Origin of the sequence: Lysobacter sp. 5GHs7-4, assembly GCF_021284765.1 — a bacterium.
Lineage (GTDB): Bacteria > Pseudomonadota > Gammaproteobacteria > Xanthomonadales > Xanthomonadaceae > Lysobacter.
Genome location: NZ_CP089924.1, coordinates 3,073,474 through 3,130,612, shown reverse-complemented (window position 1 = coordinate 3,130,612; position 57,139 = coordinate 3,073,474). Strand labels below are relative to the sequence as shown.

48 protein-coding genes, 3 tRNA genes and 1 pseudogene (1 of these 52 cut by a window edge) are annotated in these 57,139 nt (G+C 68.8%); 25 read left to right on the top strand and 27 right to left on the bottom strand.

Annotated features, from left to right (window positions below; translation table 11 throughout):
• From LVB77_RS14130 to LVB77_RS14100, 7 genes are all read right to left on the bottom strand, one after another.
• Window positions 1-1,053: the 5' portion of a glycosyltransferase family 2 protein gene (locus tag LVB77_RS14130; protein ID WP_232906728.1), read on the bottom strand. The gene continues 84 nt to the left of window position 1, outside the view; only the first 1,053 of its 1,137 coding nucleotides appear in the window; its start codon is at window positions 1,051-1,053; its stop codon lies beyond the left edge, outside the window.
• Between the two features lie 17 nt (window positions 1,054-1,070).
• Window positions 1,071-2,345 (bottom strand): outer membrane beta-barrel protein, encoded by a 1,275-nt coding sequence (locus LVB77_RS14125; protein WP_232906727.1) that lies wholly within the window; start codon window positions 2,343-2,345, stop codon window positions 1,071-1,073.
• A gap of 58 nt (window positions 2,346-2,403) precedes the next feature.
• Entirely contained in the window at window positions 2,404-3,159 is a 756-nt protein-coding gene (locus tag LVB77_RS14120; protein WP_232906726.1) for a CpsD/CapB family tyrosine-protein kinase, read from the bottom strand.
• On the bottom strand, window positions 3,156-4,679 hold the full coding sequence (locus LVB77_RS14115; RefSeq protein WP_232906725.1) for a hypothetical protein: 1,524 nt from the start codon (window positions 4,677-4,679) through the stop codon (window positions 3,156-3,158). The genes LVB77_RS14120 and LVB77_RS14115 overlap by 4 nt, the downstream gene beginning before the upstream one ends.
• Window positions 4,680-4,741: 62 nt before the next feature.
• Window positions 4,742-5,359, bottom strand: a complete 618-nt coding sequence (locus LVB77_RS14110) for an XrtA/PEP-CTERM system exopolysaccharide export protein (protein ID WP_232906724.1) — start codon at window positions 5,357-5,359, stop codon at window positions 4,742-4,744.
• Between the two features lie 84 nt (window positions 5,360-5,443).
• Window positions 5,444-6,451 (bottom strand): NAD-dependent epimerase, encoded by a 1,008-nt coding sequence (locus LVB77_RS14105; RefSeq protein WP_232906723.1) that lies wholly within the window; start codon window positions 6,449-6,451, stop codon window positions 5,444-5,446.
• A gap of 5 nt (window positions 6,452-6,456) precedes the next feature.
• The gene (locus LVB77_RS14100) at window positions 6,457-7,752 is read right to left on the bottom strand and encodes a nucleotide sugar dehydrogenase (RefSeq protein ID WP_232906722.1); all 1,296 of its coding nucleotides are present in this window, start codon (window positions 7,750-7,752) and stop codon (window positions 6,457-6,459) included.
• A gap of 217 nt (window positions 7,753-7,969) precedes the next feature.
• On the opposite strand from LVB77_RS14100, the gene galE reads away from it, so the two are divergent.
• Together galE and LVB77_RS14090 are read left to right on the top strand one after the other, a co-directional pair.
• Window positions 7,970-9,034: a UDP-glucose 4-epimerase GalE gene (gene galE / locus LVB77_RS14095; RefSeq protein ID WP_232910300.1), complete on the top strand. Its 1,065-nt coding sequence runs from the start codon at window positions 7,970-7,972 to the stop codon at window positions 9,032-9,034.
• 836 nt (window positions 9,035-9,870) lie between these two features.
• Window positions 9,871-12,468 (top strand): TonB-dependent receptor, encoded by a 2,598-nt coding sequence (locus tag LVB77_RS14090; protein ID WP_232906721.1) that lies wholly within the window; start codon window positions 9,871-9,873, stop codon window positions 12,466-12,468.
• A gap of 125 nt (window positions 12,469-12,593) precedes the next feature.
• Here the strand turns inward: LVB77_RS14090 and LVB77_RS14085 are convergent, their stop codons facing one another.
• Complete coding sequence (locus tag LVB77_RS14085) at window positions 12,594-12,812, bottom strand: hypothetical protein (RefSeq protein ID WP_232906720.1); 219 nt, start codon at window positions 12,810-12,812, stop codon at window positions 12,594-12,596.
• A gap of 306 nt (window positions 12,813-13,118) precedes the next feature.
• Here LVB77_RS14085 and LVB77_RS14080 point away from each other — a divergent pair, with 306 nt between their 5' ends.
• Window positions 13,119-13,616, top strand: coding sequence for a CinA family protein (locus LVB77_RS14080; protein WP_232906719.1), 498 nt, complete (start codon window positions 13,119-13,121; stop codon window positions 13,614-13,616).
• A 22-nt stretch (window positions 13,617-13,638) separates the two neighbouring features.
• On the opposite strand, the gene LVB77_RS14075 is transcribed toward LVB77_RS14080, so the two are convergent.
• Window positions 13,639-14,580 (bottom strand): bifunctional helix-turn-helix transcriptional regulator/GNAT family N-acetyltransferase, encoded by a 942-nt coding sequence (locus LVB77_RS14075; RefSeq protein WP_232906718.1) that lies wholly within the window; start codon window positions 14,578-14,580, stop codon window positions 13,639-13,641.
• Window positions 14,581-14,695: 115 nt separating this feature from the next.
• On the opposite strand from LVB77_RS14075, the gene lexA reads away from it, so the two are divergent.
• From lexA to LVB77_RS14040, 7 genes are all read left to right on the top strand, one after another.
• Window positions 14,696-15,343: a transcriptional repressor LexA gene (gene lexA, locus LVB77_RS14070; protein ID WP_232906717.1), complete on the top strand. Its 648-nt coding sequence runs from the start codon at window positions 14,696-14,698 to the stop codon at window positions 15,341-15,343.
• Window positions 15,344-15,574: 231 nt separating this feature from the next.
• A complete protein-coding gene (gene recA, locus LVB77_RS14065) occupies window positions 15,575-16,612 on the top strand; it encodes a recombinase RecA (protein ID WP_232906716.1) in 1,038 nt (345 codons plus the stop codon).
• A 58-nt stretch (window positions 16,613-16,670) separates the two neighbouring features.
• Complete coding sequence (gene recX, locus LVB77_RS14060) at window positions 16,671-17,213, top strand: recombination regulator RecX (protein WP_232906715.1); 543 nt, start codon at window positions 16,671-16,673, stop codon at window positions 17,211-17,213.
• Window positions 17,214-17,384: 171 nt separating this feature from the next.
• On the top strand, window positions 17,385-20,018 hold the full coding sequence (gene alaS / locus LVB77_RS14055; protein ID WP_232906714.1) for an alanine--tRNA ligase: 2,634 nt from the start codon (window positions 17,385-17,387) through the stop codon (window positions 20,016-20,018).
• A gap of 156 nt (window positions 20,019-20,174) precedes the next feature.
• The gene (gene csrA, locus LVB77_RS14050) at window positions 20,175-20,378 is read left to right on the top strand and encodes a carbon storage regulator CsrA (RefSeq protein WP_055899964.1); all 204 of its coding nucleotides are present in this window, start codon (window positions 20,175-20,177) and stop codon (window positions 20,376-20,378) included.
• Window positions 20,379-20,447: 69 nt separating this feature from the next.
• A tRNA-Ser gene (locus tag LVB77_RS14045) sits at window positions 20,448-20,540 on the top strand.
• Between the two features lie 141 nt (window positions 20,541-20,681).
• A tRNA-Arg gene (locus LVB77_RS14040) sits at window positions 20,682-20,758 on the top strand.
• A 674-nt stretch (window positions 20,759-21,432) separates the two neighbouring features.
• Here the strand turns inward: LVB77_RS14040 and LVB77_RS14035 are convergent.
• The 10 genes from LVB77_RS14035 to LVB77_RS13990 form a co-directional block, all read right to left on the bottom strand.
• Window positions 21,433-22,152, bottom strand: coding sequence for a response regulator (locus tag LVB77_RS14035; RefSeq protein ID WP_232906713.1), 720 nt, complete (start codon window positions 22,150-22,152; stop codon window positions 21,433-21,435).
• Window positions 22,149-24,812: a sensor histidine kinase KdpD gene (locus LVB77_RS14030; RefSeq protein ID WP_232906712.1), complete on the bottom strand. Its 2,664-nt coding sequence runs from the start codon at window positions 24,810-24,812 to the stop codon at window positions 22,149-22,151. Before LVB77_RS14030 ends, LVB77_RS14035 begins: the two co-directional genes overlap by 4 nt.
• 78 nt (window positions 24,813-24,890) lie before the next feature.
• Complete coding sequence (kdpC, locus tag LVB77_RS14025; RefSeq protein WP_232906711.1) at window positions 24,891-25,493, bottom strand: potassium-transporting ATPase subunit KdpC; 603 nt, start codon at window positions 25,491-25,493, stop codon at window positions 24,891-24,893.
• Window positions 25,494-25,502: 9 nt separating this feature from the next.
• Window positions 25,503-27,554, bottom strand: a complete 2,052-nt coding sequence (gene kdpB / locus LVB77_RS14020) for a potassium-transporting ATPase subunit KdpB (RefSeq protein WP_232906710.1) — start codon at window positions 27,552-27,554, stop codon at window positions 25,503-25,505.
• A gap of 9 nt (window positions 27,555-27,563) precedes the next feature.
• The gene (kdpA, locus tag LVB77_RS14015; RefSeq protein WP_232906709.1) at window positions 27,564-29,309 is read right to left on the bottom strand and encodes a potassium-transporting ATPase subunit KdpA; all 1,746 of its coding nucleotides are present in this window, start codon (window positions 29,307-29,309) and stop codon (window positions 27,564-27,566) included.
• A gap of 134 nt (window positions 29,310-29,443) precedes the next feature.
• The gene (locus tag LVB77_RS14010) at window positions 29,444-29,536 is read right to left on the bottom strand and encodes a potassium-transporting ATPase subunit F (RefSeq protein ID WP_232906708.1); all 93 of its coding nucleotides are present in this window, start codon (window positions 29,534-29,536) and stop codon (window positions 29,444-29,446) included.
• Between the two features lie 11 nt (window positions 29,537-29,547).
• Window positions 29,548-30,273, bottom strand: coding sequence for a TorF family putative porin (locus LVB77_RS14005; protein ID WP_232906707.1), 726 nt, complete (start codon window positions 30,271-30,273; stop codon window positions 29,548-29,550).
• A gap of 125 nt (window positions 30,274-30,398) precedes the next feature.
• Window positions 30,399-31,256, bottom strand: coding sequence for an alpha/beta hydrolase (locus LVB77_RS14000; RefSeq protein WP_232906706.1), 858 nt, complete (start codon window positions 31,254-31,256; stop codon window positions 30,399-30,401).
• Window positions 31,249-32,055, bottom strand: a complete 807-nt coding sequence (gene thiD / locus LVB77_RS13995; protein ID WP_232906705.1) for a bifunctional hydroxymethylpyrimidine kinase/phosphomethylpyrimidine kinase — start codon at window positions 32,053-32,055, stop codon at window positions 31,249-31,251. The genes LVB77_RS14000 and thiD overlap by 8 nt, the downstream gene beginning before the upstream one ends.
• A 192-nt stretch (window positions 32,056-32,247) precedes the next feature.
• Window positions 32,248-32,613 (bottom strand): helix-turn-helix transcriptional regulator, encoded by a 366-nt coding sequence (locus LVB77_RS13990; RefSeq protein ID WP_232906704.1) that lies wholly within the window; start codon window positions 32,611-32,613, stop codon window positions 32,248-32,250.
• Window positions 32,614-32,921: 308 nt separating this feature from the next.
• On the opposite strand from LVB77_RS13990, the gene LVB77_RS13985 reads away from it, so the two are divergent.
• Window positions 32,922-33,971 carry a hypothetical protein gene (locus LVB77_RS13985; RefSeq protein WP_232906703.1) on the top strand — a complete coding sequence of 350 codons (1,050 nt, stop codon included), beginning with the start codon at window positions 32,922-32,924 and terminating at the stop codon, window positions 33,969-33,971.
• A 67-nt stretch (window positions 33,972-34,038) separates the two neighbouring features.
• Here the strand turns inward: LVB77_RS13985 and LVB77_RS13980 are convergent, their stop codons facing one another.
• From LVB77_RS13980 to LVB77_RS13970, 3 genes are all read right to left on the bottom strand, one after another.
• Window positions 34,039-35,436, bottom strand: coding sequence for a PhoH family protein (locus LVB77_RS13980; protein WP_232906702.1), 1,398 nt, complete (start codon window positions 35,434-35,436; stop codon window positions 34,039-34,041).
• 136 nt (window positions 35,437-35,572) lie between these two features.
• Window positions 35,573-36,055, bottom strand: a complete 483-nt coding sequence (locus tag LVB77_RS13975; protein WP_232906701.1) for a peroxiredoxin — start codon at window positions 36,053-36,055, stop codon at window positions 35,573-35,575.
• Window positions 36,056-36,071: 16 nt separating this feature from the next.
• Window positions 36,072-36,725, bottom strand: a complete 654-nt coding sequence (locus LVB77_RS13970; protein ID WP_232906700.1) for a glycine cleavage system protein R — start codon at window positions 36,723-36,725, stop codon at window positions 36,072-36,074.
• 108 nt (window positions 36,726-36,833) lie between these two features.
• On the opposite strand from LVB77_RS13970, the gene dapA reads away from it, so the two are divergent.
• Entirely contained in the window at window positions 36,834-37,739 is a 906-nt protein-coding gene (dapA, locus tag LVB77_RS13965) for a 4-hydroxy-tetrahydrodipicolinate synthase (RefSeq protein ID WP_232906699.1), read from the top strand.
• A 20-nt stretch (window positions 37,740-37,759) separates the two neighbouring features.
• Entirely contained in the window at window positions 37,760-38,278 is a 519-nt protein-coding gene (locus tag LVB77_RS13960; protein ID WP_232906698.1) for a hypothetical protein, read from the top strand.
• 207 nt (window positions 38,279-38,485) lie between these two features.
• On the opposite strand, the gene fdxA is transcribed toward LVB77_RS13960, so the two are convergent.
• Window positions 38,486-38,809, bottom strand: coding sequence for a ferredoxin FdxA (gene fdxA / locus LVB77_RS13955; RefSeq protein ID WP_232906697.1), 324 nt, complete (start codon window positions 38,807-38,809; stop codon window positions 38,486-38,488).
• Between the two features lie 226 nt (window positions 38,810-39,035).
• Window positions 39,036-39,111 (bottom strand) — tRNA-Glu (locus tag LVB77_RS13950).
• A gap of 199 nt (window positions 39,112-39,310) precedes the next feature.
• Between LVB77_RS13950 and pcnB the strand changes: the two are divergent.
• From pcnB to pgi, 6 genes and pseudogenes are all read left to right on the top strand, one after another.
• Window positions 39,311-40,636 (top strand): annotated as a pseudogene (gene pcnB, locus LVB77_RS13945) (polynucleotide adenylyltransferase PcnB); the annotation flags it as partial.
• Window positions 40,633-41,133 (top strand): 2-amino-4-hydroxy-6-hydroxymethyldihydropteridine diphosphokinase, encoded by a 501-nt coding sequence (gene folK / locus LVB77_RS13940; protein WP_232906696.1) that lies wholly within the window; start codon window positions 40,633-40,635, stop codon window positions 41,131-41,133. The pseudogene pcnB and the gene folK, both read left to right, overlap by 4 nt.
• A gap of 61 nt (window positions 41,134-41,194) precedes the next feature.
• Window positions 41,195-42,028 carry a 3-methyl-2-oxobutanoate hydroxymethyltransferase gene (panB, locus tag LVB77_RS13935; protein ID WP_232906695.1) on the top strand — a complete coding sequence of 278 codons (834 nt, stop codon included), beginning with the start codon at window positions 41,195-41,197 and terminating at the stop codon, window positions 42,026-42,028.
• A gap of 155 nt (window positions 42,029-42,183) precedes the next feature.
• A complete protein-coding gene (gene panC / locus LVB77_RS13930) occupies window positions 42,184-43,032 on the top strand; it encodes a pantoate--beta-alanine ligase (RefSeq protein ID WP_232906694.1) in 849 nt (282 codons plus the stop codon).
• Window positions 43,033-43,142: 110 nt separating this feature from the next.
• The gene (gene panD / locus LVB77_RS13925) at window positions 43,143-43,523 is read left to right on the top strand and encodes an aspartate 1-decarboxylase (RefSeq protein WP_056175616.1); all 381 of its coding nucleotides are present in this window, start codon (window positions 43,143-43,145) and stop codon (window positions 43,521-43,523) included.
• A gap of 8 nt (window positions 43,524-43,531) precedes the next feature.
• On the top strand, window positions 43,532-45,049 hold the full coding sequence (gene pgi, locus LVB77_RS13920; protein ID WP_232906693.1) for a glucose-6-phosphate isomerase: 1,518 nt from the start codon (window positions 43,532-43,534) through the stop codon (window positions 45,047-45,049).
• Window positions 45,050-45,270: 221 nt separating this feature from the next.
• On the opposite strand, the gene queG is transcribed toward pgi, so the two are convergent.
• On the bottom strand, window positions 45,271-46,305 hold the full coding sequence (gene queG, locus LVB77_RS13915; RefSeq protein WP_232910298.1) for a tRNA epoxyqueuosine(34) reductase QueG: 1,035 nt from the start codon (window positions 46,303-46,305) through the stop codon (window positions 45,271-45,273).
• Window positions 46,306-46,387: 82 nt separating this feature from the next.
• Here queG and LVB77_RS13910 point away from each other — a divergent pair, with 82 nt between their 5' ends.
• From LVB77_RS13910 to LVB77_RS13885, 6 genes are all read left to right on the top strand, one after another.
• Complete coding sequence (locus tag LVB77_RS13910; RefSeq protein ID WP_232906692.1) at window positions 46,388-47,887, top strand: NAD(P)H-hydrate dehydratase; 1,500 nt, start codon at window positions 46,388-46,390, stop codon at window positions 47,885-47,887.
• A gap of 146 nt (window positions 47,888-48,033) precedes the next feature.
• A complete protein-coding gene (gene tsaE / locus LVB77_RS13905) occupies window positions 48,034-48,513 on the top strand; it encodes a tRNA (adenosine(37)-N6)-threonylcarbamoyltransferase complex ATPase subunit type 1 TsaE (RefSeq protein WP_232906691.1) in 480 nt (159 codons plus the stop codon).
• 147 nt (window positions 48,514-48,660) lie between these two features.
• Window positions 48,661-50,253 carry an N-acetylmuramoyl-L-alanine amidase gene (locus tag LVB77_RS13900; RefSeq protein WP_232910296.1) on the top strand — a complete coding sequence of 531 codons (1,593 nt, stop codon included), beginning with the start codon at window positions 48,661-48,663 and terminating at the stop codon, window positions 50,251-50,253.
• Window positions 50,254-50,431: 178 nt separating this feature from the next.
• Window positions 50,432-52,282 carry a DNA mismatch repair endonuclease MutL gene (gene mutL / locus LVB77_RS13895; RefSeq protein ID WP_232906690.1) on the top strand — a complete coding sequence of 617 codons (1,851 nt, stop codon included), beginning with the start codon at window positions 50,432-50,434 and terminating at the stop codon, window positions 52,280-52,282.
• 2 nt (window positions 52,283-52,284) lie between these two features.
• On the top strand, window positions 52,285-53,286 hold the full coding sequence (locus LVB77_RS13890; protein ID WP_232906689.1) for a DUF1684 domain-containing protein: 1,002 nt from the start codon (window positions 52,285-52,287) through the stop codon (window positions 53,284-53,286).
• Window positions 53,287-53,309: 23 nt separating this feature from the next.
• Window positions 53,310-54,359: a TraB/GumN family protein gene (locus LVB77_RS13885; protein ID WP_232906688.1), complete on the top strand. Its 1,050-nt coding sequence runs from the start codon at window positions 53,310-53,312 to the stop codon at window positions 54,357-54,359.
• A 119-nt stretch (window positions 54,360-54,478) separates the two neighbouring features.
• On the opposite strand, the gene rnfB is transcribed toward LVB77_RS13885, so the two are convergent.
• Window positions 54,479-54,916, bottom strand: a complete 438-nt coding sequence (gene rnfB / locus LVB77_RS13880) for an Rnf electron transport complex subunit RnfB (protein ID WP_232906687.1) — start codon at window positions 54,914-54,916, stop codon at window positions 54,479-54,481.
• Between the two features lie 35 nt (window positions 54,917-54,951).
• Complete coding sequence (metG, locus tag LVB77_RS13875; RefSeq protein WP_232906686.1) at window positions 54,952-57,030, bottom strand: methionine--tRNA ligase; 2,079 nt, start codon at window positions 57,028-57,030, stop codon at window positions 54,952-54,954.
• Between the last annotated feature and the right edge of the window lie 109 nt (window positions 57,031-57,139).

Sequence of the window (57,139 nt, the reverse complement as noted above, 5' to 3'; positions counted from 1 at the left end):
AAAGTAATAAGGCTTGGCAAGCAGGCGCGATCTTTCGGCCAGGCGCAGCGACGTGAATCCGAGCAGACCCGAGAACAGCAGCAGCAGCTGCAGCGCCAGCAGCCACAGGTAGCGTCCCTGCAGCGCGAGCGCCAGGTTGGCGAGCAGGGCGATCGTCCAGAACACCGGCGACAGGTACCTGAGCAACTTGTGCGACCACAGCTGCCAGGCGAAGGCGCCGAATCTGAACGGGTTGAGAAAGCGCTTCTGACTCGCCAAGGCCGAGAGGCTGCGCATGCCGACGCGCACGCGCATGGCCAGTTCGCGGTCGGGATGGTCCAGGGTCTGTTCGTAACACATCGCATCGGGTTCGAGTACGGTGCGCAGGCCTTGCTCCCGGACCACCATCGCGACGACGAAGTCGCTGATCAGTTCCGGGGTGATCTCGCGGTAGGCGCCGCGACGGACCGCATACAGGCAGCCGGAAACGCCGATGAGCGAACCCAGATCGCTTTCCGCCATCCGCAGCGCGATTTCGTAGTTCCAATAGGACGTTCCGCCGCGCCCGGTCGCATCGTCGTGCTGTGCGACGTAGCTGAGGCGTCCGGCGACGCAGCCCACTTCGGGGTCGTGAAAGTTGCGCGTCATCGCCCGCAGGGCCTGCGTCTCGATCCGGGTCGTCGCGTCGGTGAAGAGCAGGACGTCCCCCGATGCCGCGGCCGCGGCCGCGTTCTGGCAGGCCGTCTTGCCCTGGCGCCCCTCGACGCGAAGCAGACGCACATTGGGAGCGTCGATATCGCGCACGGCGCGGTCGGTCCCGTCGCTGGAGGCGTCCGAGGCGACGATGACGTCGATCTGCTGCGGCGGATAGTCCAGGGCCAGCACGTTCCGGACCTTCTGCGCGATGTCCTTCTCTTCGTTGTAGGCCGTGATGATCACGGTGACGGACGGCGTCATGGCTTGCTTGCGCGACGCGCGCGGGCGCATGCGGGCCAGCGCGACCGCCAGAACCGGATAGCCCGCATAGACGTATCCCAGCACGCAGATCGAACCCCAGAACAGAACTTCGAGCATGGCCCCGGGTCCCTGCGTCAGCGTTGCCACCAGACCGTCAAGAACACGGAGTTCTCGGTATAAGCCTGATCCGGATCGTTGGACGTTCGTTTGTTGCGGATCGCCTCGGCGCTCCAACCCCAGTGCTGGGTCATCCGATAGCTGAAGCCCAGGCTGTACACGCGATCGCGGTCTTCTTCGTTTCGCGACGTGAACTCGCGATTGCGCAGCGAGCCGCTGAGGAACATCGTGACCTGGGGGCCCAGCCGATAGTCGAGCTGGAAGAACGCGCCGCGCTCGGTGCGATCGGCGTCGCCGCGATCGATATAGCGCAACTGCCTGTACAGCGGACGTACGCGGAAGCCGACGATTTCGCCGCGGTAGCGGTAGTCGAGTTCCAGATCGCGCTGCCGGTACACGCCGGACGACACCAGCGAGGACGAGGAGTCCACCAGGTCGGGAACCAGGCTTTCGTCCGGGTCGCGCAGCCGGACCACCAGGTCCTGGACCTGGTCGGCGAACTGATGGCGGGCACGCAGACGAATGCGATTACGCGAGTTCGGCTGCCACTGCACCGTCGCCCGGGCGATCGTGGTCGTGGGGTCCTCGCCGACGTCCCGGTTCAGACGCGAATGGCCCAGGTCGAACTCGTACTCGAGCTTGCGCAGCCTGCCTTGGTAACGGACGAAGGCGTCGTTTCGCCGGTAGTCGACGGCCGTCGCGGCGTCGTCGAACTTGGCCCTCGTCGATACCAGGTTGAGCGAGGCTTTCGAGATCGGGTTCAGATCGCGCTGCAGGGAAGCGGCCGCGCTATAGCGCTTGCCGTCGAAGTCGGGCGCCACCTCGGCGTGCGTGCTTGCCCCTCGCAGGTCCAGCTGAAAGCGGGTCGCATCGCCCATTCTGGCGAAGAAGCTGGGGCCGGCGAGGAAGATGTTCACCCGCTGCAGATTGCCCGGATAGCGTCCGCCGCGGAAGTTGATCGGCTCCTCGCTCAGATAGTCCTCGGCGACGAGGTTCAACCGCTGCGGCAGCAGCGACCAATTGAGCTGGCCGGCGAACTCGCTGCGGGTCTCGTCGTCGAACCGGCTGCCGAAGTAGTGGCGGCGCTCCAACTCGCCGCGCGCCTGCAGCTCTAGCGATGCCCCTTCTTCCTTGAAGTTGAAGGTCACGCGAGGGGACAGCACCGTTTCCTTGGCCTGGTTGTCTTCGCTCAGGTTGATGTTGTCGCTGTGCAGAACTTCGACCTCGAAACGATAGTCGAGCTTTCCCGCGTGCGCGCTGCCCGCGAACGCGGCCGCCGCAAGGATCGCCACGTGCAGCTTCGTCAGACGCGCGCGCGTCCGGGGGAGGGTGGGGCGCCCAGTGCGGCGATCAGGCGCTCTCATTGAAAATAACGCCGGCGAACTTAGCGGGATCGAAATTGGCGGCAGCTGCGGCGATTTCCGCGGAGGTGTTCCGGCCGTATCCCGCGACCAGGACCACGACGTCCGCCAGCTCCGAAAGGATGCGCGCATCGGGCGCACCCAGCGTGGGCGGGCTGTCCAGGAAGATGTAGCGATCTGAAAAACTGCTTTTCAGGGAATCCAGCAGAAGACGCATGCGGAACGAGGAGAAGTGCTCGGTCTCCATCTCGCTGTAGGCCGACCGTCCCGCCGGGATCAGTTTCAAGCGCGGGATGACGGTGCCGTAGATCATGTCGTCCACATCGGCATCCGGGTCTTCCAGGTAGTTGATCAGGCTGCCGCGAGAATCGTTCACCTTCAGCACCGAATGCTGGACCGGATGCAGCAGGTTGCAATCGATCAGCAGCGCGCTCTTCTCCTGCTCGAGGGTGATCGTGAGCGCGAGATTGCGCGCCACGAAGCTGCCCCCGCAGCCCGGTCCGACCGGCGCGACCAAGGTGATGAAGTTGTCCGTCGCGGTCGCCAGCAGGCGCGTTCGCAGCTCCCGGAAAGCGTTGACCAGCTGCCGGTTGGCGCCGTCGGCGAAAGGAATGATCGAGCGCTCGACCAGTTGCTCGGGCGTCAGAGTCGTGCCCCCGTCGCGGCGCGCAACGCTTTTGTTCCCATGTCTGATATCAGTCATCTTGGCCGATGCATCTGCTGCGTGGCGATTGAAATCGTTCATAGGACATCCGTCATCTTCAGGACGAACACGAGGCCGTAGATCACGGGCACGGCGGCGAACAGCATCGTTCCCAGCCGCAGCCGCTTGGCGTGCCGCTCGGACTGTTCGTGGGTCAGATGCAGCGGGATGACTCCGAGCACCGGCAAGCCCGCGTCGCGTTCGATCTGCAGCGGCGAGCGCACGCGTGGGTCATGCTTGACCAGCATCGACAGCATCGCCAGCGGGACGACGATCGCCAGCAGCAGACCGGCCACGGCGAAATGCATCAGGCGCAGGCCCGTGGCCTGCAGCGGGGTCGAGGCGGGCTCCAGGATCTGGAAACCGAGGCTGCGGCCGTCCGCGTCCAGGCTCATCGAAACACGCGCGTTCTCGCGCCGCTTGAGCAGGTCGTCGAACATCTCCTTGTTGACGTCGTGCACGCGAGTCAGCGCGGTGACGGTGCCCTCGTTGCTGATGATGCGGTTGCTGCGCTGGAGTTCCTCGCGCAGCAGCGCCTGCGCCGTGGCCAGACGCGATGCGGAGGCGGCGCCCTGGCGGCGAACTTCCGCCAACTGGGCGCGCAGCTGCTGGTAGACCGGATTCATCGACGCGGTATCGCCGGGCAGCACCGCCATCGCGGCCGAACTCGCCCCAGGATTGTTCTGCAGTTCGCGGATCTGGTTGCGGACCCGGACCACGTCGGGATGCTGGGCCGTGTAGCTCAGCATCAGACGATCCTGCTCCGCTTGCAGCGTGGCGAGCCGGACGTTGGTCTGGGTCGAGCGGGAGACGGTGTTGAGCTGGCTTTCGCGCGACAGCAGGCTCATCACCTGGCGCTCTTGCGCACCGACGTCGGCCAGATCCATGTTGGCGTTGTCGGCCGCGCGGCGCAGCTCGGCGATGCGGGCGGAAACGTCGGTGTCGACGCCCGGCATCGCGTCCGGGTTCGCGCTGCGGTACTCGCGCAGCTTGCGGTCGGCTTCGGAGAACGCGCGTTGGTAGTTCTCCACCTGCGCATCGATGAACTGATACGCGGAGCGGCTGGCGCGCGCCCTGGAGTCCAGAACCTGTTCTATCAGCGCTTCCGAGAACCGCTTGGTCACGGCGTAGGCGCGCTTAGGGTCGGAGTCCGAGTAGGTGATCTTGACCAGGCTGAGCTTCGGATCCGTCGAGCGCGTCTGGGCGCGATCGGTGACCGTGATGTCGGTGCTGTTGATGATGGAGTTGATCAGCTCCTGCTTTTGCAGCGGACTGGGGTGACCTTCCAGCCATCCGCCGGCCTTCAGCACATCCTGCATGACGGCACTGCCAAAGAGCACTTCGCGTGAAATGACGGCGCGCGCGACCTCGTTGGGCGCGGCGGTGCGTCCCTCCATGAGCGGTGCGATCGGGGTGTTGTCCTGGACCAGCACCATCGCCGACGACTTGTACGTGGACGGATTGAGCAGTCCCCACGCCAGGAACAGCAGCGCGATGAAGGCGAAGATCGTGGCCAGCGGCAGCAGATAGCGCCGGAATTCCCTGCGGCCGACCGACAGCATGGTCAGCGTCGGCAGGCGTTCCCCCGAAGGCCCCGGCAACAGCGGTTGTCCGTAGGGACTGTTCACAAGACGCGCTCCGGTACCGTGATCACGTCGCCGGGGGCGACCTTGTAGTTGGTGCTGAGATCGCCGGCATTGAGGATGTTGTCGAGCTGCACGCCGTAGGCCTGCGCGCCGTCGCCGTTCTTGCGGTGCAGGCTGGAGCGGTCGGCCGCTGCGAATTCGGTGACGCCGCCGGCGGCGAGGACCGCATCCAGCACGGTCATGCCCTGGCGATAGGGAATCGAGACCGGCGTGCGTACCGCGCCGGTGACCCGCACGCGCGACAGGTATTCGTGGCTACGCAGTTCGGTGACGATCACCGTCACCTGCGGCTCGATCACGTAAGTCGCGAGCTTTCCCTGCAGTTCCTTGGCGACGGCATCGGGGGAGCGGCCGCCGGCCATGACGTCGCCGATCAGGGGCACCGAGATCTTGCCGTCGGGACGGACCGGCGCGGTGATGCCCAGTTCGGGATTGCGCCAGACCGAGACCTGGACGATGTCGTCGACGCCGATCTGGTAATCGTCCGCGACCGGGACGACGGCCGGCGGGGCGCCCGAACTGAGCGGCCCCGAACTGGCGCAAGCGGCGAGCAGTAGGGGCAGACCCAAAGCCAGAAGGGAGGCTGCAAGGCGCATGGCGATTCTCCGATTGACCCCATTTGAACAACGCCGAGCACCGATGCGCCCGGCCAGATCCAGCGGTGGCATGAGCCCGTTCCTTCAGGCGCCGTAGTAGTCGCGGTACCAGTCGACGAACCGCGCGACGCCGACCTCGACCGGGGTCGACGGCGAGTACCCCACGTCCCGTCGCAGCGCTTCGACGTCGGCGCAGGTATCGGGCACATCGCCGGGCTGCATGGGCAGCAGGCGTCGTTCGGATTTTCGCCCCAGGCAACCCTCGAGCACTTCGATGTAGCGCAACAGCTCGACCGGCCGGTGGTTGCCGATGTTGTAGAGCCGGTAGGGCGCGTGGGAGCGGGCGGGGGAGGGCATCGCCAACGCTGGGTCGGGGTCGGGGGAGGGGACCCGATTCAGCGTGCGGACGATGCCCTCGACGATGTCATCGACGTAGGTGAAGTCGCGGCTGTGATGGCCGTGATTGAACAGGTCGATCGGCTCGCCGGCGAGGATCTTGCGCGTGAAGACGAACAGCGCCATATCCGGGCGCCCCCAAGGGCCGTAGACGGTGAAGAAGCGCAGCCCCGTGGTCGGCAGACCGAACAGATGGCTGTAGGTGTGCGCCATCAGTTCGTTTGCCTTCTTGGTCGCGGCGTACATGCTCACCGGATGGTCGACGTTGTCGTCGACCGAGAACGGAAGTTTGCGATTGGCGCCGTACACCGAGCTGGACGAGGCGTACACCAGGTGTTCGACGCCGCGGTGGCGGCAGGCTTCCAGGATGTTCAGAAACCCGACGACATTGCTGTCGATGTAGGCGCGCGGGTTTTCTAGCGAGTAGCGCACGCCGGCCTGCGCCGCCAGGTTCACGACCCGCTGGGGCGCGAACGCGGCGAATGCCTGGTCCACGGCGGCGCGGTCCTCGAGCGAGCCCAATACGAAGCGGAATTTCGTATGCGGCAGCAGACGCGCCAGGCGCGCCTGCTTCAGGCTCGGGTCGTAATACGCGTTCATGTCGTCGAAGCCGAACACTTCGTCGCCTCGCGCGAGCAGCGTCTCGCTCAGCTTCGCGCCGATAAAGCCCGCTGCCCCTGTGACCAGGACGCGCATGGCCGTTACAGACAACCGTCGACGCCGGCGCGCGGCAAGGCGCGCTTGACGTCGAAGAGCACGGCCCCGGGCACGCCCAGGCGACGGATCCGCTCCACGCCCATGGCGACGAACTCGCCATGGGCCACCGCAAGCACGATGGCGTCGTAGCGGCCAGGCTCGAGCTCGGCGACCAGGTTCACGCCGTACTCGTCGTGCGCATGGCCGGCATCGACCCAGGGGTCGTGCACGTCGACGTGGGCGTTGTAGCAGTGGAGTTCGCGAATAATGTCCACCACCTTGGTATTGCGCAGGTCCGGACAGTTCTCCTTGAACGCCAGACCCAGCACCAACACCCGCGCTTGGCTCGGTTCCCGATCGCGCTGACGCATCAGCTTCACCACCCGCCGCGCGACATGGCCGCCCATGCCGTCGTTGATGCGGCGTCCGGCCAGGATCATGTCCGGGTGATAGCCGATCTGCTGCGCCTTGTGCGTCAGGTAGTAGGGGTCCACGCCGATGCAGTGGCCGCCGACCAGGCCCGGACGGAACGGCAGGAAGTTCCACTTGGTGCCGGCGGCTTCGAGCACCTCGTGGGTGTCGATGTCGAGGCGGTGAAAAAGCAGAGCCAATTCGTTGATCAGGGCGATGTTGACGTCGCGCTGGATGTTTTCGATGACCTTCGCCGCCTCGGCTACGCGGATGCTGGACGCCTTGTGGGTGCCCGCCTTGACGATCCGCCCGTAGAGCGCGTCGACGAGCTCGGCCGCTTCCGGCGTCGAACCGGAAGTGACTTTCATGATGGTTTCCAGGCGGTGCTGCGGGTCGCCCGGATTGATGCGCTCAGGGCTGTAGCCGGCGTAGAAGTCCTGGTTGAATCTCAGGTTCGATTCGCGTTCGACGATAGGAACGCAGATCTCCTGCGTCGCCCCGGGATACACCGTCGACTCGTAGATGACGATGCCGCCGCGCCCGATCGCCCGGCCCACCGTGCGGCTGGCCGACTCCAGCGGGCGCAGGTCGGGGCGTTTGTACTCGTCGATGGGCGTCGGCACGGTCACGATGAACACGTTGCAGCCGGCCAGCGAGGCCGGGTCGCTGCTGAACGTCAGCAGCGCGGCCTCGCCCAGCGCTTCGGCCGACACCTCGCGGGTATGGTCACGGTGCTGCTGGAGCTCGGCCACGCGCGCGGCGTCGATGTCGAATCCGACGGTCGGGAACCGCTTTCCGAAGGCCGCGGCGAGCGGCAGGCCAACGTAGCCCAGGCCCAGGACCGCGATACGGGCCTCGTGCAACGAGACTAACGGCGCATTGCTTGCCAAGCGGACCTCCCCCCGATGGTCGACTTCCAAGCCGTGGTTCTGCGTCCGTACTTGCTGCTTAACGCCAGCCGCGCGCAATCACGGACAAGCGGGCGACGGACGGACGGAAGGAAGGGGGGCGGCAAGCGGCCGCAAGGCTGGACGCCCGGGCCCGCATTCCGCGTTGTCCCGGAAATACGGGCAGCAGCGGCGGACCCAGATGGCCGGCCAGACAACGATGTGCGTCCTGGTATGCGGTGGCGCCGGCTACATCGGCAGCCACGCCTGCGTTGCGTTGGCGGAGCGGGGGCATCGCGTCGTCATCGCCGACAACTTCTCGAACAGCTCGCCGCGCGTCCTGCTGCGCTTGCAGCGCATTATCGGCGCGCCGGTGGAGTGCGAGCGCCTGGACTTGCGCAGCAAGTCGGCCGTGGCCCGGTTGTTCGCGCGCCATCGCTTCGACGCCGTGATGCACTTCGCCGCGCTCAAGGCCGTCGGCGAGTCGTTCGCGCAGCCGTTGGCGTACTTCGAAAACAATATCTGCGGCGCGATCAACCTGCTGAGGGCCATGCACGAAGCGGGCGTGGCGCGCTTGGTGTTCAGCTCGTCGGCCACCGTGTACGGCGATCCGCAGAGCGTTCCGATCAACGAACAGGCGCGGCTGGACGTGACCAATCCCTATGGCCGCACCAAGCTGGTGATGGAGCAGCTGATCGACGATCTGTGCGGTACCGATGCGTCCTTCCGCGCCGCCAATCTGCGCTACTTCAACCCGGTGGGCGCGCATCCCTCGGGTCTGATCGGCGAGGATCCGTCGGGCATTCCCAACAACCTGATGCCTTACATCTGTCAGGTCGCCGCGGGGCGGCGCAGCAAGCTGAGCATCTTCGGCGACGACTACCCGACCCCCGACGGCACCGGTATACGCGACTACATACACGTCATGGACCTGGTCCGGGCGCATGTGGCGGCGCTGGACTACCTGATGCGCGGCGAAGGCAACCTCACCGTCAACCTGGGCACCGGACGCGGGATCAGCGTGCTGGAGCTGGTGCATGCCTTCGAACGCGCGTCCGGATGCAGCATCCCCTACGAAATCGTGGCGCGTCGCCGGGGCGATGTCGCGCAGGTCTACGCGGACCCGTCGCTCGCCCATCGCCTGCTCGGATGGCGCACGCGACTGGACGTACATGCCATGTGCCGCGACGCGTGGCGCTGGCAGTCGATCAATCCCGATGGCTATCAACGACCGCTGGGGAAGCTGAAGTCGTTGCCGCTCGACGCCATAGAAACAAAGGCTTGAGCCATTCGGACTGAACCGCCCGGGCGGCTGTCGGCCGTTCTGTGCGCGCTGCCTTTCCAAGGCTATCGGGCCGCCGGCGTCGCAACCCTGCCGTCGTCCGCGGTGATGGCCCAGCTCGCCGACCGGCCCGATCCGGATGCGGGGGGCGCTTCGGGCGGCAGGGCACCGCCGCCCGCGTAGGCCCGGACGCCAGGCGCGTGCGGGATCGACGGTGCGCGGCCTCAGTGGCCTTCGACCAAAAACTTCAGGGCCTCTTGGCGACCTTCCTGCCTGAGCCCTTCGCCGTGCGCGGCGAGCAGGTCGGCTTAGAAGCCGAACCAGGCGGGGTGTTGCGCAGGGTGACGTCGACGACCGGCCGCCCCGAGCCTGGCGGCGCGCAGGCGGTCTTGAACCGGTCCGTCTGGCGGTAGCTCATCGCATCGTTGACGTACGTACGCATCCCACATCCGCTGCCATGGCAGGCTGATGCAAGTCGCGGTCGGTGTGCTGGGCGTCGCCGCGCCCGAGGCGGTCTGCGCGCTTCGCGGACGAACGGTCGTGCGATTGCTGCTGCGCCGCATGACGCAGGCGACGGGCATGCTAGCTTCGGCTATCTTTTTGTGCGCAGCGTCAATTAACCCGACCGTCGTCCCGGTTCGGTGGTGTCGATGCAGCCGTTCGCACGAAGCGCGTCTAGGGGACGCGGGCGCGGTACGCGCCGCAGTCACGCAGGGTCGTCAATTCGCAGGGCCAGGTCTCCGCCGGCAGGTGCCGGCGGTTTAACAATGTCAGGGGAGGTCGCGATGAGTGCTCGCAAGTCGGCTAGCCAGGGAACACGGAACCATGGACGTCGGCGTTTGTCTTTCGCGGTGGCGGCGGCATTGGCGGCGATGACCGCCGCGCCGTTGCATGCGCAGGACACGCCGCCGGACGCAGCCAGCAAGAGCCAGGAGGAGGAAGCGACCACGCTGTCCGGGCTGACCGTGACCGCGCAGAAGCGCGAGGAAGCGCTGCAGGACGTGCCGATCGCGATCACCGCGCTGCCGCAGCAACTGCTGCAGGACACCGGCGTGCGCGACGTCAAGGATTTGCAGGTGCTGGTGCCCGGCCTGACCGTGACCAGCACCCAGAGCGAGGCGCAGACCACCGCGCGCATCCGCGGCATCGGCACGGTCGGCGACAACGCCGGCCTGGAATCGTCGGTGGGCATCGTGATCGACGGCGTCTACCGTCCGCGCAACGGCGTCGGCTTCGGCGACCTGGGCGAGATCGAGCGCATCGAAGTGCTCAAGGGCCCGCAGGGCACCGTGTTCGGCAAGAACACCTCGGCCGGCGTGATCAACGTGATCACCCGCCGCCCGGACTACAACACCAGCGTCGAGGGCGAGCTCACCGTCGGCAACTACGGCGCGCTCGGCGTGTCCGGCGCGTTCAATACCTCGATCGGCGACAACGCCGCGTTCCGCGTCTACGGCGCCAAGCGCGAGCGCGACGGTTTCGTCGACGTGCGCACCGGCGCCGGCCCGCGCCAGGAAAAGGAAGACTTCGACCAGAACTTCCATACCCTGCGCGCGCAGCTGCTGCTGGAACCCACCGAGAACCTGGACATCAACCTGATCGGCGACTTCACCAGCCGCGAAGAGAACTGCTGCGTGGGCGTGACCACCGTGCGCGGCGCGACCGGCGCGATCATCGACGCGCTGTCGCCGGATTCCGGCGTGGCGCCGGTCGCCGATCCCTACGCACGCATCGCCTACAGCAACCGCAGCACCGAACAGGACATGAAGGACAAGGGCGTTTCGGCCGAGATCAACTGGATCACGCCCTGGTTCAACAACGCCACCCTGACCTCGATCACCGCCAAGCGCGAATGGCGCGCGATCAACGGCCTGGACTTCGACTTCAGCAGCGCCGATCTGCTGTACCGCAACGCCGACGAAGACGAGTCGCTGACCGAGTTCAAGACCTTCAGCCAGGAGTTCCGCCTGACCGGCTCGACCGACAAGGTCGACTGGATGTTCGGCCTGTTCTTCTCCGACGAGGATTTGAACCGCAACGAGACCTACCGCATCGGCAACGCCTACGAGCCCTACCTGTCGACCGCGCTGCTGGCGCTGATCAACCCGGCGCTGGCGCAGTCGCCGACCGCGGCGACCTTCCTGTCGCAGACCACCGGGCGCCCGTTCGGCACCGCCTTCGCCGGCTTCGGCGCCGACGACAAGTACCGCCAGAACTCCAAGACCAAGGCTTTCTTCACCAACAACACCTGGCACGCGACCGACGCGCTCGACGTCACCATGGGCCTGCGCTACACCCAGGAGAACAAGGAGCTGGATTCGCGTTACAGCAACCCCAACGGCAGCATCGGTTGCGCGTCCTACTTCGGTCCCAACGGCCAGGTCAGCCCGGCCGCGCAGGGCCGCATCGCCGCGGCGCTGACCGGGCGCGGCCTGCCGTTCGCGTCGCTGCCGCCGGCGCAGCAGGCCGCGATCATCAGCAACATCGTCGGTTTCAGCTGCCTGCCCTGGGCCAATCCGCTGCACAACGGCCGCGTCACCCATCAGGAAAGCGACGAGAAGGAATGGTCGGGCACGCTGAAGCTGGCCTACCGCTGGAACGACCACGTCATGACCTACGTGTCGGGCGCGCGCGGCTACAAGGCCGGCGGTTTCAACCTCGACCGCGTGCAGTCGGCGAACGGCCTGTCCAGCGCGGGGCAGGGCATCGTGCCGGTCAACGACACCTCGTTCCCGGGCGAGTTCGTCAACAGCTTCGAGCTGGGCGCCAAGACCACCTGGGCCGACGGCAACCTGCTGCTCAACGCGACCTTGTTCCACCAGACCTATTCGGACTTCCAGCTCAACAGCTTCCTGGGCACCAGCTTCGTGGTGCGTTCGATTCCGGAAGTGATCTCGCAGGGCATCGACACCGAAGTGCTGTGGCAGCCGCAGAAGGGCCTGATGATCCAGGCCGGCCTGACCTATGCCGACACGCGCTACGGCGACGAGCGTCCGGGCGCCGACTTCGTCGCTCCCGGCGGCACCGCGCCGGTCGGCGCGCTGTACAAGCTGCCCGGCAGCCAGGTCAGCTTCGCGCCGTACTGGTCGGGTTCGGCCTCGATCACCTACGACTGGAATTTCGCCAGCGACCTGGTGGCGCGCTTCAACGTCGGCGCCAAGTACATGTCCGACTACAACACCGGCTCCGACCTGGATCCGGAGAAGGAGCAGGGCGCGTTCACCGTGGTCAACGCACGCGTCGCCATCGGCCGCCGCGACCGCCGTTGGATGGTCGAGCTGTGGGGTCAGAACCTGTTCGACGAGGAATACGCACAGGTCGGTTTCGACGCGCCGCTGCAGAACGTGTCGCCGCTGCCCAACAACGCCTTCAACTCGTTCAACGCCTTCCTCGGCGCGCCGCGCACCTACGGCGTGACGTTCCGGGTGTCGTACTGAGTCCGGCTCGACGCGGCGCCGGCCGCTAGCCGGCGTCCACCACGCAACCAACCAAGACGCGCGGATCGAAAGGTCCGCGCGTCTTGGCTTTTAGGCTCATCGTGGCGGCTGAGCGACGGCGCCGATCAGCAGCTGACGGTCTGCCCGCCGACGTAATCGGCCGTCACGGTGCCGGTCACGGTGATTTCGCCGGTGCACGGGTTGTGCACCGCGTGGCCGACGACCTGGCCGTCCTGGAAATAGGTGTAGGCCCAGCCCGGAGGCGGCAGCTTGCCGCCGGCGGCCGATGCGATGCCGGCGATGCCGGCCAGAACCAGGCCCAACCACAGAGTCTTCCTGCGCATGACGAACCGTCCTCCTTGATGCACGGCTGAATGCCGTGTCCGCAGGGTGCTTGCGCGGTAGCGGGTTTGCACGTCGCATCGCGTCAAAACCCGGCGCAGTTGGTGCGAAACATTCGTCGCGACGGAGCATGTTCATGTTCGCGACGATCGCTTGCGCGCGCCGCGCGACGGCGACATCGGCGCGGCGGCAACGAGACTGGCGGATCGACGCCGCGGCCGGACACCGGCGCATCGTTCCATCTCCGCCCCCCCCCGCGTTGCCCGATCGGGCAAAGCAGCCGCGCCCGCGGCCGCTATAGTGCGCGCATGACCGACGTCTCCGATGCCGCCCTGCACCAGCTCGCCGAGCAACTCGGCGAGGCCGCCCGCAGCCACCACCACATGCTGGTCACCGCCGAAAGCTGCACCGGCGGCTGGATCGCCAAGACCCTGACCGACATCGCCGGTTCCTCCGGCTGGTTCGAATGCGGCATGGCCGCCTACAGCTACGAGGCCAAGCAGTCGCTGCTGAGCGTGCGGCCGCAGACCCTGGAGCAGTTCGGCGCGGTCAGCCGCGAGACCGTGATCGAAATGGTTTCCGGCGCGTTGGCCAACACCGGCGCCACGCTGGCGGTCGCGGTCACCGGCATCGCCGGGCCGGGCGGCGGCACCGAGGACAAGCCGGTCGGCACGGTCTGGATCGCCTGGAAGCGCCGCGGCGGCTACCCCAAGGCCGAGGTCTTCCATTTCGCTGGCGACCGCGAGGCGGTGCGGCGCCAGACCGTGGCGGCCTCGTTGCAGGGCATGCTGGCGCTGGCGACCTGAGCCCGGTCGCCACGCCCATCGCTCAGTCCAGCGCGCGTTCCCATATCTGGCCGACCAGGTCGTGGCCGAAGCTGTGGTGCGGGTATTGCTCGATCAGGTGGAAGCCGCGTTGTTCGTAGATCCGGCGCGCGCCGATCAGGATGTCGTTGGTCCATAGGCGCATGCGCGCATAGCCGGCCGCGCGCGCGAACGTCAGGCAGGTATCGACCAGGCGGCCGCCCACGCCCAGCCCGCGCGCGCGCGGATCGACCAGCAGGCAGCGCAGCTGCGCGGTGTCGGCCTGCTCCTGGTTGCGCACCACGAACACGCAGCCGACCCGTTCGCCGTCCAGTTCGGCGATCCAGCAGCGCTCGCGCTGCGGATCGTGCTGGTTGGCGAAGTCGGCGAACAGCTTGGCGACCAGCGCTTCGAAGTCCTGATTCCAGCCGTATTCGTCCGCATACAGACGGCCGTGGCGCTCGATGGCCCAGCCCAGGTCGCCGATGCCGCGCTCGCGGATCAGCAGGCGCTGTGCGGCCGGCAGGGTCTGCGGCGTCAGCGCGTCCTCGATGTCGACGAACGCGTGCAGCAGGCGATCGCGTTGCGGCGGCGACAGCGGCGCGAGCATGTCCGCGGTGAGTCGGTGCGAGCTGCGATCGAGTTGCGCATAGGCTTCGCGCCCCAGCGCCGAGAGGGTCAGCACGTAGCTGCGCGCGTCCTGCTCGGAACGCGTCTTGGCGATCAGCCCCGCGTCGACGAAACCCTGCAGGATCCGGCTCAGGTAGCCCGGGTCCAACTCCAGCGCATCGCCGATCGCGCGCGCCGCCACCGGTTCGCGCTGCGCGAGTTCGAACAGCACGCGCGCCTGGGTCAGCGAGTAGCCGCTGTCCAGCAGGCCTTCCCGCAGCACCCCGATGCGGCGCGTGTAGTAGCGATTGAAGGCGCGGACGGCTTCGACCTGGGCGGTCTCGACTTCGGCGGCCATGGCGGTCTCGGGGCGGGGTTGGGCGTCCACTGTCCGAGATATATTTGACTTAGTCAAATAAAATCCGGACGAGCGGCCTTGATCCGACCGGTTGTTAGTAGTAATACTGCTAACCATGGACCTGACCGATACCCAGCAAGCCATGCTCGCGCTGATCGCGGAACGGATCGAAGCCGAGGGGTTCCCGCCGTCGCAGACCGAAATCGCCAAGGCGTTCGGCTTCAAGGGCGTGCGAGCCGCGCAGTACCACCTCGAGGCGCTGGAGGCGGCGGGCGCGATCGAGCGCACCCCGGGCCGCGCGCGCGGCATCCGCGTGCTGCAGCCGCCGCCCTCGCAGCAGGGCCGGCTGGCCCTGCCGGCCGCCAACGACGAGGCGCTGCGCCTGCCGGTGCTGGGCCAGGTCGCGGCCGGCAGGCCGATCGGTTCCGGCGCTCAGCTCGACGCCGACAACTACGTCCTGCTCGACCGCAACATGTTCTTTCCGTCGCCGGACTATCTGCTCAAGGTCAAAGGCGATTCGATGCGCGACGAGGGCATTTTCGACGGCGACCTGATCGGCGTGCACCGCACCGGCGATGCGCGCTCGGGCCAGATCGTGGTCGCGCGCATCGACGACGAGATTACCGTCAAGCTGCTGAAGATCGGCAAGGACCGCATCCGCCTGCTGCCGCGCAACCCCGACTACGCGCCGATCGAGGTCCAGCCCGATCAGGATTTCGCGATCGAGGGCTTGTACTGCGGTTTGGTGCGGCCCAACCGGTGAGCGCGACCGGCACGAATGCTCGCTCGCGGTTCGGGTATGGGCTGGGTCGCGTCGGAATTTCCCGGCGCGCGCCGCGGAGAAATCCGACAAGCGCGTGGGGGCTAGTCCAACTGCGGCGCCCCCGGCCGGCGACATAAATTTTCATCGAGGGCGCGACGGTCTCAATCCGTGCGATCCGCGTCCTCTACAGTGACTTCCAACACGACACCGACTCTTTAAGGACACACCACGATGGACGAGAACAAGAAGCGCGCCCTGTCGGCCGCCCTGGGCCAGATCGAGAAGCAGTTCGGCAAGGGCTCGGTGATGCGCATGGGCGACCGTGCGGTCGAAGCCGCCGAGGTCATCGGCACCGGTTCGCTGATGCTCGACATCGCGCTCGGCATCGGCGGCCTGCCTAAGGGGCGCGTGGTCGAGATCTACGGTCCGGAATCCTCGGGCAAGACCACCCTGACCCTGCAGGCCATCGCCCAGTGCCAGAAGAACGGCGGCACCGCCGCCTTCATCGACGCCGAGCACGCCCTGGACCCGATCTACGCGGCCAAGCTGGGCGTCAACATCGACGACCTGCTGGTCTCGCAGCCCGACACCGGCGAGCAGGCGCTGGAAATCGCCGACATGCTGGTGCGTTCGGCGGCGGTGGATATGGTCGTGGTCGACTCGGTCGCCGCGCTGACCCCCAAGGCCGAAATCGAAGGCGAAATGGGCGACCAGCTGCCGGGCCTGCAGGCGCGTCTGATGTCGCAGGCGCTGCGCAAGCTGACCGGCAACATCAAGCGCTCCAACACCCTGGTGATCTTCATCAACCAGCTGCGCATGAAGATCGGCGTGATGATGCCGGGCCAGAGCCCGGAAACCACCACCGGCGGCAACGCGCTCAAGTTCTACGCCTCGGTGCGCCTGGACATCCGCCGCATCGGCGCGATCAAGAAGGGCGACGAGATCATCGGCAACCAGACCAAGATCAAGGTCGTCAAGAACAAGATGGCGCCCCCGTTCAAGCAGGTCGTCACCGAAATCCTCTACGGCGAAGGCATCTCGCGCGAGGGCGAACTGATCGACATGGGCGTGGAAGCCAAGCTGGTCGAGAAGTCGGGCGCCTGGTACAGCTGCGGCGACGAGCGTATCGGCCAGGGCAAGGAAAACGCACGCCAGTACCTCAAGGAAAACCCCGAGGTCGCCACGCGCCTCGAAGCCGCGCTGCGCGAGAAGTTCGTGCCGGCCGAGGCCAAGCGCGACGAAGCCGGCGAGGACGGCGCGGAAGATTGAGGCAGGGGGCGCCGGCGGGATCCGCCGGCGTCCGGCCTGGGCCTGAGACCGACTGGACATGCACGACGACCCACCGCCGAAGACCTCGCCGCAGGCCGATTCCGGCCAGGACGGGGCTCCCGAGGGCGAACGTTCCGGGCGCCGCCGCGGCGGTCGCGAGCAGAGCCCGACCCAACGCGCCCTGGGTCTGCTGACCCGGCGCGAGCACTCCAGGAAGGAGCTGCAACGCAAACTCACCTCGCGCGGCATGGACGCCGCGCAGGTCGAGACCGCCATCGAGGCCCTGTCCGGCCTGGGCTGGCAGGACGACGGCCGTTTCGCCGAAAGCCTGGTCCGCAGCCGCGCCAACGGCGGTTACGGCCCGATCCGGGTCCGTGCCGAGCTGGCCACCCACGGCCTGGACAGCGAGGCCATCGCCCGCGCGCTGGACAGCTACGACGGCGACTGGCTGGAGAACGCGCGCGACCTGGTCCGGCGCCGCTACGGAGAGGCCTTGAGCGAGGATCCGGCCCTGCGCCGCAAGGCCGCCGACTTGCTGATACGCCGTGGTTTCGACGGCGAACGGGTGCGAAAAGCGACTCGTTTCGATTCGGACGACTGAACGCAAGCCGAAAACGGCTGCGGACCCCGCGCAACCTGGCCCGGAGCCTGTTAGGCTACGCGGCTTTCGGGTTTTGGGTTGCCTGTTCCAGTCGACGCCCCCATCGTGAGGGCAGAGGGCCTGGGCCATCAGTCCAGACCGGTCCTATCGAGTCGAGTTCGCGCGTCAGGCATGAAAACCACCAACGAAATCCGTAGCGATTTCCTCGAGTTCTTCCGCGGCAAGGGTCACACCATCGTTCCGTCTGCGCCCCTGGTGCCGGCCAACGACCCGACCCTGCTGTTCACCAACTCGGGCATGGTCCAGTTCAAGAACGTGTTTCTCGGCAGCGAGAAGCTCGGCTACGTGCGCGCGGCCGACGTGCAGCGCTGCCTGCGGGCCGGCGGCAAGCACAACGACCTCGACCAGGTCGGTTACACCGCGCGCCACCACACCTTCTTCGAGATGCTGGGCAACTGGTCGTTCGGCGACTACTTCAAGGAAGACGCGATCGCCTGGGCCTGGGAGCTGCTGACCGGCGTCTGGGGCCTGGCGCCCGAGCGCCTGCTGGTCACGGTCTACCACACCGACGACGAAGCCTTCGACATCTGGCACAAGAAGATCGGCGTGCCCGCCGATCGCATCGTCCGCATCGGCGACAACAAGGGCGCGCCCTACGCCTCGGACAATTTCTGGCAGATGGCCGACACCGGCCCCTGCGGCCCGTGCACCGAGATCTTCTACGACCACGGCGAGCACATCGCCGGCGGCCCGCCGGGTTCGCCCGACGAGGACGGCGATCGCTACATCGAGATCTGGAACCTGGTGTTCATGCAGTTCGACCGCCAGCCCGACGGCAGCCTGGTGCCGCTGCCGGCGCCCTGCGTCGACACCGGCATGGGCCTGGAGCGTCTGGCCGCGGTGCTGCAGCACGCGCACAGCAACTACGAAATCGACCTGTTCCGGCGCCTGATCCAGGCCGCCGCGGAATTCACCTCCACCGCCGACCTGGACAACAAGTCGCTGCGCGTGATCGCCGATCACATCCGCGCCTGCTCGTTCCTGATCGTCGACGGCGTGCTGCCGTCCAACGAAGGCCGCGGCTACGTGCTGCGCCGGATCATCCGCCGCGCCCTGCGCCATGGCTGGATGCTGGGCCAGAAGCAGCCGTTCTTCCACCGCATGGTCGCCGCGCTGGTCGAAGTCATGGGCGACGCCTATCCGGAACTGCCGGCCAAGCGCGAGCTGGTCGAGCGCGCGCTGCAGGCCGAAGAGGAGCGCTTCGCCGAGACCCTGGACTCGGGCATGCGCATCTTCGACGAGGTCGCCGCACGCTCCCAGGATGCGATCCCGGGCGCCGACGCGTTCCGCCTGTACGACACTTACGGTTTCCCGGTCGACCTGACCGCCGACATCGCGCGCGAGCGCGGCCTGTCGGTGGACATGGCCGGCTTCGACGCCGCGATGGAAGAGCAAAAGCGCCGCGCGCGCGAAGCCGGCAAGTTCGGCAACGCCACCACCATGCCGGCCGAACTCGCCGCGCAGCTGGCGCCGACCCAGTTCCTGGGCTACGAGCGTCTGACCGAGGGCGGCCTGGAAGTCGTGGCCCTGCTCAAGGACGGCCGCCCGGTCGATCTGATCGAAGCCGGCGACGAGGCCGTGGTCATCCTCGACCGCACCCCGTTCTATGCCGAAAGCGGCGGCCAGGTCGGCGACGCCGGCGAGCTGGACGAGGCGGGCACCCGTTTCCTGGTCCGCGACACGCAGAAGTTCGCCGGCCAGTTCCACGGCCACGTCGGCCGTCTGGCGGCCGGCACCCTGCGCCGCGGCGACCGCGTGCTGGGCGCCGTCGATGCGCCGCGCCGCGCCGCCACCGTGCTCAACCATTCCGCCACCCACCTGCTGCACGCCGCGTTGCGCCAAGTGCTGGGCGACCACGTGGTGCAGAAGGGCTCGCTGGTCGCACCCGACCGCCTGCGTTTCGACTTCGCCCATTTCCAGCCGCTGACCGATGCCGAACTCGCGCAGATCGAGCGCCAGGTCAACGCCGAGGTGCGCGGCAATCACGCCGCCGAAGTCCATCAGATGGGCATGCAGGAAGCCCTGGATTTCGGCGCTCTGGCGCTGTTCGGCGAGAAGTACGGCGACCGCGTGCGCGTGCTGCGCATGGGCGAGACCTCGACCGAGCTCTGCGGAGGCACCCATGTCTCGCGGACCGGCGATATCGGACTGTTCAAGATCCTCGCCGAAGGCGGCGTGTCGGCCGGCGTGCGCCGGATCGAGGCGCTGACCGGGCAGGGCGCGCTGGATCACGTCGCCGAGGAGGAGCAGCGCCTGGAAGAGGCCGCTCGCCTGCTCGGCGGCAACCCGTCGGACCTGTCCGACAAGCTGCGGGCGCTGTTGGACCGGCAGAAGAAACTCGAACGCGAACTCGAAACCATCAAGGCGAAGGCGGCCTCCGGGGCCACCTCCGACCTGGCCGCCTCGGCGGCCGAAATCCAGGGGGTCAAGGTCATCGCGACCCGCCTGGAAGGCTTCGACGCCAAGGCCCTGCGCGAGGCGGTCGACCGCCTCAAGCAGCAGCTGGGCGACGCGGTGATCCTGCTGGCAGGCGCCAGCGAGGGGAAGGCGGCCTTGGTCGCAGGAGTGAATGGAAGCGCGACCGGCAAGGTCAAGGCGGGGGAACTGCTCGCCCACGTAGCCGGTCAGATCAACGGTAAGGGCGGCGGCCGCGCCGACATGGCGCAGGGCGGCGGAGACGACGGCCCTGCCTTGTCCCAGGCCCTGGCGGGTGTCGCGGGCTGGGTCGAGAGTAGGTTAATCTGAACGGCGAACAGTGACTTCTATCGCTTGCGGCCGATTTTGGCCGCTGGCTAAGATGGTTCACGTTTGTGTACAAAACTGTAAGCGCTTTCTGCGACTTTTGTGTGCGGATTGTCGCCAACGCCGGCAAACGAATTGCCGGCACGAGGAGGTTTTCCAATGCTGATCCTGACGCGTCGCGTCGGTGAGACCCTGATGATCGGCGACTCGGTGACCGTCACCGTGCTCGGCGTCAAGGGCAACCAGGTGCGTATCGGTATTACCGCACCGAAAGATGTCGCTGTGCATCGCGAAGAGATCTACCAGCGCATCCAGCGCGGCGAAGAACCGGCTGACGATTCGGGCAAGAACGCGGCAGGCTGATAAAAAGGTTTGCCGCGCGCGGGACGAGCCGTTATGCTTCCCGCCCGCGATCGCTGTATGTGTTTCCGCGGAGACTTGCCCGAGAGGCCGAAGGGGCTCCCCTGCTAAGGGAGTATGGGGTCAAAAGCTCCATCGAGGGTTCGAATCCCTCAGTCTCCGCCAGTTGTTACGAAGGCCGCCTTGGGGCGGCTTTTGTCTGCGGATGGTTTGATTCGCCGGCTTGAATGCGAAGCAAATCGAATGCAGAAAACGCATCGAAAGATTTGACGATTTCATGCAGTTCCGTCATAATTCTTCGACTGCGCGCCCGTAGCTCAGCTGGATAGAGCACCAGGCTACGAACTTGGGGGTCGGAGGTTCGAATCCTTCCGGGCGCGCCACTTACAAGACAGCAAAAGGCCGGCAAGCAATTGCCGGCCTTTTGCTTTTGCGCGCCTGACACATAGCCCCGAACCCACCGTAGGAGCGGCGCAAGCCGCGACCGCGCCACCCACACGCCAACGGTCAGCGCACAAGCGCGGAACCGGACGCTTCCGCGCACACCTTCAGGCTCTCTGTGGGAGCGGCGTGAGCCGCGATCGTCACTCACACGCCGAGATCACGCACGCGCGCACACCCGAACGCCACCGCGCATCGCTACCGGCTCCCTATAGGAGCGGCATAAGCCGCGACCGCGACACCACACATACGTCGCCACCCGCATCCAATCCCGGCGCCCCGCTTTGAGGTAGCAGCGGCGTAAGCCGCGACCGCGCCACCCACACGCCAACGGTCAGCGCACAAGCGCGCAACCGGACGCTTCCGCGCACACCTTCAGGCTCTCTGTGGGAGCGGCGTAAGCCGCGATCGTCACTCACACGCCGAGATCAGCGCACGCGCGGGCACCCGAACGCCACCGCGCATCGCTACCGGCTCCCTGTGGGAGCGGCGTAAGCCGCGACCGCGACACCACGCATACCTCGCCACCCGCATCCAAGCCCTGCGCCGCCGAAGCGCTGAGACGACGATTCGCACGCCCGTGCCGACGCAGCGATCCCTGCAAAGCCCATCCGCCTCACCGCCGCTCGATAAACCGCAGCCCCACCCCCGGTTCGGTGACGATGTAGCGCGGCGCCGCGGCATCGTCGCCGAGCTTGTGCCGCAGTTTGCCGACCAGGATGCGCAGGTAATGCGTGTCGTGCTGATGCGTCGGGCCCCAGAGTTCGCGCAACAGCTGCGGCTGCGTGACCACGCGGCCGGCGTGCTGGACCAGCAGGGCCAGCAGCGCGTACTCCTTGCGCGCCAGCGCGACGCTTTCGCCCTCCAGGCGCACTTCTCGCCGCGCCAGGTCTACGCGCAGGCGGCCGTCGTCGAACACCGGCGGCGCCTCGCCCTGGGTCGCGTGCGAGCGCAGCAGGGCGCGTACGCGCGCCATCAGTTCCTGCACGCCGAAAGGCTTGGTCACGTAGTCGTTGGCGCCGGCATCCAGCGCGGCGACCTTCTCGGCTTCGCCGGCGCGCACGGTCAGCAGGATCACCGGCACCGACGACCACTGGCGCAGCTCGCGCAGTACCTCGTGGCCGTCGCGATCCGGCAGGCCCAGGTCCAGGATCACCAGATCGGCGCCGTGCGTCGCCAGCGCCTCCAGTCCGCCGCCGCCGCTGTCCGCGGTTTCCACCGCATAGCCCTGCGCGCGCAGGCTGATGTCGAGGAACTTGCGGATCTGCGGCTCGTCGTCGATCACCAGCACGCGTGCGGTCTGCGAGGCGATGGCGGCGGCGGGGTCCTGCGTCATGGGATAGCGGGTGCGGCGGATTCGATGGGGGGCAGGGTAATGCGGATCGTGGTGCCGCGACGATCGTCGCCGTCGGGCGCGCCGGGCAGCGCCTCGACGCTGCCGCCGTGGGCGCCGATCATGCCCTGGCAGATCGCCAGCCCCAAGCCCGTGCCCTGGCGGCCGCGGTCGCCACGCTCCACGCTGTAGAACATGTCGAAGATGCGCTTGCGCTCGTCCTCGGGAATACCGGGCCCGCGATCGCGCACGTCGATGCGCAACTGGCCGTCTACACGGCGCGCTTCCACCGCGACCGCGGCGCCGGCCGGCGAGAACTTGGCGGCGTTTTCCAGCACGTTGAACAAGGCCTGTTCGACCAGGGCCGGATGCACCCAGATCGGCGCCAGCTCCGGCTCCAGCCGCACTTCGAAGCGCGCATCGGGCTGGTAGCGCTGCAGGCGGGTGACCGCCGAACCGATCAGCTCGTCGACGCCGATCCAGTCGCGGTTGAGGGTGAGCCCGCCGTGGCCGAGCCGGGTCATGTCGAGCAGGTTCTGGATGTAACGGTCCAGGCGCTCGCCTTCGACCCGGACGGTGTCGAGCAGGCTGTGGCGGTCCTCGCGGCTCATCGCCTCGCCGTAGCTGTCCAGGCTGCTGGCGGCGCCGATGATCGCCGCCAACGGCGAGCGCAGGTCGTGCGACACCGACGACAGCAGCGCCGAGCGCAGGCGTTCGGTCTCGCCGCTGACGCGCGCGTTCTCCAGGTCGGCGACCAGACGCGTGCGGACCGCCGCCTGCGCGATGTCCTCGGCCATGGCCTCGGCGAGGCGTTGCTGTTCCTGGCCGAGGCGGCCGACCGTCGACGGGAAGCGCAGGCCGATCACGCCGCCGGAATCGCCGCTGGCCAGCGGTAGGAACCACCAGTCCGAGCCGGCGAGAGTGTCGGTGTAGCGCCCCGCGGGCTGGCGATGGCGCAGGCTCCAGTCGGCCGCGGCACGGTCCTTGTCGTTCAGTTCGGGCGCCTGCGCGCCGGTCCAGTCGGCTTCGCCGATGCGCACGATCGCGTCGGCGCCCAGCGACGCGCGCAGCGCCTCGCGCCCGGCCCGCGTCACCTGGCCGAGGTCGGCAGCGGCAGCGAGCTGCCGGCCCAGCGCCTGCAGCGCGATCGCGTGCGCGTTGGCCGCGCGCAGCGCCAGCACCTGCATGCGCAGCTTGGACGCGAGCCGGCCGGCGACCAGCGCCGCGACCAGGAACAGCACCACCGTGGTCACGCCCTGGCTGGCGCCGATCAGCAGCGTGTAGCGCGGATCGATGAAGAAGAAGTTGTAGGCGAAGAAACACAGCACCGCCGCGATCACCGCCGCGGCCATGCGCGTGCGCGCGGCCACCACCACCACCGCGACGATGAAGATCAGCGACAGATCGTCCAGGCCGATCCAGCGTTCGGCGACCCAGGCCAGCGCGGTGGCCGCCGCCGCCGCGATCGCGGCCAGACCGGCATCGGACCGCGTCAGCAGGCCGCCCAGCGGACGCCGCGCGCGGCGCGCCTTGGCGCGCGCTTCCGGCGTGCTCACGATGGTCAGCTCGTAGTGCGCGCCGCGCTGGATCAGCTGCTGGGTGAGGGTGCGGTTGAACATGCGCGCGAACGGGCGCTCGCGCGTGCGCCCGAGCACGATCGCGCTGGCGCCGGCGCGCGCGGCATGGTCGAGCAAGGCATCGACGATGCTGGTGCCGTGCAGCAGCACCGCGTCGCCGCCGAGCCGTCGCGCGAGGGCGAAGGCGCGGTCCAGTTCCAACTGCCGCGCGTCGTCCGCCGCCGCGCCGGTCTGCACGGTGACCACGGTCCAGGGCGCGTCGCGGCGCTCGGCCAGGCGCCGCGCGATCCGCACCAGGTATTCGGACTGGCCGCGGCCGTCGATCGCGACCAGCACGCCGCGGCGCAGCGGCACGCCGGGCAGGCCGCGCGCGGTCTGCGCTTCGCGCAGGTCGTTGTCGACGCGGTCGGCCGCGGTCTGCATCGCCAGTTCGCGCAGGGCGGTCAGGTTGCTGGGAGAGAAGAACGCCTGCAGCGCGTGCGCGGCCTGCTCGGGCACGTAGACCTTGCCCTGTTGCAGGCGCTCGATCAGCTCGCGCGGCGGCAGGTCGACCAGGACGATGTCGCGCAGGCGGTCGAACAGGGCGTCGGGCACGGTCTCGCCGACGCGTACGCCGGTGATGCGGTGGACGACGTCGTTGAGACTTTCCAGGTGCTGGATATTGACCGTGCTGTAGACGTCGATGCCGGCGTCCAGCAGTTCGGCCACGTCCTGCCAGCGCCGTTCGTGGCGGCTGCCGGGCGCGTTGCGGTGCGCCAGCTCGTCCACCAGCGCCAGCTTGGGCCGGCGTGCGAGCAGGGCGTCCAGGTCCATTTCCTGGAGGGTGCGTCCCTGGTAGTCCACGCGCTTGCGCGGCAGCACCTCCAGTCCGTCGAGCAGCGCACCGGTTTCGGCGCGGCCGTGGGTCTCGACGATGCCGACCACCGCGTCGATGCCGCGGCGCTGCAATTCGCGCGCGCGGCCGAGCATGGCGTAGGTCTTGCCCACGCCGGGCGCGGCACCGAGGAAGACCGTGAGGCGGCCCGCGCCCTGGCGTTGGAGCTCGCCGATCAAGGCGTCGGCCTGGGCGCTGCGGGCGTCGGTCATGGCGGGCATTGTGCGCTGATGCGAGGTGGGCGGCGAATGAAACCAGCGTCGCGGCGGCGCGCGCCGCGACGCCGTGGCTCAGCGGCGGGCATCCAGGGCCAGATTGAGTTCCAGCACATTGACGCGCGGTTCGCCCAAGACGCCGAACTGACGCGGCTCGGTATGCGCCACGAGCATCGCATCGACCGTCGCCGGGTCCAGGCCGCGCGCGCGGGCGACGCGCGCGACCTGCACCTGGGCCGCGCGCGGCGACAGGTGCGGGTCCAGTCCGCCGCCCGATTGGGTGAGCAGTTCGGCCGGCACTTCGGTCGCGGCGATGCCGTCGCGCTCGGCGACGGCCAGCGCGGTGGCGGCGATGCGCTTGCGCAGTTCGGGATTGCTGCGCGCCAGATTGCTGCCGGCCGCGGCCATCGGGTCGTAGCCGGCGGCGGAGGGGCGCGGCTGGAAGTAGCGTGCGTCCTCGAACGGCTGCGCGATCAGGGTCGAGCCGCGTACCCGGCCGTGCTCCACCGCCAGGCTGCCGGTGGCCTGCCAGGGAAAGGCGAGGCGGCCCAGCGCGGTACCGAGCAGGCAGTACAGCAGGCCGAAGCCGAGCAGGACCAGCAAAGCGAACAGCAGCGGTGCGCGCAGCGCGATACGGTCGTCGATGACCGCGGCTTGCGGGTGGGAAGAATCGTTCATCGCAGTTCCTCAGGAAATCGCCGCCAGGGCCATGTCGATCAGCTTGATGCCCGCGAACGGCAGCAATACGCCGCCGAGGCCGTAGACCAGCATGTTCCGGCGCAGCAGCACCACCGCGCTGGCGGGCTTGAAGCGCACGCCGGCCAGCGCCAGCGGAATCAGCGCGGGAATGATGAGCGCGTTGAAGATCAACGCCGCCAGCACCGCATTGGTCGGACTGGACAGGCGCATCACGTTGAGCGCGGCCATTTGCGGGATCGCCGCGGCGAACAGCGCCGGCAGGATCGCGAAGTACTTGGACACGTCGTTGGCCAGCGAGAACGTGGTCAGCGCGCCGCGCGTGATCAGCTGCTGCTTGCCGACCTCGACCACCGCCAGCAGCTTGGCCGGATCGGAATCCAGATCGACCATGTTGCCGGCTTCCTTGGCCGCCTGCGTGCCGGAGTTCATCGCCAGGCCGACATCGGCCTGGGCCAGCGCGGGGGCGTCGTTGGTGCCGTCGCCGACCATCGCCACCAGCCGGCCGCCGGCCTGCTCGGCGCGGATGCGCGCCAGCTTGTCCTCCGGCCGCGCCTCGGCGATGTAGTCGTCGACGCCGGCCTCGGCGGCGATCGCCGCCGCGGTCAGCGGGTTGTCGCCGGTGATCATCACCGTGCGCACGCCCATCGCGCGCAGACGCGCGAAGCGTTCCTTGACGCCGTGCTTGACCACGTCCGACAGCTCCACCACGCCCAGCACGTGCCGGCCTTCGGACACCACCAGCGGCGTGGCGCCACCGCGCGCGACCTGTTCGATGCGTGCCGCCAGTTCCGGCGCCGCCTGGCCGCCCAGCGACTGCACGTGGCGGGCGATGGCGTCGCCGGCGCCCTTGCGGATCGCGCGCCCGTCGTCGAGATCGACGCCGGACATGCGCGTCTGCGCGGTGAACTGCAGGTAATGCGCGCGCTCGGGCTCGGCGACGGCGCTGCGCTGCTCGCGCGCCAGGCGCACGATGGATTTGCCCTCCGGGGTCGGGTCGGCCAGCGAGGACAGCAAGGCCGCATCGCGCAGCTGGTCGCGGTCGACGCCGGCCAGCGGATGGAACGCGGTCGCCTGACGATCGCCGTGGGTGATGGTGCCGGTCTTGTCCAGCAGCAGCACGTCGACGTCGCCGGCCACTTCCACCGCCTTGCCGGACTTGGCCAGCACGTTGGCCGACAGCGCGCGGTTCATGCCGGCGATGCCGATCGCCGGCAGCAAGCCGCCGATGGTGGTCGGGATCAGGCACACCAGCAGCGCGATCAGCAGCAGCGGGTCGAGCTGGGCGCCGACGAAGCTGGCCAGCAGCGGCAGGCTGGCGACCACGATCAGGAAGGTCAGCGTCATCGCCGCCAGCAGCATGGTCAGCGCGATCTCGTTGGGCGTCTTCTGCCGATTGGCGCCTTCGACCAGGGCGATCATGCGGTCGAGGAAGCTGCCGCCGGGCTCGGCGCTGACCCGCACCACGATCCAGTCGGACAGCACCTTGGTGCCGCCGATCACGCCGGAGCGGTCGGTGCCGGCTTCGCGCAGCACCGGCGCGGACTCGCCGGTCACCGCCGCTTCGTTGACGCTGGCCATGCCTTCGACGATTTCGCCGTCGGCGGGAATCAATTCGTTCTCCGACACGATCACGTGATCGCCGGGCTTGAGCAGGGTCGCGGCCACGCGCGTTTCGATGCGGCTACCGCCGGTCTCGTTGCCGTCGATGCGGCGCGCGACCAGATCGCGGCGCGCGGCGCGCAACGAGGCGGCCTGGCCGCGGCCGCGCGCTTCGGCGACCGCCTCGGCGAAGTTCGCGAACAGCACGGTGACGAACAGGACCAGCGTCACCGCGATACCGAAACCGGTATCGCCGGGCACGACAGCGGTGATCAGCGCGGACAGGACCGTGCCCAGCAGCACGATCGCCATCACCGGGCTGCGCTGGGCCTGGCGCGGCGACAGTTTGCGGAAGGAGGCGAGGGCGACGGCGCGCAAGGCGTCGGCGTCCAGGCCCGCGGCGAGGCGGCGTTGGCCGGCCGGATGGATGTGTTCGCTCATGGGATTACCTCACAGGGCCGGCGACGGCGCGGTCGATGCGGCGGCCAACGACAGGTGGTCGGCCACCGGGCCCAGCACCAGCGCCGGCATGAATTGCAATACGGTCAGGATCGCGATCACCGCGATCAGGGTCAGGGCGAAGGTCGGCGTCTCGACGTGCAAGCTGCCGTTGCCTTCCGGCGCCACGCGCTTGCGCGCCAGCAGTCCTGCCACCGCCAAGGGCACGATCAGGGCCGGATAGCGCCCCAGTGCCAGCACCAGCGCGCAGCTCAGGTTCCACCAGTAGCTGGCGTCGCCCAGGCCCTCGAAGCCCGATCCGTTGTTGGCGAACGCCGAGGTGTACTCGTAGAACACCTGCGAGATGCCGTGGAAACCGGGATTGGACGTGCCGGCGATCGCCGGCAGCGCCAGCGTCAGCGCGGTGAAACCCAGCACCGTCAGCGGCTGCAGCAGGATCAGCAGCGCCAGCAGGCGCACCTCCGGCGCTTCGATCTTGCGTCCGAACAGTTCCGGCGTGCGGCCGGTCATCAGTCCGGCCAGGAACACCGCCAGCAGCAGGTACACCAGGAACTGTTGCAGACCGCAGCCGATGCCGCCCCAGATCGCGTTGACCAGCATGTTGACCATCGCCACGCCGCCGGTCAGCGGCGCCAGCGAATCGTGCATGGCGTTGACCGAGCCGTTGCTGGTCTGGGTGGTGACGGCCGTCCACAGCGCCGACGCGGTTGCGCCGAAGCGGACCTCCTTGCCTTCCATCAACGCGACATCGGCCGCGCTGGACGAATAGGCTTCCGACCACACCGTGGCGGCGGTGGACAGTGCCGACATCAGCAGCATGCTGCCGAACACCATCGCCGTCAGCCGGCGGCGGCCGGTGAAGGGGCCGATCATGAACGTCACCGCGATCGGGATCAGCACGATCGCCAGCATTTCCAGCAGGTTCGAAAACGGCGTCGGGTTCTCCAGCGGCACCGCGCTGTTGGGGCCGTACCAGCCGCCGCCGTTGGTGCCCAATTGTTTGGCCGCGACCATCGGCGCGACCGGGCCCAGCGGAATCTTCTGCTGCTGCATCGCCACCGTGGCGTCGACCGGTTGCGCGCTGGGGCCGGCGGCCAGCGTCGCAGGCACGCCTTGCGCGGTCAGCAGCAGCGCCCACAGCAGGCACAGCGGCAGCATGAAACGCAGCGTGGCGCGAGTGACGTCGACCCAGTAGTTGCCCAAGTCGCGGGCGGTGGTCGGCGCTGCGGCCTCGGTGTTGCCACCGGCCGAGCACGTTTCCCTTCGCCCACCGAACAAGCCACGCAAGGTCGCCACCACCATCGCCAGCCCCATCATCGGCGTGGCCACCTGCAAACCGACGATGCCGACCATCTGCGACAGATAGCTCAGCTGCGCCTGGCCCGAGTAGTGCTGCTGATTGGTGTTGGTCAGGAACGACACCATGGTGTGCAGCGCGGTGTCCCAACGCAGGTTGGCGACGCCGTCGGGATTGAGCGGCAGCCAGGCTTGGGTCATGAATTGCAGCCACACCAGAATCGCCAGCACCGCGTTGCTGAGGGCGAAGGCTTTGGCGTAGCCGGACCAACTCATGCCGCGCGCGGGGTCGGTGCCCAGCGCGCGGTAGATCGCGCGTTCCAGCGGACCGAACACGAGGTCCAGCCTTGAGGGCGCGCCGCGCATCACGCGCGCCAGGTACAGGCCCAGGGGCCAGCCCAGGGCGATCGCGAGCGCGAATACCAGAAAAATTTCTATCATCGTCGTCAGCCAGACAGTGAGTGAGTCGCGCCGTTGGGTCCGTCGGCGGCGCGGAAACCAGGGCCCGCAGCGACCGGGCTCAGGCGATCTTTGCGTCGCGCCGCCGTATCGGCGCCGCGCGACGCGGCGGCGCCCTAGAAGTCTTCCGGACGCAGCACGACGTAAAGCAGGTACGCGGCGGCCACCACGGCCGACACCGCGCACACCAGGGCAAGCCAGGCGGGCATGGTCGTGTTCCTCAGAAGGACGCTTGCAGCGCCGCTTCGATGCGGTCGCCGGCGTAGTCGTCGCCGAAGATGCGTTCGGCCGCGGAATCGGTCGCGTGCGCGGTCAGGCGCAGCTCCAGCGGCGCCTTGATCGCCCACACCGAGCTCAATTGCGCATGCGCGTAGCTGTCGCCGTAGACCTGCTGCAGGCGGTAGTAGCCGGCGGCGGCTTCGACGCGCAGGCGCGGGTTGATCGGGTAGCGCGCGCCGATCTGGGTGTAGAGCCCACCGTCGCGGCTGCCCAGCGCTTCGTTCGAATAACCCAGCGCGAGCCAGTAGCGATCGGCGTAGGTGAGGCTGCCGTTGAGCTCGGTCCAATTGAGATCGCGCGTGGTCGCGGGGTAGCGGTAGTGCAGGACGTTGAGGTCCAGCGCCCAGTCCGGCGCCAGCTTGCCGGTCCAGCCCAGGCTGAGGTCCAGCTCGCTGCTTGCATGGGTATCGGGCGCGAACTCGACGTTCGAGCCCCAGACCGATGCGTAGAAGCCGGAATCGCTGGCCAGCTTGAAGCCGGCCTGCGCGGCCGGATCGCCCTGAGTCTGGGTGCTGCCGCGCCACACGTAGTCGGTGGTCAGCGCGGCGTTGCCGGTCAGCGTGGCGGCGTCGGCGCGCGCGCCCAGCGCGAGCAGGCTCAAGCCGCCGCAGACGGCGAAGCTCAGGGGAAGGGACGCCTCGCGCAGGCGCAGCGGTCGCATCGACATGTCGGGTTCCGAGGTACTGACGAAGCCGGATCGGCCACCACGTCATTGTCGAAACCCGCGCCGTAAAACCTCCATTCCGGCGGCGACGGCGCGCGTAAATTCGGCGTAAAACCGCTCTGTCTTGCTCAGCGCATCAACGAGGCGGCGACCGCATCGGGTCGCTTCATCCAAGCGAAGTGATCGGCGCGCGCACCCAGCGCCTGCGCGTCGAGCGTATCGACGCGCGCCTGCGCGCGCGGCAGCTTGGACAGCAGGAACCGCAGCGACGATTCCGGTGCCAGCCAATCGTCGTCCAGCACCACTGCGTCGGTGTCGACGTCGACCTGCGCCATCGCGGCCTCGAGGTCGGCCTCTACGCCGACCGCGGCGTAACGGCCGCTGAGCGCGCTGCGCGCCCAGTCGCGTATCAGGCCGCGCGCCTCGTCGCCGCCGAAACCGACGCGGCGACCGGGCAGGGCGCCGCGCCGATCGGCCAGCCAGGGCAGGAAGCGGTAGGCGAACGGCAGCCACCAGCGCGTGCGCGCCGGGAACGCGCGCCAGTACGGCGCGCCGCTGGCGACCAACCACAGCCGCGTGGGCCGGTCGGCCGCGGGTTGATGCGCCAGCAGGCCGAGCCGGCAACAGGCGAGCTGTCCGCCCAGGCTGTGGCCGCCGAGGATGCGCGGCAGTCCCGGCAACCGCGCCGCTATCGCTGCTTCGCTGTGCGGCAGATCCTCCAGCAGCAGTTCGCGGTAGCCCCAGTCGTGGGCGCGATCGGCGCGCAGGCTGCTGCCGCCGTTGCCGCGCCACTCGTGCACGAACACGGCGATGCCGCGCGCGGCGAGCGCTTCGGCGAAGGGCAGGTAGTGTTTGGCGGCGACGCCCAGCGCGGGCAGCCACAACAGGCTGGCGCGCGGGGCGTGCGGCAGGCGCGCCAGCAGTTGCCAGCGGTGGCCGTCGCCGGCCTGCAGCGGCAGTTCGCAGGCTTCGATCGGATCAGTCATGCGTGGCGGCACCGTAGTGGTCGAGCACGACGATATCGCTACGCCCCGGGCGATACCCTTCGCGCAGCGCGGCATGCACGTAGTCGGCGGCGGCGTCGCAGGCCGCGCGCAGTTCGCTGCCGCGCGCCAGCCGGGCCGCGACCGCGGAGGCGAGCGTGCAGCCGGTGCCGTGCGCTTCCAGGCGCAGGCGCGGGTGCGCGATCGCATGCAGGCCGTCGTCGTCGCCCAGGTAGTCGACCACCTCGTCCTGGTCGGGCAGGTGGCCGCCCTTGAGCAGCACCGCCTGGGCGCCCAGCGCGCGCAGGTCGGCGATCGCCTCGCGCATCGCCGCCCGGTCGCCGATCGCGCGGCCCAGCAACAGCTCGGCTTCCGGCAGGTTGGGCGTGATCACCGTCGCCAGCGGCAGCAAACGGTCGCGCAGCGCGGTCAGGGCTTCGGGTTCGAGCAGGCGCGCGCCGGAGGTGGCGACCATGACCGGGTCCAGCACCACCTGCGCGGGGCGGTAATGCTCCAGCGCGGCGGCCACGGCGTCGATGACGGCCGCGCTGGCCAGCATGCCCAGCTTGACCGCGCCGATCCGGAAGTCGTCGAAGCAGGCGTCGATCTGCGCACGCAGAAAGCCGGGGTCGGGCACGTGCACGGCGCTGACGCCGCGGGTGTGCTGGGCGGTCAGGGCGGCGATCGCGCTCAATCCGTGCACCCGGTGGGCGGCGAAGGTCTTGAGATCGGCCTGGATGCCCGCGCCGCCGCCGGAATCGGAACCGGCGATGGTGAGGGCGGAAATCGGAGCTGGGGTCATCGGGGGGCAGGGCGGGGCTTCGCAGCGGGTCGGGAGACGATATCGCATCGTCCGGCCACGGGCAGCGGCGCGAAGCTGCGCAAAATCGGTTTCCGCCGCTGCGCGGGCCGGGCGAAATCTCGCCCGATTATGTGCCGATTTCGCGGGATGTTAATTCGTCTTGACAGTGGGGGTTTATCCCCAGTGGCGAGCTCAATAGTTTCTCGATACCAATGAGATCAGTAAGACAATTTGTTTTCTGATCTGGAAAGGTATTTTCCGCAGGGCTTCCAAACACTCCGATTCAATATCGTCCTGCGCATAATCGTCGGTGCGCATCGCCGGGGTCCAGGCGTCCTCGCCGGGTTTGACCGGGCCGCGTCCGGTGCCCAGCCATTCCAGGCAAACCCCGGTAGCGACGGCGATCGCGATCAAATGGTGCATCGAGGGGTGGCTGCCGTCCTTGCGTTCCCACTGCGCGACCGCGCTGCGTTGCACACCCACCATGTTGGCCAGCGCCAGTTGGGAAACTCGGGACAAAGTACGGGCGCGCCGTATGCGCTCCGGTAGAGCCGCCATGAGTATTCTCCCCTAGTTCGGTCATGGATCATGCCCCAGCATTTCGCTAACGCGATAGCGGTTCGAGGCACGATTGGTGTGGATTGAGTAACGCGTCACACGTGGAGCCGCATATTGGCGGGAGCTGCCCCATAACGTCACCCCTAAAGCTATTCACGTTAGTGAAATCAGACGTTGCGGCATTATCAGGCGCTGGATAAGCATTCTCGCTACCGATGCATGCGCCCGCATCCGGTGTTTCTGGTGATTATTTCCTGCTGGTCAAACGCAACCTGGCGCCCTCTCAAAATTACGGATACGGGGGTTATATGCGTAAGAAAGGCAAACTATTGATCGCCCTGCTGGCTGTGGTCCTGCCGGCGGCGGCCGTGGGTGTCGGCTTCTTCGGCACCAACACGACCGGTTTGGCGCCGGAAGGCATGCGGGCGGAACTGGCACAGGACATCGTGGCGCGATGGTCGCCCTATGTGGAACGCAGCTACGGGGCGATGGGGGCCGGCTGGGGCGAGCGGATGGAGGGCACACTGCAGGGCGCCGACATCGCCAACCTGGAACTGGCCGCCAGTGCGGGCAGCTTCGAGGAGATGAACGCGGCTTTGCTGGGCGGCGGCGTGGGCGGTGGCAGCGGCATGAGCGCCGCGACCGGCCAGCCGAACGTGCAGCCGATGAGCCTGGGCTCGCCAGGCCAGGATCTGGTGTTCACGCCCATCAACCCCTGCCGCATCGTCGACAGCCGCATCGTCGGCGGGCCGATCGCGGCCAACGGCACGCGCAGCTTCAAGGGCTACACGGCCACCGATTTCACCTCGCAGGGCGGCGATGCGTCCAACTGCAATTTGCCGCAGAACGCGTCGGCGCTGGTGGTGAAGATCGCGGCGGTCAATCCGACCCACAACGGCTACTTCACCGCGTACCCGTTCGATGAAGCCAAGCCGCTCGCGGCGTCGCTGAACTACGTGGCGAACATGGTGCTGTCCGACGAATCGACCGTCCGTCTGTGCCGTCCGGCGTGCCCCAGCGAGTTCAACGTCTACACCTTCGCCCAGTCCGAAATCGTCATCGACGTGACCGGTTACTTCATCGAGCCCGAAGCCACCGCGATCGACTGCACCGTCGCGCAGGAAAGCGGAAGCCTGGCCCTGCTCAGCGGCCTGCAGACCAAGGACGTCCAGTGCCCGGCAGGCTACACCGCCACCGGCGGCGGCTGCGGCGGCGTGCTCGGCATCGGCATCAGCAACTCCCAGCCGATGGTGGTCAGCGGTCAGCCGGTGGGCTGGCAGTGCGATCTGGTCGGTTCGTTGCTAAGCGTGCTCGGTTACCAAGTCAACGCGACCTGCTGTCGCGTGCCGGGACGCTGACGGAACCCGCAAACGCAAGGATGCGTACACGAGGAAGCCGGCCGCGAGGCCGGCTTCCCTTTTTGCGTTACAGCACTTCCGAAGCGTAGTCCGCTAGGCGCGAACGCTCGCCGCGGCGCAGGGTCACGTGCGCGCTGTGCGCCCAGCCCTTGAAGCGGTCGACCGCGTAGGTCAGACCGGAGGTGGTCTCGGTCAGGTACGGCGTATCGATCTGCTCGACATTGCCCAGGCAGACGATCTTGGTGCCCGGACCGGCGCGCGTGATCAGGGTCTTCATCTGCTTCGGGGTGAGGTTCTGCGCCTCGTCCAGGATCAGCCAACGGCTGAGGAAGGTGCGTCCGCGCATGAAGTTCATCGAGCGGATCTTGATGCGCGAGGCCAGCAGGTCGTTGGTGGCCGCGCGGCCCCAGGCGCCGCCTTCCTGGTTATGGGTCAGCACTTCCAGGTTATCGGTCAGCGCGCCCATCCACGGCGTCATCTTTTCCTCCTCGGTGCCGGGCAGGAAACCGATGTCCTCGCCTACGCTGACCGTGGCGCGGGTCATGATGATCTCGCGGTAGCGCTGCTGGTCCATGGTCTGGGCCAGGCCCGCGGCCAGCGCCAACAGGGTCTTGCCCGTGCCGGCGGTGCCGAGCAGGGTGACGAAGTCGATCTCCGGGTCCATCAGCGCGTTGAGCGCGAAGTTCTGCTCGCGGTTGCGCGCGATGATGCCCCACACCGCGTGCTGGTTATGCCGGTAGTCGTCGACGATCTGCAGGGTCACGCGGTCCTCGCCGACCTTGCTGACCTTGAGCTCGGACTCCTCGTCGCCGGGCAGGAACAGGAACTGGTTCGGATACCAGTCGTCGTCCTGGGTACGCGCGATCTCGTAATAGGTGCGGCCCTTCTCGGTCCAGGACTTGAGGTCCTTGCCGTGACGCTGCCAGAAGTCCTCCGGCAGCGCGGTGGCGCCGGTGTAGAGCAGGCTGAAATCGTCCAGCGCGCGGTCGTTCTCGTAGTCCTCCGACGCGATCCCGGCGATCGCCGCCTTGATGCGCAGGTTGATGTCCTTGGACACGAACACCACCGGCACGCCGGGCTCGCTCTCCTTGAGGGCGAGGATGGCGCCGAGAATCTGGTTGTCCGGGATCACCGCGCTGAAGCGCTTGCCGGCGTCGAAGGAACCGGTCTGGAAGCGCAGCTTGCCGATGCTCTGCTCGCCGCGCAGCTGCAGGCCCTGCGGCCGCTTGAGGGTGATGCCGACGGCGATCTTGTCGGTGCCCTCGGCCTCGATCAGCTCGTTGAGGAACCGGCTGACCTGGCGCGCGTTGCGGCTGGCTTCGGAGGTGCCTTTCTTGCCGTTGTCGAGCTCTTCGATGACCTGCATCGGCAGGTAGACGTCGTGCTCCTGAAACTTGAACAGCGCGGTCGGATCGTGCATCAGCACGTTGGTATCGAGAACGTAAATGCGCTTGCTTCGGGTCATTCCGATACCTCTTGGCAGGTGGGTACGGCGCGGTGCGGATACGACGGATGGAACGCGGCGGCGCCGGCGAACGCGCAAGGCAGCGCCGCCGTGGCCCGCGTGGCGGGACGGCGAATGGCGGGGATCGGAGGGGCGGTCACTGGGTCTGTGCAGCCTTTAGTGCGTCGAGTACGGCCTGGGCATGGCCGGAGACTTTCACCGGGCGCCATGACTGGGCGATGACGCCCTTGGGGTCGATCAGGAAGGTGCTGCGTTCGATGCCGATGTACTTGCGGCCGTACAGGCTTTTTTCCTTGATCACGCCGAAGGCCTGGCACAGCGCCTCGTCCTTGTCGCTGATCAGGTCGAATTTGAAGCCCTGCTTGGCGCAGAAGTTCTGGTGCGACTTGAGCGAGTCGCGCGACACGCCCAGCACGGTCGCGCCGAGCTTCTTGAACTTGGGTAGCAGGGCGTTGAAGTCCAGGCCTTCGGTGGTGCAGCCGGGCGTGCTGTCCTTGGGATAGAAGTAAAGCGCCAGCCATTGGCCGGCGTAGTCCTTCAGTCGCGCGGTTTCGCCGCTGGACAGCGCCAGGGGCAGGGAAGAGACGGTATTGTCGAGGCGGTTGCCGGTGTCGAGCATGCGGGGTGTCTGATCCTCAGAACTTCATCGGGTCCATGATGGCGTCGAGATTCAAGTGATCGCAGAACTCCAGGAAATCGTCGCGCAACGCGGCGATGTGCATGCTCGACGGAACGCCGATCGTCACCTGCGCCGAGAACATGTCGGCACCGGTCTGCATGGCGCGGTAACGCGAGCAGTGCAGGCTTTCGATGGTGATGCCCTGGCGGTCGAAGAAATCGGCCAGCTGGAACAAAATCCCCGGCTTGTCGGCGGCCACCACTTCGACGATGTACGGCAGCAGGTTGGACTGCACCTGCTTGGGGCCGGTGCGGTACCAGACCAGCTTCAGGCCTTCCTCGCGCTCCAGGCGCGTGAGCATGGCCTCGAGCTTGGCGACCGCGTCCCAGGAGCCGACCGCCAGCGCGGTCACCGAGACGTCGCGACCGACCGTGGACAGGCGCGCGTCGACCAGGTTGCAGCCGGAGTCGGCGATCCGGCGCGTCACCGACAGCAGCGGCGACTCCGGATGCGTCGTATAGGCGTTGATCAGGAGGTGGTTTTCGTTCGGCGACGGCCGGGCAGCGGAGTCTCTGGCAGCAGAATCGGTCAAGGCGGCGCCTGCAAGGGGAGCGTGTGGCTCGGATACTGAACGGCGGCCCGCGCACGGGCTGCGGCTTGAAGCCAGCATACTTGCCCGCGCTTTCGGCCCGCAAGTAACATCGCAAAGCAGTAACATCGGTCGTTGGCGGCTTACCGTGCCGCCGCTCACATCAGCGCTACGCGCGAAGGCCCTCACTTGCGACTTACCGGCAGCATCACCGCGCTGGCCACGCCGTTCGACGCGGCCGGCGAAATCGACCTGGACGCCTGGCGCGCCCTCCTGGCCGCGCAGCTCGACGGCGGCACCCAGGCCATCGTGGTCGCCGGCTCCACCGGCGAGGCCGCCGCGCTGCACGACCCCGAATACGACACCCTGCTGCGCCTGGCGGTGGAGCAGGTCGCCGGACGCATCCCCGTGCTCGCCGGCACTGGCCTGTCCAACACCGCCAAGACCATCGAACTGACCCGCCGCGTCGCCGCGCTGGGTGCCGACGCCGCGCTGGTGGTGACGCCGCCGTACGTGCGTCCGACCCAGGCCGGCCTGGTCGCGCACTACCGCGCGATCGCCGACGACGGCGCGCTGCCGCTGGTGCTGTACAACGTGCCCGGCCGCACCGGCTGCGACCTGCTGCCGGAGACCGTGGCGCAGATCGCCGGCCACCCGCGCATCGTCGGCATCAAGGAGGCCCGCAGCGAAGCCGAACGCATGAGCGCGCTGCTGGCATTGCAGTCCGGCGATTTCGCCGTGCTCAGCGGCGACGACCCGACCGCGTGCCGCGCCATGCTGGCCGGCGCCGACGGCATCGTCTCGGTCGCTTCCAACGTGCTGCCGGCCTCGTTCCGCCGCCTGGCCGATCTGGCCCGCGGCGGCCGCCGCGACGAGGCCCAGGCCTGGGACGCGCGGCTGGCGCCGGTCTACGACTTCCTCGGCATCGAATCCAACCCGATCCCGGTCAAGGCAGTGCTCGCGCGCCAGGGCATCGGCCACGGCCTGCGCCTGCCGCTGACCGGCCTGTCGGCCGCCCACCAAGATGCCGCCGCCAGCGCCCATGCGCTGGTACGCGAACTCGAACACGACTGCCGCGCTACGCTCGCGGCCTGAACCCCGCAGGAGATTTGCCCATGCGTTCCAACGTTTCCATGTCCCGCGTCGCGGTCGGCGCACTGCTGATCGGCCTGATGGCCACCGCCGGTTGCAGCTGGTTCCGCAAGGGCAGCAATCCGCTGTACGCCGCCAGCCCCGAACAGCGTCCGCTGGAAGTGCCGCCGGACCTGGACCGTCCGCGCACCGACGGCGCGATGGCGATCCCGAACGGTTCGGTCAGCGCCTCCGAGCGCGCGCCGACCACGGTCGCCGCCGCCGCGTCGCCGATCGGCTTCACCACCGCCGGCAGCCGCGACGAGGCCTACGCCAAGGTCGGCGAGGCGCTGGGCAAGGTCGAGGGCCTGACCGTGGCTAGCCGCGCCCAGCTGCTGGGCGCCTACGACGTCAATTACGAAGGCGCGAACTTCCTGGTCCGCGTCAGCGCGGTCGAGGCCGGCGCCTACGTGTCGGCGGTGGATCCGCGCGGCCTGCCGGCCAGTGGCCAGCCGCCGATCAAGCTGATCGCGGCGCTGAAGGAAGCGCTGGGCAGCAAGTGATTCTTGCTCGATAGCGGAAGCGAGAACGGGCGCCGCGAGGCGCCCGTTTTTGTTTGCGTGGTGAGTAACGTGACTTAGCGGCTGGGGCGCGCAGACGCGGCAGATGGCGCTGAAGTCACTGGATCCCCGCCTTCGCGGGGATGACGGATCGGTATAGGCGACGCGGCTTAAGCTCTGCCAGATTCCAGATTCCAGATTCCAGAGCCCTCAGCGCTCCAGTAGATCGATCTTGCCGGTCTTGCCTTCCCAGTCCTTGGCGTCGGCCAGCGCGTCTTTGCGGGTGGTGATCACCGGCCAGGCCTTGGCGAGTTCGGCGTTGAGCGCGACGAAGGCTTCCTGTCCGGCCGGCACGTCGTCTTCCGGGTAGATCGCGTTGATCGGGCACTCCGGTTCGCACAGGGTGCAGTCGATGCACTCGTCCGGATCGATCACCAGGAAGTTCGGGCCTTCGTGGAAACAGTCGACCGGGCACACCTCGACGCAGTCGGTGTACTTGCACTTGATGCAGTTCTCGGTGACGACGAAGGGCATGGAACGGTCTTCCGTGGGTGAGCGGGCGCGGCTAGTTTAGCGACAGGCGAGGGCGCAAACCTAGCCGATCGCGCCGCCTCGGCCGTTGTTGCGAGCGACTCTCAATTGCCGGTGTGCGGCCGCCGCCGGGCTAAAGAAAAAGCCCGCGCATCGCTGCGCGGGCTTCGGTCTTGGAACGTTCGCACCGGTGAGGGTGGAAGGCCGCGGGCGGCTCGCATTCCGAATTTGGCGCTCCCTACGAGATTCGAACTCGTGTTTTAGCCTTGAGAGGGCCACGTCCTAGGCCTCTAGACGAAGGGAGCTGGGTAAACCCGCATCCGACTCTCAATCGTATGCGGCCTGCTAGTATAGGGGGCTGAATAGCGCTCGGCAACCGGTCTGGACCGGCCGCCGTTCACCTTCCCACAGCGATCCACTGCCCCGCAGCAGCGATCCCAACGCGGCGACGACCGCTCGATGCAGCCCGAAAATTCCAACGGTCACGACTACGTCCATCCGCAGCTGCGGGTGATCCCGCGCGAGCAGCACAATGTCTCGCGCAAGGAGATCAGCCCCAACGCGCTGCGCGTGCTGTACCGGCTGCGCGACGCCGGCTTCGGCGGCTACCTGGTCGGCGGCGCGGTGCGCGACATCCTGGTCGGCGGCCACCCCAAGGACTTCGACGTCGCCACCGACGCCACGCCGGAGCAGGTCAAAGGCCTGTTCCGCAACTGCCGCCTGATCGGCCGCCGTTTCCGCCTGGCGCACGTGGTGTACGGGCGCGAGATCATCGAGGTCGCGACCTTCCGCGCCAACAGCGACGATGGCAGCGGCGACCGCGAGACCGACAACGGCGGCCGCCTGGTGCGCGACAACGTCTACGGCAGCATCGAGGACGATGCGGTGCGCCGCGACTTCACCGCCAACGCGCTGTATTACGCGGTCGAGGATTTCTCGGTGCGCGACTACGTCGGCGGCTTCGAGGACGTGCAGAACCGTCTGATGCGCCTGATCGGCGATCCGGAAACCCGCTATCGCGAGGATCCGGTGCGCATGCTGCGCGCGGTGCGCCTGGCGGCCAAGCTCGGCTTCGAGATCGAGTCGGCGACCGCCGCGCCGATCCCGGGGCTGGCGCCGCTGCTGGCCGATGCCGCGCCGGCGCGCTTGTTCGAGGAATGCCTGAAGCTGTTCCTGTCCGGCCACGCCGTGCAGAGCTTCCTGGGCCTGGAGCGCTACGGCCTGCTGCCGGCGCTGCTGCCGGAAACCGCGGCCGCGCTCAAGTCCAACCGCAGCGGCGCCTTGCGGCGCATGTTGCTGGAAGGCCTGCAGGGCACCGATACCCGCGTGGCCAACGACGAGCCGGTGTCGCCAGCGTTCCTGTTCGCGATGCTGCTGTGGCCGGCGTACTGCCGCGCGCTGATGGCGCTGCAGGCGCAGGGCATGCACGCGGTCGAGGCCCAGCGCCGCGCTGCCGACCGGGTCACCGTGCACCAGCTCGAACGCATCGCGCTGCCGCGCCGGTTCTCGCTGCCGATGCAGGAGATCTGGCTGCTGCAGACGCGCTTCTCGCAGCGCCAGCGCAAGCGCGTGTTCCGCCTGCTGTCGCACCCGCGTTTCCGCGCCGCCTACGATTTCCTCAATCTGCGCCTGGCCGCGTCCGACGAGCATGCCGCGGACGTCGCGTTCTGGCGCGATGCGCAGGGCACGCCGGGCGACGAACTGGCCGCGCAGTTGGACGCACAGCCGCCGTCGGACGCCGAGCCGGGCAGCGCGCCGCGCAAGCGCCGCCGCCGTCGCCGCAACGGCGGCAGCGATGCCGCGGGTAGCGCCGGCCACGACGGCGAATGAGCACGGCCGAGGTCGCGTTCGTCGGCTTGGGCAGCAACCTGGGCGACAGCGCGGCGCTATTGCGCGCGGCGTTCGATTCGCTGGCGGCGCTCCCGCACACGCGGCTGCTGCGCGCATCGGCGCTGTACCGCACCCCGGCTTGGGGCGTCACCGCGCAGCCGGACTTCGTCAACGCCGTGGCCATGCTGGAAACCCGGTTGCCGCCGCAAGCCCTGCTGACGGCGATGCTGGCGATCGAACGCGAGGCCGGCCGCGACCGTCGCGACGACGGCAGCGACCGCTGGGGGCCGCGCACGCTGGACCTGGACCTGCTGTTGTACGGCCAGCGCAGCCTCGACGAACCGGGCCTGCGCCTGCCGCATCCGCACCTGCACGAGCGCGCGTTCGCGTTGCTGCCGCTGCTCGACGTCGCGCCCGATGCGCGCATTCCCGGGATCGGCGCGGCGCGCGACGCGCTGGCCCGGCTCGAGATCGGCGACATACAAATCCTGGCTTAGGCGGTAAGTTATAGGGCTACCCCCGCGAGCGTCCGGCGACAGCCCGGGCGAGACCCGACCCATGTACACCTCGGCCCCCACCGATACCCCGCGCAAGACCGCCTGGACCGTGCCCATGCTCGCCGACGCCAAGCGCGAAGGCCGGGCCCTGGTCATGCTGACCTGCTACGACGCCGGCTTCGCGCGCACCATGGACGCGGCCGGGATCGATCTGGTGCTGATCGGCGATTCGTTGGGCATGGTGGTGCAGGGCCACAACAGCACGCTGCCGGTGCGCGTGGCCGACATCGCATACCACACCGCCTGCGTCGCGCGCGGCCTGTCCAAGGCGCTGCTGATCGCCGACCTGCCGTTCCAGTCAGACGCCACGCCCGAGCGCGCGCTGGAGGCCTCGACCGCGCTGCTGCAGGCCGGCGCGGCGATGGTCAAGCTGGAGGGCGCCGGCCACAAGCTGGAGGTGATCCGTTTCCTGGTCGAGCGCGAGATTCCGGTCTGCGCGCACCTGGGCCTGACCCCGCAGTCGGTGTTGCGCCTGGGCGGCTACAAGGTACAGGGCCGCGACGAGGCCGCCGCGGCGCGCCTGCGCGAGGACGCGCGCGCGGTGCAGGAGGCGGGCGCCGCCTTGCTGGTGCTGGAGTGCGTGCCCACGCCGGTGGCCGCGGCGATCACCGCCGATCTGGCGATCCCGACCGTCGGCATCGGCGCCGGTCCGCAGTGCGACGGCCAGGTGTTGGTCCTGCACGACCTGCTGGGCGTGAACTCGGGCCATCGCCGGCCCAAGTTCGTCAAGGATTTCCTGGCCGAGGGCGGCTCGATCGAAGGCGCGTTCCGCGCTTACGCCGACGCCGTGCGCGAGCGCCGTTTTCCCGACGACGCGCATTCCTACGCCGGTTGAGGCCGGCACCCGCACTCCGGCGCCGTTCGAACCCAGCGTTCCGGCGCCGGCGTTGTGATCGCCGCCGCAAGCGCGTGTAATCCCCAGCCTGCGGCGCCGGCTCCGGCCGCGCCGCCGCCGTCCCCGACTTCCTCCGAATTTCCGCCGAGCAAGACATGCTGACCGTCGACGACCTGGCCGTACTGCGTTCCACCCTCGACGCCTGGCGTCGCGACGGCCTGAGCGTCGCCTTCGTGCCGACCATGGGCAACCTGCACGCCGGCCATCATTCGCTGGTACGGCTGGCGCGCGAGCGCGCCGACCGGGTGGTGGTCAGCGTGTTCGTGAATCCGACCCAGTTCGGCCCCAACGAGGACTACGGCCGCTACCCGCGCACGCCGGAGGCCGACGCCGCCGGCCTGGCCGCCGCCGGCGCCGACCTGATGTGGCTGCCGACGGTGGACACCATGTATCCCTACGGCCCGCAGGCGACGGTCGAGGTGCGCGTGCCGCACGTCACCGACGGCCTGGAGGGCGCGCACCGCCCCGGCCATTTCGACGGCGTCGCCACCGTGGTCGCGCGCCTGTTCAACCAGGTCGGTCCCGACGTGGCGGTGTTCGGCCGCAAGGACTACCAGCAACTGGCGGTGATCCGCTATCTGGTGCGCGACCTGGCGTTCCCGATCGAGATCGTCGCCGCCGACACCCTGCGCGAGGCCGACGGCCTGGCGATGAGCTCGCGCAACCAGTACCTGTCCGAGCAAGAGCGTCCGCGCGCGGCCGAGATCCATCGCTGCCTGCAGTGGATGCGTCAGGCCGCGCAGGCCGGCAGCGCGCGTGAGGCGGTCGAGGCCGAGGCCGTGCAGCGCCTGCAAAGCGCCGGCTTCGTCGTCGACTACGCCGCCATCCGGCGCGCCGATCTGGGCCTGCCCGAGACCGGCCCGGCGGATGCGCCGCGGGTGGCCCTGATCGCCGCCCGGCTGGGCCGGACCCGCCTGATCGACAACCTCGAATTCGCCGCCTGAACGCCGATACAGCGTTCCAGGGGCGGCGCCGGGCGGCTATGTTGCACTGCGCCATGCGCTGCTAGACTTCGACCTTTCGCGCCCGCGCGTCCGCGGACGGAGTGAGACACATGCAACTCAACCTGCTCAAGGCCAAGATCCACCGCGCCACGGTCACCCACGCCGAGCTTCACTACGAAGGCTCCTGCGCGATCGACGGCCGCCTGCTCGACATCTCCGGCATCCGCGAGTACGAACAGGTCCACATCTACAACGTGAACAACGGCCAGCGCTTCGTCACCTACGCCATCCGCGGCGAAGAGGGCAGCGGCGTGATCTCGGTCAACGGCGCGGCCGCGCACAAGGCCCAGCCCGGCGACCTGGTGATCATCTGCGCCTACGGCGTCTGCGACGAGGCCGAAGCGGCCAAGTTCAAGCCGACCCTGGTCTACGTCGACCGGCACAATCAGCTGACCCACACCAACACTTCGATGCCGGCGCAGGCGGCCTGAGACCACGCATGAGCGACGCATCCCGACTGAGCCAACTGAGCGCCCAGGCGGGGCGCGTCGCCAACACCAGCCTGTCGCAGCTGATCGCGGCCGATCCGGCCCGAGCACGGGATTTCGCCCTGCGGGTCGGACCGGTCTACGCCAGCTTCGCGCGCCAGCACTACGACCGCGAAGCGCTGGCGCAGCTGTTCGCCGCCGCCCAGGACGCCGGTTTCGCGCCGCGCCTGCGCGCGCTGTTCGACGGCGAGACCGTCAACGTCACCGAAGGCCGTCCGGCGCTGCATACCGCGCTGCGCGGCGATTTCTCGCCAGCGTCCGTCGCGCGCGACGCGCATGCGCAGGCCTTGCAGGCGCGCAAGCGCATGCGCGCGATCGTCGAAGCGCTGGAGGCCAGCGACGTCACCGACATCGTCAGCGTCGGCATCGGCGGCTCCGACCTGGGTCCGCGCCTGGCCGCCGATGCGCTGATCGGCGCCGCGCCCGGCCGGTTCCGCGTGCATTTCCTGTCCAACGTCGACGGCCACGCCGCGCAGCGCATCCTCGCCGGCCTCGATCCGGCACGCACCGCCGCGCTGCTGATCTCCAAGACCTTCGGCACCCAGGAAACCCTGCTCAACGGCGCCGTGGTACGCGACTGGCTGGGCCAGCACGCCGCGCAGCGCCTGTACGCGATCAGCGCCAACGTCGACCGCCCGGCGGCGGCGTTCGGCATTCCGCCCGAACGCATCCTGCCGATGTGGGACTGGGTCGGCGGCCGTTACTCGCTGTGGTCGGCGGTCGGCCTGCCGATCGCGCTGGCGATCGGCATGGACGCGTTCGAGGCCTTCCTCGACGGCGCCGCCGAGATGGACGCGCACGTGTTGAACGCCGCGCCGGCCGACAACCTGGCCGCCTGGCACGCGCTGACCGCGATCTGGAACCGTAACGGCCTGGGCTACGCGACCCAGGCCGTGCTGGCCTACGACGACCGCCTCAAGCTGCTGTCGAACTACCTGCAGCAGTTGGTGATGGAAAGCCTGGGCAAATCCACGCGCCTGGACGGCAGCGCCATCGTCGCCGACACCGTGCCGGTGTGGTGGGGCGGGGTGGGCACCGATACGCAGCACAGCTTCTTCCAGGCGCTGCACCAGGGCAGTTCGATCGTGCCCGGCGACTTCATCGGCGTGATCCGCAGCGATGCGCCGTATTCGCAGAACCATCTGGCGCTGCAGTCCAACCTGCTGGCGCAGACCGAAGCCTTCGCCAACGGCCAGGGCAGCAACGATCCGCACCGCGCCTATGCCGGCGGACGGCCCAGCACCACGATCCTGCTCGACGCGCTCGACCCGCGCTCGCTGGGCGCCTTGCTCGCACTGTACGAGCACAGCGTCTACCTGCAGTCGGTGTTCTGGGACATCAACGCTTTCGACCAGTTCGGCGTCGAACTGGGCAAGCAGGTCGCCAGCCGCCTGCTGCCGGCGCTGGCCGGGGAAGTCGAAGCCGACGATCCGGTGACGCGCGAGTTGATCGCGCAGCTGCGGGGTTGATGCGTATCCGCTGACCGATGTATCTGCCTCGTAGGATGCGGTAAGCCACAGGCGCACCGCATCGACCGGGTGTGAGCGCGCGATCTCCCGATCCGTCATCCCCGCGAAGACGGGGATCCAGGGACTTCAGCGCGCTTCACGATCGTCCGACGCAGGCGCCATGGACGGTCGCGGCTTACGCCGCTCCTACCCCAAAGCGTCGCGATTCGATCGCCTTGTCCTCAAAGCGCGCCATGCCGCGCCAGCGCCCACTCCACATGCTCGCGCACCACCGCGCTGTGCGTATCGCGGCGCGAGCGCAGCGCCGCGATCACCTCCGGCGTGGCCGGCGCATTGCCCAAGGCCACCGCGATATTGCGCAGCCAGCGCTCGTGCCCGCTGCGGCGGATCGCCGAGCCCTCGGTGCGCTGCAGGAACTCGTCCTCGCTCCAGGCGAACAACTGCACCAGAGTCGCGCGGTCGAGGTCGTTGCGTGCGCGGAAGTCCGGTTCGTCGGTGCGCTTGGCGAACTTGTTCCAGGGGCAGACCAACTGGCAATCGTCGCAGCCGAAGATGCGGTTGCCGATCGCCGGCCGCAGTTCTTCGGGAATCGCGCCCTCGTGCTCGATGGTCAGATAGGCGATGCAGCGCCGCGCGTCCAGGCGATGCGGCGCGACGATGGCCTGGGTCGGGCACACGTCGATGCAGCGCACGCAGGTACCGCAGTGCGCGCTGGCCGGCGCGTCGATCGGCAGCGGCAGATCGACATAGATCTCGCCCAGGAAGAACCAGGAGCCGCCGTCCTTGTCGATCAGGCAGGTGTGCTTGCCGATCCAGCCCAGCCCGGCGTTGCGCGCCAGCGCGCGTTCCAGCACCGGCGCCGAATCGACGAACACGCGATGGCCGAACGGCCCCACGGTCTGGCCGATGCGGTCCGCCAGCCGCTGCAGGCGCTGGCGCATCAGCTTGTGATAGTCGCGGCCCAGCGCGTAGCGGGCCACGTACGCGCGCTCGCGATCGGCCAGCGTCGCCCAGGCGTCCTCGTCGTCGTTGCGGCCGTAGTCCAGCCCGACCGAAATCACCCGCAGCGTGCCCGGGATCAGTTCCTGCGGCCGCGAGCGCAGCTCGCCGTGGCGCGCCATCCAGTCCATCGAGCCGTACAGCCCCTGCGCCAGCCAGTCGCGCAGGTAGTCCTCGTCCGGCCCCAACTCGATGCCGGCGATGCCGCAGCGTTGGAAGCCCAGTTCGCGCGCCAGTTCGCGGATGCGCACGGTCAACGCCGCGTAGTCGGGCGCGGAAGGCGAGGGGTCGGGGCTGGCTGGGCGCGGGCTCACGATGCGGCAAGTATAGAATCGGGCGATGCCGGCGGCTGCGTCCAATCCCGATTCCGCGCTTTACGACGCTGCGGCGCTGCGCGCGGTCGAGACGCGCGCGGCCGCCGACCTCGGCGATGCGTTCGAACTGATGCGCCGCGCCGGCGCCGCGGCATGGCGCGAGCTGTTGCGGCGTTGGCCGTCGGCGCAGCGGATCCTGGTGGTCTGCGGACCGGGCAACAACGGCGGCGATGGCTACGTCATGGCCGCGCATGCGCAGGCCGCGGGCCGTCAGGTGCGCGTGCTGCGCCTGGATGCCCACGCGCCGCGCAGCGAACTCGCGCAACGTGCGGCGGCCGAATATGAGAAGGCGGGCGGCCGCAGCGAGATTTTCGACGGCGCTGCGCTCAGCGCCGACGTGGTGGTCGACGCGTTGTTCGGTATCGGCCTGTCGCGCGCGCCGGAACGCGATGCGGCGGCGCTGATCGAGGCGATCAATACGCAGTCGGCGCCGGTGCTGGCGCTGGACGTGCCCAGCGGCGTCGACGCCGACCGCGGCAGCGCGCATGCGCCGGCGGTGGTCGCCGATGGCACGATCGAATTCATCGCCCGCAAGATCGGACTGTCCACCGGCGCGGCGTTGGATTGCGCCGGCGAGCGCGCGTTAGCGGACTTGCAGCTGAGCGTCGATACCTTCGCCGTCGCGCCGGTCGCGCACGCGGTGCAGGCCACGGATCTGGCGCGCTGGTTGCGGCCGCGCGCGCGCGACAGCCACAAGGGGCGCAACGGCCGCGTGCTCTGCATCGGCGGCGATCGCGGCAGCGGCGGCGCGATCGTGCTGTGCGCGCAGGCGGCGTTGCGCAGCGGCGCGGGTCTGGTCGAGGTGGCCACGCGCGGCGAGCATGTGACGGCCTTGCTGTCGCGCCTGCCGGAGGCGATGCCGAGCGAGGTGGGCGATGCGACGCGTTTGCGCGACGCCTTGCAGCGCGCCGATATCGTCGCACTGGGCCCGGGTTTGGGGCAGGGCGATTGGGGCCGCGGGCTGTATGCCGCTGCGCTCGCCAGCGAGCGTCCCCTGCTGCTGGACGCGGACGCGCTGAATCTGCTGGCGCAACAGCCGCAGCGCTTGCGCGCCGACAGCGTGCTGACGCCGCATCCCGGCGAAGCGGCGCGCTTGCTCGGCATCGATACCGCGCACGTGCAATCGGATCGTCTCGCGGCCGCGCATGCGTTGTTGGATCGCTACGGTTGCGCGATCGTGTTGAAAGGCGCGGGCACGGTCGTGGTCGCTCCGGACTCCCCGGCTCACGTGATCGGCGCCGGCAATCCCGGCATGGCGGTGGGCGGCATGGGCGATGTGCTCAGCGGTACCGTCGCGGCCCTGCGTGCGCAAGGCATGGACGCGTTCGACGCCGCCGTCTGCGGCGCCTTGCTGCATTCCGCCGCCGCCGATGCCGCCGCGCGCGAAGGTGGCGAGCGCGGTTTGTTGCCTACCGATCTGATGCCTTGGTTGCGACGGCTGGCCAATCCTGAGAGCGTGCGTTGACGGCTTCCGATTCGAGGCGTGCGTTCGTCGGCGTTATGCCGTTGGCGCGATGCCGCAAACACGGTTCCGATCGCTACGATTTCATCGGCAAAGATTTCCTCCGGTACGATTTTTGTTCGGCGCCGTTCCGATAAACTCGAATCCACATGCACGCGTACGAACACCAAGCCACCGACCTCAGCCTGCGCGACGCCGACGCCACCGACGCGTTGGGCGCCGCGCTCGCGCGCACGCGTCCTGCGCGCGCGGTCGTGCATCTGAGCGGCGATTTGGGCGCCGGAAAATCCACGCTTGCGCGCGCGTTGCTGCGCGCGCTGGGGGTGCAGGGCGCGATCCGCAGTCCGACCTACACCCTGGTCGAGCGCTATCCGCTCGCCGACGGCGGCGAGGCCTGGCATCTGGATCTGTACCGCATCGGCGACGCCGGCGAGCTGGAGTTTCTGGGCCTGGACGGCGACGAGGCCGTGTTGTGGCTGATCGAGTGGCCCGACCGCGGCCGCGGCGCGCTGCCGCCGGCCGACCTGCGTGTGGAGCTGGCGGTGGCCGGGGCGGGGCGTTCGGCCCGCCTGGTGCCCGCGTCGGCGGTGGGGGCGGCGTGGATTCGGGCGGCGACCGTCGCGGCGTAGCTTGCGGCCGACTTCTGAACGTTTCCACAGGAAGTGGCGGCAGGTACCGGATTCCAAAGGGAAAAGTGCTTGCTTTTCTTGGGCGCTGGTGCTTGACTACCGCCCATGCGCGTAAAAGGGGCCACCGTTCAGAAATTCCTGCTCGGCATGGCGCTGCTGTCGGCGCTGGCCTGGAATCTTGCGCATTCCAGTGAAATCAAGGGTTTGGAACTCGGCAGCGGCGCCACCGGCACCCGCGCCGAGATCGCCCTGGACGGTAGCGGCGAATTCAAGCTGATTTCCCTCAAGGGTCCGGACCGCCTGGCGGTCGACCTGCCGGCGTCTTCGCTGGCCAAGGGCCTGCGCCTGCCGACCGCCGGCGCGGGCATCGTCAAATCCGTGCGCACCGGCCAGCCGGCGCCGGGCACCGTGCGCATCGTCTTCGATCTGACCCAGCCGGTGGCGGCGCTGAAGCCGCGCATCGAGCCGACCGCCAACGGCGCACGCCTGGTGCTGGAGTGGCCGGGCGACGGCGTGGAGCCGAAGCCGGTGGCCGCGGCGCCGACCTCGTCCATGGCCGCGCAGACCGTGCCGCCTGCGTCCGCGCCGTCGACCGTCGCCCAGGTGACGGCGCCGCCGTCCGCGACCGCCGCGGTCGTGTCCGACAGCCGCGGCGTCGATCAAGCCGCCGCCTCGGCCGCGGCGACCACGCGCCTGATCTCCGAGCTCGCCGCGCGCAACGCACCCGGCGCGCCGGCGCCGCAGAGTGCCGCCCCGCAAAACACCGCATCGCAGCCGGCGTCTTCCAACACCCCGCTGGTCGTGACCAATAAAGTGGCGACCGCCTCGGTGCCGACCACCGTCGCCACCGGCGTGCCCACCCGCATCGCCACCGGCGTGCCGACGCCCACGCCCGCCGCCGCGAGCGCGCCGCCGCCGGCCGACGACCTGACCACGCCGGGCGCGGTCAAGACCATGAAGGACGTGATGCGCGGCCGCGGCATGCGCCCGCTGATCATCGCCATCGATCCCGGCCACGGCGGCCAGGACCCGGGCGCGGTCGGCCAGGCCGGTAAGCGCGAAAAAGACGTGACCCTGGCGATCGCGCGCGAACTGGCGCGCCAGATCAACGCCACGCCCGGGCTCAAGGCCTATCTGACCCGCGACAGCGACGTCTTCATCCCGCTGCCGCGTCGCGCCCAGCTCGCGCGCCAGGCCAAGGCCGACATGTTCGTGTCGATCCATGCCGACGCCGCCGAGAACCGCGCCGCCAAGGGCTCCTCGGTCTACGTGCTTTCGCTCAAAGGCGCGTCCTCGCAGCGCGCGCGCTGGCTGGCGGACAAGGAAAACTCGGCCGATCTGGTCGGCGGCGTGCGCCTGCAGGAAGCGGACAACACCCTGACCTCGGTGCTGCTGGACCTGACCCAGAGCGGCCACATGAAGGCGTCCGAAGACGCGGCCGGGCACGTGCTGGACGGGCTCAAGCGCGTCGGCAACAACCACAAGCCGCATATCGAGCGCGCCAACTTCGCGGTGCTGCGCACCTCCGACATGCCGGCGATGCTGGTCGAGACCGCCTTCATCTCCAACCCGGACGAAGAGCGCCGCCTGACCGACCCCGCGCACCAGCGCGCGCTCGCGCGCGCTGTGCTCGACGGCGTCAACACCTACTTCACCCGCCAGCCGCCACCGGGCACGCTGTACGCCGCGCGCGCCGATGCCCAGCCGGTGGCGATGGGCGCGGGCGGCGGCAGCCCCTGAACCTCGGTGCGGCCTGATCGGGCCGCGATGAACGCCTCCCCGCGATAAGACTCCGCCGTCGCGGTGCGGCGGAACGGGCCTGCGTCGCGAAAGCGCGAAACGGATCGCGGAAGCCCGCGCCGAACGGCTATCATCCAAGCCGTATTCCCACGGCGCCACGGCGGCGCCCGGTCGCTCAGTGGCTATCCGTCAACTCCCCGACACCCTCATCAATCAGATCGCGGCCGGCGAGGTCGTGGAACGCCCGGCTTCGGTGGTCAAGGAACTGGTCGAAAACGCGCTCGACGCCGGCGCGACCCGCATCGACATCGACCTGGAAGAAGGCGGCGTACGCCTGATCCGCATCCGCGACGACGGCGCCGGCATCGCCGCCGAGGAACTGCCGCTGGCGATCTCGCGCCACGCCACCAGCAAGATCGCCTCGCTGGACGACCTGGAAGGCGTCGCCACGCTGGGCTTCCGCGGCGAAGCCTTGCCGTCGATCGCCTCGGTCAGCCGCTTCGCCCTGGTCTCGCGCCGCATCGATGCCGAGCACGGCGCCACCTTGGAAGTCGACGGCGGCCGCGTCGGCCAGATCACGCCCAAGCCGCACCCGCAGGGCACCACGGTGGAAGTGCGCGACCTGTTCTTCAACGTGCCGGCGCGGCGCAAGTTCCTCAAGGCCGAACGCACCGAACTGGGCCATATCGAGGAATGGCTGCGCCAGCTCGCGCTGGCGCGCCCGGACGTGGAACTGCGCGTGTCCCACAACGGCAAGCCCTCGCGACGCTGGAAGGGCGAAGGCGATCTGCTGTCGGATGCGCGCATCAACGAAACCCTGGGCGAGGAGTTCGCGCGCAACGCCTTGCGCGTGGATCATGCCGGCGCCGGGCTGCGCCTGCACGGCTGGATCGCCCAGCCCGCCTACAATCGCGCCAGCGCCGACCAGCAGTACCTGTACGTCAACGGCCGCGCGGTGCGCGATCGCAGCGTCGCCCATGCGGTCAAGCAGGCCTACGCCGACGTGCTGTTCCACGGCCGGCAGCCGGCGTACGTCTTGTTCCTGGAGCTCGATCCGCGCCGCGTCGACGTCAACGTGCATCCGGCCAAGCACGAGGTGCGTTTCCGCGACTCGCGCCTGATCCACGACTTCGTCTATCGCACCTTGCACGACGCGCTGGCCGAGACCCGCGCCGGCATCGCGCCGCAGCCGGGCATGCCCGACCCTGCGGGCCTGCAGCCGGGCATGGCCGCGCCCATCGGCGGCGCGCAGCCCAGCTACAACTGGAGCGCGCCCACGCGCCCGCTCGGCTTCCAGGTCGCGGAAACGCGCAACGGTTATGCGGCGCTGTATGGCGCGCCGGGCGACACCGCGGCCGCGCCGGCGTATTCCGATTACGCGCCGCTGCCGGCCTTCGATGCCGGCGCGCCGCGTCCGGCGCTGCCGCACAGCGACGACGCCAGCCTGCCGCCGCTGGGCTACGCGATCGCGCAGTTGCACGGCATCTACGTGCTGGCCGAAAGCGCCGAGGGCCTGATCGTGGTCGACATGCACGCCGCCCACGAGCGCATCGGCTACGAAAAGCTCAAGCACGCCCACGACGGCGAGGGCCTGCGCACCCAGCCGCTGCTGGTGCCGGCCACGCTGGCCGTGTCCGAGCGCGAGGCCGAGGTGGCCGAGCGCGAAACGCAGACGCTGGATGCGCTGGGCTTCGACGTGACGCGCAGCGGTCCGCAATCGCTGACCTTGCGCGCGGTACCGGCCTTGCTCGCGCACGGCGACGTCGAGGCGCTGCTGCGCGACGTGCTGGCCGACCTGCGCGAACACGGCGAATCGCGCCGCGTCGCCGCCGCGCGCGACGAGCTGCTGTCGACCATGGCCTGCCACGGCGCGGTGCGCGCCAACCGGCGCCTGACCCTGCCCGAAATGAACGCGCTGCTGCGCGAAATGGAAGCGACCGAGCGTTCCGGCCAATGCAATCACGGCCGGCCAACCTGGGCGCGTTTCAGCTTGTCCGAAATCGACCGATGGTTCCTGCGAGGACGTTGAGAATGCGACTGCCGACTACGCCGCGCCAGCGGCTGCTGTGCCCGATCGTGCTGTGCCTTGCGCTGGCCGCCTGCGGCGGTGGCGGACGTTCCGAAAGCGACCTCGACGCGGCCGGCGGCGACGCCGCGGCGGCCAAGGAAGCCGAACCGGCGCCGAGCAAACCCACCAGCGCCGCCTTCGTCGGCGAGCAGCAGGTCTGGCGCGAGGAGCGCAAGGCCAACCTGACCAAGCCCGACGGCTGGACCAGCCTGGTCGGACTGCACTGGCTGGACCCGGGCCCGCATTATTTCGGCAGCGAGCCCGACAACGGCATCCGCGTGGCGATGGGCCCCGGCCACTACGGCTTGATCGACTTGAAGAAGGACGGCCGCGTGCGCTTCGTGCCCGAGCGCGGCACGGTGTTCACGCTGGACGACCAGCCGCTCAAGGGCGCCACCGAGTTGCGCGTGGACACCGACCCCGCCGGTCCGAGCAAGCTCGGCTTCGACGAGGGCAAGGGCATCCTGACCGTGATCAAGCGCGGCGACCGCTATGCCTTGCGCATCAAGCACGCCGACGCCGCCACGCGCAGCGGCTTCAAGGACATTCCCTACTGGCAGGCCGATGCCGGTTGGGTGGTCGACAGCAAGTTCGTCGCGCATCCGGCGGGCAAGACGCTGGCGATCGCCAACATCGTGGGCACCACTGAGCAGGTGCCGAACCCGGGCTACGTGGAGTTCGAGCGCGGCGGCAAGAGCTATCGCATCGAAGCGCTGGACGAGGGCGGCGACGAGCTGTTCCTGGTCTTCGCCGACCGCACCAACGGCCACGGCAGCTATGGCGCCGGCCGTTTCCTCGATGCGCCCAAGCCGGGCATCGGCGGTCGTGTCATGCTGGACTTCAACAAGAGCTACAACCCGCCGTGCGCGTTCACCGCGTTCGCGACCTGCCCGCTGCCGCCGCAGGAAAACCGTCTCGACCTGGCGATCACCGCCGGCGAGAAGGCCTACGCCGGCGCGCACTGACCGATTCCAAGGACGAACACCCCATGCTCCTGCGCCATCCCAGCTTGAAGCGCCTGCTGCCCTGCGCGCTGATCCTCGCCGCACTGACCTCGGCGATCGCCTCGGCGCAGGACAGCGCGCCCGTGACCGGCGCCAAGCCCGCCGCCGCCGCACCGGCCAAGGCGCCGCCGGTGCCGCTGCTGTGGAAGGTGTCCGACGCCGATAACGCGGTCTACTTGCTGGGCTCGTTCCATCTGCTCAAGAGCGACGATTACCCCTTGTCGCCGGACATCGACGCCGCGTTCGCGGCCGCCGACAAAGTGGTGTTCGAAGTGCCGCCGGAGCAGATGACCGACCCGGGCACGGCCGCCAAATTCATGGCCGCGGCCGGCTACGGCGACGGCCGCACGCTGAGCCAGGTGCTGCCCGCCGACTTGCGCGAAAAGCTGACCCGCCTGATGGGCAAGCAGGGCGTGCCGGTGGCGGCGCTGGACGGCTACGAGCCGTGGTTCGTGAACCTGTCGCTGATGCTGGGCGTGTCGCAGGCGATGGGCTTCAGCCCGCAGATCGGTCTGGACATGCACCTGATGAAGCAGGCCGCCGACGCCAAGAAGCCCACCGCCGGCCTGGAAACGATGGAAGCGCAGCTGGCGGTGCTGGACGGCTCGCCGATGCCGGAGCAGATCGAGGGGCTGCGCGACTTCCTCGACCGCGCGACGGAGATGCCGGGCATGCTCGCCGACATGCACAACGCCTGGCGCGACGGCGACCTGGCCAAGCTCGACGAACTCACCCGCACCGAGATGAAGGACAAGTCGCCGCAGACGTATCGCATCGTCAACGTCGAACGCAACGACGCCTGGGTGCCGCAGCTGGCGAAAATGCTGGACGAGTCCAAGAAGGACGACACCCTGGTGGTGGTCGGCGCGCTGCACCTGCTGGGCGAGGACGGCGTGGTCGAAAAGCTGCGCGCCAAGGGCTACAAGGTCGAACGCGTGTGTTCGGCCTGCGCGCCCGATACCGCGGATCTCGCGCCGCCGGCCGAGGCCAAGCCGGCCGTCGCTCCGGCGGGCGGCGCAAAGGCCAAGCGCTAACGGGGCAGCGCACGCGCTGCCGCGATGCCGCTGGCAGCGCAGCTGCGACGAACATGGGCGGGGCGAGGGGCGCGCGATGCGGTTCGCTGCGCTCACCGCATCCTATGTAAGGGCGCGGCTCAGCGCGCGGGCACCAGCTCGATGCAGTCGACCGGGCAGGCCGGCACGCACAGCTCGCAGCCGGTGCACAGCGGTTCGATCACGGTGTGCATATGCTTGGCTGCGCCGATGATGGCATCGACCGGGCAGGCCTGGATGCACTTGGTGCAGCCGATGCAGTCGGCTTCGACGATCAGCGCCACCGGCGCGGGCTTGTGCGTGCCGCGGCTGCGGTCGTACGGGCGCGCGGGCACGCGCAGCAGGCGCGCCAACGCGCGCGCGCCGGCATCGCCGCCGGGCGGGCAATGGTCGACGCCGGCCTCGCCCTGCGCCATGGCCTCGGCGTAGGGACGGCAGCCGGCGTAACCGCACTGGCCGCATTGGGTCTGCGGCAGCAGGCGGTCGAGCCGCTCGACCAGGTCGGCGGCTTTCAGGCTGTCGTGAGGTGTGGAGGACATGGCTGCGGCCGTGCCGGGCCGTGGCTGCGCCGGTCTTACTTGACCGGCATGCCCGGCTGCGCGCCGCCGTCGGCGTCGAGCAGGTGCAGGCCGTCGCCGTCGAAACCGGCCGACAGGATCATGCCCTCGCTGATGCCGAAGCGCATCTTGCGCGGCGCCAGGTTGGCGATGAACACCACGTTGCGGCCGACCAGCTTTTCCGGCTCGGCGTAGGAACCGCGAATGCCGGAGAAGATCTGGCGCTTGCCCAGATCGCCCGCGTCCAGCTCGAAACGCAGCAGCTTGTCCGAGCCTTCGACGAACTCGCAGACCAGCACCTTGCCCACGCGCAGATCGAGCTTGGCGAAGTCGTCGATGCCGATGGTCGCGGCGGCATTGGCCGCGGCGGCCGGTGCGGCGGCGGCAGGCGTGGGCGTGGCCTTGACGGCCGGCGCGGCGGCGCTGGTCTCGGTGTCGGCGGGCTTCAGCGATTCCTTGGAGGCTTCGATCATGGTCTCGATTTGCTTGGGGTCGATACGGGTGAACAGCGGCGCATAGGCCTGGATGCGATGGGCGAGCAGCGGCGCATCCAGATCGCTCCACAACGCGACCGGCGCGCCCAGGAAGGTTTCGGCTTGCGCGGACACGCGCGGCAGCACCGGCCTGAGCGCGGCGGCCAGCACGCGGAACAGGTTCAGCCCCTGCGTGCACACCGATTGCAGTTCGGCGTCGGCGCCGTCCTGCTTGGCCAGCACCCAGGGCTTGCGCTCGTCGATGTACTTGTTGGCCTCGTCGGCCAGCGCCATGGTCAGGCGCAGCGCGGTCGCGGCTTCGTTGCGCGCATAGGCCTGCGCGATCGGCTGCAACTGCTCGACGAAACGCGCGTAGGTCGCCGGCTCCGGCAATGCATCGGCGAGGCGGCCGTCGAAACGCTTTTCGATGAAGCCCGCGCAGCGGCTGGCCAGGTTGACGAACTTGCCCACCACGTCGGAGTTCACGCGCGCGACGAAATCGGCCAGGTTCAAATCGACGTCGTCGACGCCGCCGCCGGTCTTGGTGGCGAGGTAGTAGCGCAGCGCTTCCGGCTCCAGGCCCACGTCCAGGTAGGTGCGGGCCTGGATGAAGGTGCCGCGCGACTTCGACATCTTCTCGCCGTTGACCATCAGGTAGCCGTTGACGTGCAGGCGGGTCGGCGCGCGGAAGCCCGAACCGTGCAGCACCGCCGGCCAGAACAGGCCGTGGAAGGTGACGATGTCCTTGCCGATGAAGTGGTGCAGTTCGGCCTGGCTGTCGCGGGTGAGGTAGGAGAAGAAATCCAGGCCCTCGCGCTCGCACAGCGCCTCGAAGCTGCTCAGGTAGCCGATCGGCGCGTCCAGCCACACGTACAGGTACTTGCCCGGATGGCCGGGAATCTCGAAACCGAAGTAGGGCGCATCGCGCGAGATGTCCCAGGCGCGCAGGCCGCCGTCGGCGTCCAGCCATTCCAGCAGCTTGGCCTTGACGCCCGGAATCGCGACGTCGCCGCTGAGCCATTCGCGCAGGAAGGCCTCGAAGCCGCCGATCTCGAAGAAGAAGTGCTCCGACTCGCGCAGTTCCGGCGTGGCGCCGCTGACCACCGAACGCGGCTCCTTGAGCTCGGTGGGCGCGTAGGTCGCGCCGCAGTTCTCGCAGTTGTCGCCGTACTGGTCGGGCGTGCCGCAGTTGGGGCAGATGCCCTTGACGTAGCGGTCGGGCAGGAACATGCCCTTGACCGGGTCGTACAGCTGCGCGACCGAGCGCCGCGAGATATGCCCGTTGTTGTCGAGCTTGGCGTAGATGGCCTCGGTCAGCGCGCGGTTGCGCGCCGAGTTGGTCGAGTCGTAGTGATCGAAGGCGACGCCGAAATCGGCGAAGTCGCGCTCGTGGCTGGCCTGGATGCCGGCGATGAACGCCTCCGGCGTGACCCCGGCCTTCTCGGCCGCCAGCATGATCGGCGTGCCGTGGGTGTCGTCGGCGCAGACGTACCAGGCGCGGTGGCCCGACATGCGTTGCGCGCGGCACCAGATGTCGGCCTGGGTGTAACCGACCAGGTGGCCTAGGTGCAGGTGCCCGTTGGCGTAGGGCAGGGCGCAGGTAACGACGAACTCGCGGGACATGGGCGGCGTTGCGGTGAGGGATCGAGAATTATGGCACGCGCCCGGCGCAGGTCCCGTGCAGTCCGCCTCCGCAGGTGCGCCGCCGACCGCTCTGGCTTGCTGCGGGAGC

Coding starts and splice junctions, on each gene's coding strand:
- LVB77_RS14120 (WP_232906726.1), bottom strand. CDS start 3,159: ATGAACGATTTCAATCGCCACGCAGCAGATGCATCGGCCAAGATGACT.
- LVB77_RS14115 (WP_232906725.1), bottom strand. CDS start 4,679: ATGCTGTCGGTCGGCCGCAGGGAATTCCGGCGCTATCTGCTGCCGCTG.
- LVB77_RS14110 (WP_232906724.1), bottom strand. CDS start 5,359: ATGCGCCTTGCAGCCTCCCTTCTGGCTTTGGGTCTGCCCCTACTGCTC.
- LVB77_RS14105 (WP_232906723.1), bottom strand. CDS start 6,451: ATGCGCGTCCTGGTCACAGGGGCAGCGGGCTTTATCGGCGCGAAGCTG.
- galE (WP_232910300.1), top strand. CDS start 7,970: ATGTGCGTCCTGGTATGCGGTGGCGCCGGCTACATCGGCAGCCACGCC.
- LVB77_RS14085 (WP_232906720.1), bottom strand. CDS start 12,812: ATGCGCAGGAAGACTCTGTGGTTGGGCCTGGTTCTGGCCGGCATCGCC.
- LVB77_RS14080 (WP_232906719.1), top strand. CDS start 13,119: ATGACCGACGTCTCCGATGCCGCCCTGCACCAGCTCGCCGAGCAACTC.
- LVB77_RS14075 (WP_232906718.1), bottom strand. CDS start 14,580: ATGGCCGCCGAAGTCGAGACCGCCCAGGTCGAAGCCGTCCGCGCCTTC.
- lexA (WP_232906717.1), top strand. CDS start 14,696: ATGGACCTGACCGATACCCAGCAAGCCATGCTCGCGCTGATCGCGGAA.
- recA (WP_232906716.1), top strand. CDS start 15,575: ATGGACGAGAACAAGAAGCGCGCCCTGTCGGCCGCCCTGGGCCAGATC.
- recX (WP_232906715.1), top strand. CDS start 16,671: ATGCACGACGACCCACCGCCGAAGACCTCGCCGCAGGCCGATTCCGGC.
- alaS (WP_232906714.1), top strand. CDS start 17,385: ATGAAAACCACCAACGAAATCCGTAGCGATTTCCTCGAGTTCTTCCGC.
- csrA (WP_055899964.1), top strand. CDS start 20,175: ATGCTGATCCTGACGCGTCGCGTCGGTGAGACCCTGATGATCGGCGAC.
- LVB77_RS14035 (WP_232906713.1), bottom strand. CDS start 22,152: ATGACGCAGGACCCCGCCGCCGCCATCGCCTCGCAGACCGCACGCGTG.
- LVB77_RS14030 (WP_232906712.1), bottom strand. CDS start 24,812: ATGACCGACGCCCGCAGCGCCCAGGCCGACGCCTTGATCGGCGAGCTC.
- kdpC (WP_232906711.1), bottom strand. CDS start 25,493: ATGAACGATTCTTCCCACCCGCAAGCCGCGGTCATCGACGACCGTATC.
- kdpB (WP_232906710.1), bottom strand. CDS start 27,554: ATGAGCGAACACATCCATCCGGCCGGCCAACGCCGCCTCGCCGCGGGC.
- kdpA (WP_232906709.1), bottom strand. CDS start 29,309: ATGATAGAAATTTTTCTGGTATTCGCGCTCGCGATCGCCCTGGGCTGG.
- LVB77_RS14010 (WP_232906708.1), bottom strand. CDS start 29,536: ATGCCCGCCTGGCTTGCCCTGGTGTGCGCGGTGTCGGCCGTGGTGGCC.
- LVB77_RS14005 (WP_232906707.1), bottom strand. CDS start 30,273: ATGTCGATGCGACCGCTGCGCCTGCGCGAGGCGTCCCTTCCCCTGAGC.
- LVB77_RS14000 (WP_232906706.1), bottom strand. CDS start 31,256: ATGACTGATCCGATCGAAGCCTGCGAACTGCCGCTGCAGGCCGGCGAC.
- thiD (WP_232906705.1), bottom strand. CDS start 32,055: ATGACCCCAGCTCCGATTTCCGCCCTCACCATCGCCGGTTCCGATTCC.
- LVB77_RS13990 (WP_232906704.1), bottom strand. CDS start 32,613: ATGGCGGCTCTACCGGAGCGCATACGGCGCGCCCGTACTTTGTCCCGA.
- LVB77_RS13985 (WP_232906703.1), top strand. CDS start 32,922: ATGCGTAAGAAAGGCAAACTATTGATCGCCCTGCTGGCTGTGGTCCTG.
- LVB77_RS13980 (WP_232906702.1), bottom strand. CDS start 35,436: ATGACCCGAAGCAAGCGCATTTACGTTCTCGATACCAACGTGCTGATG.
- LVB77_RS13975 (WP_232906701.1), bottom strand. CDS start 36,055: ATGCTCGACACCGGCAACCGCCTCGACAATACCGTCTCTTCCCTGCCC.
- LVB77_RS13970 (WP_232906700.1), bottom strand. CDS start 36,725: ATGCTGGCTTCAAGCCGCAGCCCGTGCGCGGGCCGCCGTTCAGTATCC.
- LVB77_RS13960 (WP_232906698.1), top strand. CDS start 37,760: ATGCGTTCCAACGTTTCCATGTCCCGCGTCGCGGTCGGCGCACTGCTG.
- fdxA (WP_232906697.1), bottom strand. CDS start 38,809: ATGCCCTTCGTCGTCACCGAGAACTGCATCAAGTGCAAGTACACCGAC.
- folK (WP_232906696.1), top strand. CDS start 40,633: ATGAGCACGGCCGAGGTCGCGTTCGTCGGCTTGGGCAGCAACCTGGGC.
- panB (WP_232906695.1), top strand. CDS start 41,195: ATGTACACCTCGGCCCCCACCGATACCCCGCGCAAGACCGCCTGGACC.
- panC (WP_232906694.1), top strand. CDS start 42,184: ATGCTGACCGTCGACGACCTGGCCGTACTGCGTTCCACCCTCGACGCC.
- panD (WP_056175616.1), top strand. CDS start 43,143: ATGCAACTCAACCTGCTCAAGGCCAAGATCCACCGCGCCACGGTCACC.
- pgi (WP_232906693.1), top strand. CDS start 43,532: ATGAGCGACGCATCCCGACTGAGCCAACTGAGCGCCCAGGCGGGGCGC.
- LVB77_RS13910 (WP_232906692.1), top strand. CDS start 46,388: ATGCCGGCGGCTGCGTCCAATCCCGATTCCGCGCTTTACGACGCTGCG.
- tsaE (WP_232906691.1), top strand. CDS start 48,034: ATGCACGCGTACGAACACCAAGCCACCGACCTCAGCCTGCGCGACGCC.
- LVB77_RS13900 (WP_232910296.1), top strand. CDS start 48,661: ATGGCGCTGCTGTCGGCGCTGGCCTGGAATCTTGCGCATTCCAGTGAA.
- LVB77_RS13890 (WP_232906689.1), top strand. CDS start 52,285: ATGCGACTGCCGACTACGCCGCGCCAGCGGCTGCTGTGCCCGATCGTG.
- LVB77_RS13885 (WP_232906688.1), top strand. CDS start 53,310: ATGCTCCTGCGCCATCCCAGCTTGAAGCGCCTGCTGCCCTGCGCGCTG.
- rnfB (WP_232906687.1), bottom strand. CDS start 54,916: ATGTCCTCCACACCTCACGACAGCCTGAAAGCCGCCGACCTGGTCGAG.
- metG (WP_232906686.1), bottom strand. CDS start 57,030: ATGTCCCGCGAGTTCGTCGTTACCTGCGCCCTGCCCTACGCCAACGGG.